The organism is Hydrogenophaga sp. H7 (assembly GCF_002025745.1).
Lineage (GTDB): Bacteria > Pseudomonadota > Gammaproteobacteria > Burkholderiales > Burkholderiaceae_C > Hydrogenophaga > Hydrogenophaga pseudoflava.
Map to the genome: position 1 here is coordinate 1 of NZ_MCIC01000019.1, position 55,932 is coordinate 55,932.

At 67.4% G+C, this 55,932-nt stretch carries 51 protein-coding genes and 4 riboswitches; of the genes, 28 read left to right on the forward strand and 23 right to left on the reverse strand.

All coding sequences use genetic code 11. The annotated features are described in order from the left end of the window. Positions 1-27: 27 nt before the first annotated feature. Positions 28-1,124, reverse strand: a protein-coding gene (locus tag BC358_RS19575; protein ID WP_256861428.1) for an IS3 family transposase whose coding sequence is annotated in 2 segments (ribosomal slippage) — positions 28-872 and positions 872-1,124 — 1,098 coding nt in all. Because the reading frame shifts where the segments join, the coding sequence is not laid out codon by codon here. Between the two features lie 730 nt (positions 1,125-1,854). Further along, complete coding sequence (locus BC358_RS19585) at positions 1,855-2,334, reverse strand: VOC family protein (RefSeq protein WP_079367131.1); 480 nt, start codon at positions 2,332-2,334, stop codon at positions 1,855-1,857. A gap of 231 nt (positions 2,335-2,565) precedes the next feature. Between BC358_RS19585 and BC358_RS19590 the strand changes: the two genes are divergently transcribed. Next, positions 2,566-4,185: a M28 family metallopeptidase gene (locus tag BC358_RS19590; protein WP_079367132.1), complete on the forward strand. Its 1,620-nt coding sequence runs from the start codon at positions 2,566-2,568 to the stop codon at positions 4,183-4,185. A gap of 49 nt (positions 4,186-4,234) precedes the next feature. On the opposite strand, the gene BC358_RS19595 is transcribed toward BC358_RS19590, so the two are convergent. Both BC358_RS19595 and BC358_RS19600 read right to left on the reverse strand, forming a co-directional pair. After that, positions 4,235-5,239, reverse strand: a complete 1,005-nt coding sequence (locus BC358_RS19595; protein WP_079367133.1) for an alpha/beta fold hydrolase — start codon at positions 5,237-5,239, stop codon at positions 4,235-4,237. A 1-nt stretch (position 5,240) separates the two neighbouring features. Beyond that, positions 5,241-6,233, reverse strand: coding sequence for a tripartite tricarboxylate transporter substrate binding protein (locus BC358_RS19600; RefSeq protein ID WP_079367134.1), 993 nt, complete (start codon positions 6,231-6,233; stop codon positions 5,241-5,243). A gap of 92 nt (positions 6,234-6,325) precedes the next feature. Between BC358_RS19600 and BC358_RS19605 the strand changes: the two genes are divergently transcribed. Further along, positions 6,326-7,297, forward strand: coding sequence for a LysR family transcriptional regulator (locus BC358_RS19605; protein WP_079367135.1), 972 nt, complete (start codon positions 6,326-6,328; stop codon positions 7,295-7,297). Here BC358_RS19605 and BC358_RS19610 read toward each other — a convergent pair. Next, a complete protein-coding gene (locus BC358_RS19610; protein WP_079367136.1) occupies positions 7,260-8,162 on the reverse strand; it encodes a LysR family transcriptional regulator in 903 nt (300 codons plus the stop codon). The genes BC358_RS19605 and BC358_RS19610 overlap by 38 nt on opposite strands. A 102-nt stretch (positions 8,163-8,264) precedes the next feature. Here BC358_RS19610 and speB (BC358_RS19615) point away from each other — a divergent pair, with 102 nt between their 5' ends. From speB (BC358_RS19615) to BC358_RS19725, 23 genes are all read left to right on the forward strand, one after another. Further along, entirely contained in the window at positions 8,265-9,215 is a 951-nt protein-coding gene (gene speB / locus BC358_RS19615; RefSeq protein WP_079367137.1) for an agmatinase, read from the forward strand. 19 nt (positions 9,216-9,234) lie between these two features. Continuing rightward, a complete protein-coding gene (speB, locus tag BC358_RS19620) occupies positions 9,235-10,230 on the forward strand; it encodes an agmatinase (protein ID WP_079367138.1) in 996 nt (331 codons plus the stop codon). Next, positions 10,227-11,099 carry a sugar phosphate isomerase/epimerase gene (locus tag BC358_RS19625; protein WP_079367139.1) on the forward strand — a complete coding sequence of 291 codons (873 nt, stop codon included), beginning with the start codon at positions 10,227-10,229 and terminating at the stop codon, positions 11,097-11,099. Before speB (BC358_RS19620) ends, BC358_RS19625 begins: the two co-directional genes overlap by 4 nt. Before the next feature lie 16 nt (positions 11,100-11,115). Continuing rightward, a complete protein-coding gene (locus BC358_RS19630; RefSeq protein WP_079367140.1) occupies positions 11,116-12,198 on the forward strand; it encodes an isopenicillin N synthase family oxygenase in 1,083 nt (360 codons plus the stop codon). A gap of 70 nt (positions 12,199-12,268) precedes the next feature. Then, positions 12,269-13,066 (forward strand): ABC transporter substrate-binding protein, encoded by a 798-nt coding sequence (locus BC358_RS19635; RefSeq protein ID WP_079367141.1) that lies wholly within the window; start codon positions 12,269-12,271, stop codon positions 13,064-13,066. A 30-nt stretch (positions 13,067-13,096) separates the two neighbouring features. Continuing rightward, positions 13,097-14,641 carry an amino acid ABC transporter permease/ATP-binding protein gene (locus tag BC358_RS19640; protein ID WP_079367142.1) on the forward strand — a complete coding sequence of 515 codons (1,545 nt, stop codon included), beginning with the start codon at positions 13,097-13,099 and terminating at the stop codon, positions 14,639-14,641. Between the two features lie 15 nt (positions 14,642-14,656). Then, positions 14,657-15,409, forward strand: coding sequence for a class II aldolase/adducin family protein (locus BC358_RS19645; RefSeq protein ID WP_079367143.1), 753 nt, complete (start codon positions 14,657-14,659; stop codon positions 15,407-15,409). After that, on the forward strand, positions 15,406-16,371 hold the full coding sequence (locus BC358_RS19650) for a glyoxylate/hydroxypyruvate reductase A (protein WP_218669509.1): 966 nt from the start codon (positions 15,406-15,408) through the stop codon (positions 16,369-16,371). Before BC358_RS19645 ends, BC358_RS19650 begins: the two co-directional genes overlap by 4 nt. A gap of 793 nt (positions 16,372-17,164) precedes the next feature. After that, entirely contained in the window at positions 17,165-17,959 is a 795-nt protein-coding gene (locus tag BC358_RS19655) for a GntR family transcriptional regulator (RefSeq protein ID WP_079367284.1), read from the forward strand. A 37-nt stretch (positions 17,960-17,996) separates the two neighbouring features. Further along, positions 17,997-19,733, forward strand: a complete 1,737-nt coding sequence (locus tag BC358_RS19660) for a fumarate reductase/succinate dehydrogenase flavoprotein subunit (RefSeq protein WP_079367144.1) — start codon at positions 17,997-17,999, stop codon at positions 19,731-19,733. Positions 19,734-19,762: 29 nt separating this feature from the next. Continuing rightward, positions 19,763-19,996 carry a ferredoxin family protein gene (locus BC358_RS19665; RefSeq protein ID WP_056273822.1) on the forward strand — a complete coding sequence of 78 codons (234 nt, stop codon included), beginning with the start codon at positions 19,763-19,765 and terminating at the stop codon, positions 19,994-19,996. Between the two features lie 2 nt (positions 19,997-19,998). Continuing rightward, positions 19,999-20,976 carry a HEAT repeat domain-containing protein gene (locus BC358_RS19670; RefSeq protein WP_079367145.1) on the forward strand — a complete coding sequence of 326 codons (978 nt, stop codon included), beginning with the start codon at positions 19,999-20,001 and terminating at the stop codon, positions 20,974-20,976. After that, positions 20,973-21,302 (forward strand): ferredoxin FdxA, encoded by a 330-nt coding sequence (gene fdxA / locus BC358_RS19675; protein WP_079367146.1) that lies wholly within the window; start codon positions 20,973-20,975, stop codon positions 21,300-21,302. The genes BC358_RS19670 and fdxA overlap by 4 nt, the downstream gene beginning before the upstream one ends. Before the next feature lie 67 nt (positions 21,303-21,369). After that, on the forward strand, positions 21,370-22,851 hold the full coding sequence (locus BC358_RS19680; RefSeq protein ID WP_218669510.1) for an ABC transporter substrate-binding protein: 1,482 nt from the start codon (positions 21,370-21,372) through the stop codon (positions 22,849-22,851). A gap of 3 nt (positions 22,852-22,854) precedes the next feature. Continuing rightward, entirely contained in the window at positions 22,855-23,850 is a 996-nt protein-coding gene (locus BC358_RS19685; protein WP_079367148.1) for an ABC transporter permease, read from the forward strand. An 8-nt stretch (positions 23,851-23,858) separates the two neighbouring features. After that, complete coding sequence (locus BC358_RS19690; RefSeq protein ID WP_256861592.1) at positions 23,859-24,731, forward strand: ABC transporter ATP-binding protein; 873 nt, start codon at positions 23,859-23,861, stop codon at positions 24,729-24,731. Then, positions 24,728-25,048, forward strand: a complete 321-nt coding sequence (locus BC358_RS19695) for a DUF971 domain-containing protein (RefSeq protein WP_079367150.1) — start codon at positions 24,728-24,730, stop codon at positions 25,046-25,048. The genes BC358_RS19690 and BC358_RS19695 overlap by 4 nt, the downstream gene beginning before the upstream one ends. After that, the gene (locus BC358_RS19700) at positions 25,045-25,818 is read left to right on the forward strand and encodes a ferredoxin--NADP reductase (protein WP_079367151.1); all 774 of its coding nucleotides are present in this window, start codon (positions 25,045-25,047) and stop codon (positions 25,816-25,818) included. Before BC358_RS19695 ends, BC358_RS19700 begins: the two co-directional genes overlap by 4 nt. 22 nt (positions 25,819-25,840) lie before the next feature. Further along, positions 25,841-26,884, forward strand: a complete 1,044-nt coding sequence (locus BC358_RS19705) for a YeiH family protein (protein ID WP_079367152.1) — start codon at positions 25,841-25,843, stop codon at positions 26,882-26,884. Between the two features lie 71 nt (positions 26,885-26,955). Continuing rightward, positions 26,956-27,705 (forward strand): electron transfer flavoprotein subunit beta/FixA family protein, encoded by a 750-nt coding sequence (locus BC358_RS19710; protein ID WP_079367153.1) that lies wholly within the window; start codon positions 26,956-26,958, stop codon positions 27,703-27,705. An 11-nt stretch (positions 27,706-27,716) separates the two neighbouring features. Continuing rightward, positions 27,717-28,649, forward strand: a complete 933-nt coding sequence (locus tag BC358_RS19715; RefSeq protein ID WP_079367154.1) for an electron transfer flavoprotein subunit alpha/FixB family protein — start codon at positions 27,717-27,719, stop codon at positions 28,647-28,649. A 234-nt stretch (positions 28,650-28,883) separates the two neighbouring features. After that, complete coding sequence (locus tag BC358_RS19720; RefSeq protein WP_079367155.1) at positions 28,884-29,264, forward strand: VOC family protein; 381 nt, start codon at positions 28,884-28,886, stop codon at positions 29,262-29,264. A gap of 125 nt (positions 29,265-29,389) precedes the next feature. Continuing rightward, positions 29,390-29,824: a GNAT family N-acetyltransferase gene (locus BC358_RS19725; protein WP_079367156.1), complete on the forward strand. Its 435-nt coding sequence runs from the start codon at positions 29,390-29,392 to the stop codon at positions 29,822-29,824. A 25-nt stretch (positions 29,825-29,849) separates the two neighbouring features. Here BC358_RS19725 and BC358_RS19730 read toward each other — a convergent pair whose 3' ends face one another. After that, complete coding sequence (locus BC358_RS19730) at positions 29,850-30,737, reverse strand: DMT family transporter (protein WP_079367157.1); 888 nt, start codon at positions 30,735-30,737, stop codon at positions 29,850-29,852. Positions 30,738-30,744: 7 nt separating this feature from the next. Then, positions 30,745-31,566, reverse strand: a complete 822-nt coding sequence (aroE, locus tag BC358_RS19735; RefSeq protein ID WP_079367158.1) for a shikimate dehydrogenase — start codon at positions 31,564-31,566, stop codon at positions 30,745-30,747. A 77-nt stretch (positions 31,567-31,643) separates the two neighbouring features. Here aroE and BC358_RS19740 point away from each other — a divergent pair, with 77 nt between their 5' ends. Further along, the gene (locus BC358_RS19740; protein WP_079367159.1) at positions 31,644-32,300 is read left to right on the forward strand and encodes a DsbA family oxidoreductase; all 657 of its coding nucleotides are present in this window, start codon (positions 31,644-31,646) and stop codon (positions 32,298-32,300) included. 9 nt (positions 32,301-32,309) lie between these two features. Here the strand turns inward: BC358_RS19740 and BC358_RS19745 are convergent, their stop codons facing one another. The 7 genes from BC358_RS19745 to BC358_RS19775 form a co-directional block, all read right to left on the reverse strand. Then, positions 32,310-33,857 (reverse strand): cryptochrome/photolyase family protein, encoded by a 1,548-nt coding sequence (locus tag BC358_RS19745; protein WP_079367160.1) that lies wholly within the window; start codon positions 33,855-33,857, stop codon positions 32,310-32,312. A gap of 1 nt (position 33,858) precedes the next feature. Next, positions 33,859-34,026 carry a DUF2256 domain-containing protein gene (locus BC358_RS19750; protein WP_079367161.1) on the reverse strand — a complete coding sequence of 56 codons (168 nt, stop codon included), beginning with the start codon at positions 34,024-34,026 and terminating at the stop codon, positions 33,859-33,861. A 47-nt stretch (positions 34,027-34,073) separates the two neighbouring features. Then, positions 34,074-36,002: a radical SAM protein gene (locus BC358_RS19755; protein WP_079367162.1), complete on the reverse strand. Its 1,929-nt coding sequence runs from the start codon at positions 36,000-36,002 to the stop codon at positions 34,074-34,076. A gap of 43 nt (positions 36,003-36,045) precedes the next feature. Then, a complete protein-coding gene (locus BC358_RS19760; protein WP_079367163.1) occupies positions 36,046-37,434 on the reverse strand; it encodes an L-serine ammonia-lyase in 1,389 nt (462 codons plus the stop codon). A 16-nt stretch (positions 37,435-37,450) separates the two neighbouring features. Continuing rightward, positions 37,451-38,704, reverse strand: coding sequence for a D-amino acid dehydrogenase (locus tag BC358_RS19765; RefSeq protein WP_079367164.1), 1,254 nt, complete (start codon positions 38,702-38,704; stop codon positions 37,451-37,453). A gap of 61 nt (positions 38,705-38,765) precedes the next feature. Then, a riboswitch (glycine riboswitch) is annotated at positions 38,766-38,871 on the reverse strand. Positions 38,872-38,883: 12 nt separating this feature from the next. Continuing rightward, positions 38,884-38,978: riboswitch (glycine riboswitch) on the reverse strand. A gap of 8 nt (positions 38,979-38,986) precedes the next feature. Beyond that, on the reverse strand, positions 38,987-39,985 hold the full coding sequence (locus BC358_RS19770; protein ID WP_066158259.1) for a tripartite tricarboxylate transporter substrate binding protein: 999 nt from the start codon (positions 39,983-39,985) through the stop codon (positions 38,987-38,989). 23 nt (positions 39,986-40,008) lie between these two features. Beyond that, the gene (locus BC358_RS19775) at positions 40,009-41,181 is read right to left on the reverse strand and encodes a M20 aminoacylase family protein (RefSeq protein ID WP_079367165.1); all 1,173 of its coding nucleotides are present in this window, start codon (positions 41,179-41,181) and stop codon (positions 40,009-40,011) included. A 106-nt stretch (positions 41,182-41,287) separates the two neighbouring features. On the opposite strand from BC358_RS19775, the gene BC358_RS19780 reads away from it, so the two are divergent. Both BC358_RS19780 and BC358_RS19785 read left to right on the forward strand, forming a co-directional pair. Next, complete coding sequence (locus tag BC358_RS19780) at positions 41,288-42,184, forward strand: LysR family transcriptional regulator (protein ID WP_079367166.1); 897 nt, start codon at positions 41,288-41,290, stop codon at positions 42,182-42,184. Next, positions 42,181-42,816, forward strand: coding sequence for a trimeric intracellular cation channel family protein (locus BC358_RS19785; RefSeq protein WP_066158265.1), 636 nt, complete (start codon positions 42,181-42,183; stop codon positions 42,814-42,816). The genes BC358_RS19780 and BC358_RS19785 overlap by 4 nt, the downstream gene beginning before the upstream one ends. Before the next feature lie 53 nt (positions 42,817-42,869). Here the strand turns inward: BC358_RS19785 and gcvP are convergent, their stop codons facing one another. The 9 genes from gcvP to BC358_RS19830 all read right to left on the reverse strand — a co-directional run bounded on the left by gcvP (position 42,870) and on the right by BC358_RS19830 (position 55,800). Next, positions 42,870-45,797 carry an aminomethyl-transferring glycine dehydrogenase gene (gene gcvP / locus BC358_RS19790; RefSeq protein WP_079367167.1) on the reverse strand — a complete coding sequence of 976 codons (2,928 nt, stop codon included), beginning with the start codon at positions 45,795-45,797 and terminating at the stop codon, positions 42,870-42,872. 32 nt (positions 45,798-45,829) lie between these two features. Then, positions 45,830-46,201, reverse strand: a complete 372-nt coding sequence (gene gcvH / locus BC358_RS19795) for a glycine cleavage system protein GcvH (RefSeq protein ID WP_079367168.1) — start codon at positions 46,199-46,201, stop codon at positions 45,830-45,832. A gap of 34 nt (positions 46,202-46,235) precedes the next feature. Continuing rightward, a complete protein-coding gene (gcvT, locus tag BC358_RS19800; RefSeq protein WP_256861593.1) occupies positions 46,236-47,372 on the reverse strand; it encodes a glycine cleavage system aminomethyltransferase GcvT in 1,137 nt (378 codons plus the stop codon). Positions 47,373-47,441: 69 nt separating this feature from the next. Beyond that, positions 47,442-47,545, reverse strand: a riboswitch (glycine riboswitch). Between the two features lie 12 nt (positions 47,546-47,557). Continuing rightward, a riboswitch (glycine riboswitch) is annotated at positions 47,558-47,657 on the reverse strand. Positions 47,658-47,696: 39 nt separating this feature from the next. Next, positions 47,697-48,221 carry a hypothetical protein gene (locus tag BC358_RS19805; protein ID WP_079367170.1) on the reverse strand — a complete coding sequence of 175 codons (525 nt, stop codon included), beginning with the start codon at positions 48,219-48,221 and terminating at the stop codon, positions 47,697-47,699. 77 nt (positions 48,222-48,298) lie between these two features. After that, positions 48,299-50,467 (reverse strand): glycosyltransferase family 39 protein, encoded by a 2,169-nt coding sequence (locus BC358_RS19810; protein WP_143434377.1) that lies wholly within the window; start codon positions 50,465-50,467, stop codon positions 48,299-48,301. Positions 50,468-50,703: 236 nt separating this feature from the next. Then, positions 50,704-51,354: a nucleoside/nucleotide kinase family protein gene (locus BC358_RS19815; protein ID WP_079367172.1), complete on the reverse strand. Its 651-nt coding sequence runs from the start codon at positions 51,352-51,354 to the stop codon at positions 50,704-50,706. 25 nt (positions 51,355-51,379) lie between these two features. Continuing rightward, positions 51,380-52,693, reverse strand: a complete 1,314-nt coding sequence (locus BC358_RS19820) for an ABC transporter substrate-binding protein (RefSeq protein WP_079367173.1) — start codon at positions 52,691-52,693, stop codon at positions 51,380-51,382. Continuing rightward, on the reverse strand, positions 52,690-54,009 hold the full coding sequence (locus tag BC358_RS19825) for a TAXI family TRAP transporter solute-binding subunit (protein ID WP_127805178.1): 1,320 nt from the start codon (positions 54,007-54,009) through the stop codon (positions 52,690-52,692). Before BC358_RS19825 ends, BC358_RS19820 begins: the two co-directional genes overlap by 4 nt. A gap of 108 nt (positions 54,010-54,117) precedes the next feature. Further along, the gene (locus BC358_RS19830; protein ID WP_079367175.1) at positions 54,118-55,800 is read right to left on the reverse strand and encodes an electron transfer flavoprotein-ubiquinone oxidoreductase; all 1,683 of its coding nucleotides are present in this window, start codon (positions 55,798-55,800) and stop codon (positions 54,118-54,120) included. Between the last annotated feature and the right edge of the window lie 132 nt (positions 55,801-55,932).

Genomic DNA, 55,932 nt, shown 5'->3' on the forward strand with positions numbered 1-55,932 from the left:
TGAAGTCCCCTCGAATTCCTGAGCCAGTCAGAAGTAGAGGTTGGGGAACAGTTTGACACGGTACTCGACCGGTGGGATTCGGCCGAGAGATTCATGGGGGCGCTGGTGGTTGTAGCGGTGCAGCCAGTCGGCCGTCATATCACGCACCTCCTGCAATGACTCGAAGACATAGCAGTCCAGCACCTCGGTTCGGTAGGTCTTGTTGAATCGTTCGACATAGGCGTTTTGCGTGGGCTTTCCTGGCTGGATGTGATTGAGCGCGATGCCCTTGGATTTCGCCCATTCGGACAGAGCGTGAGCGATGAACTCCGGGCCGTTGTCCAGGCGAATCGACAGCGGCGCTCCGCGCACTTCCACCAGCTCATTCAAGGCACGTATGACACGGGCTGCCGGCAGGCTGGTGTCGACCTCGATACGCAGGCCCTCGCGGTTGAACTCATCGATGACGTTGAAGGTCCTGAATCGCCTGCCGGACCACAGTGCATCGGCCATGAAGTCGCAGCTCCAACCCTGATTGGGTTGGCCAGCAGCCTCCAGCGGTTGCTTGATGCGCGCCGGCAAACGCTTCTTGCCGCGCCGTGGCAGGTTCAGCCGCAGCTCGCAGTACACGCGCCAAAGCACCGTCTTGCCCCAGGGCTTGCCTTGGTGGCGGGCACTGTCGTAAAGCAGGCCAAAGCCGTGGCGCGGGTTGAGCGCCATGTGCATCTGGATGAAGGTGATGACCCCGGAGTCGTCGCGCGCAATGGGTCGGTAGCGCAGTGTGGAGCGGGCAATGCCGCTGGCCTGGCAGGCTCGGCGCTCGCTCATGCCGTGCTCGGCCATGAGGGCTTGAACGACCATCTCGCGACGCTCCGGGGTCAGAGCTTTCGGTCGACAACGTCCTTGAGCGCGTGGTGCATGAGCGCCAGGTCGGCATACATGCGTTTGAGCTTGGCGTTCTCGTCCTGCAGTTGCCGAAGCTGCGCCAGGTGCGAGACCGTCATGCCAGAGAACTGACTCTTCCACTTGTAGTAGGTCGGCTCGCTCACGCCGTGCTTCCTGCACGTCTCGCCGACCTTGGCACCCATCTCGACCTCCTTGAGGATGCCGACTATCTGCGCTTCGCTGAATCTGGATTTCTTCATGTAGAGACTCCGTCTTGGGGAATTCTCTACTTCCGGGTGGTTCAGGTTTTCAAGGGGACTTCACAAGTACTTGCCCGTGATCCAGCGGAAACTGTCCGTGCTGTCACAGACTACGTAAGTAGATCACTCACCGCCGAGCTGGAACTACAAGTCACCCAGTCTGCCGGGAGGCGGATTAGATACCACTTGAGCTGCTTCACGCCTTTATCCAATGATCGGGCAGGACTCCAAGCTGGGGTAGACGCTTTATTGGCAAGGCTGAACATCCCGGCGATAGTGGCGGACTGTGAAGCGCGCTTCCAAGCTGCGCTCCAAAACCAAAAACTCGACGACATTCTGAAGATCTACAACCGCAAGTCGCTGGCAGACCAAGTGTCGACGTGCCTTGGGCTGAAGCATGCGGAGTATCGAGAGCTCGTGTTCAGACTTGCGAAGGGCTCCCAGTCTGGCGAGATTCTTTCGCGGTTCTTGAACTACTTGCCGAGAAGGTGACGCCCAACCCCTCGTATATGGACGGCCCCTCAACAGCAAGAGACTGACCGATTGGGGAACTTGGGGTAGAGCATCTGCAGTCAGATATCTGGCATGCGGAGTGGGATCATCAATGGCGCATGCCGACATGGAGTCCGCGTCACGACATCGACACGCTGCAAGCGGCAGATAGGCCGCCGGAAAAGTTATCGGCGTAGCGCAGTGAGGCAGGCACAACCGGTGCGCTGAAGATTCGGCGTCACCCCCGCCAAGCCTTCTCAATCCCCGCCACATCAATCTTCCTCATCCCCATCATCGCGTCGAACGCCCGCTTGGCGGCTGCGCGGTCGGGTTCGTTGATGGCGGCGGTCAGCACGCGTGGGGTGATCTGCCACGACAAGCCCCACTTGTCCTTGCACCAGCCGCAGGCGCTTTCCTGGCCGCCGTTGCCGACGATGGCGTTCCACAGGCGGTCGGTCTCGGCCTGGTCGTCGGTGGCCACCTGGAACGAGAAGGCTTCGGTCTGCGGGAAGGCCGGGCCGCCGTTGAGGCCGAGGCAGGGAATGCCCATGACGGTGAATTCGACGGTCAGCACATCGCCCTGCTGGCCGGAGGGGTAGTCCCCTGGCGCGCGCATGACCGCGCCCACCGAGCTGTCGGGGAAGGTGGCGGCGTAGAAGCGCGCGGCTTCTTCGGCATGGCCGTTGAACCAGAGGCAGATGGTGTTCTTGGCGGGCATGGGCGTCTCCTGAAAACGGGGTGACCACGATAGCCGCAATGCGCGGCAGACGTCGAGGGGCAGGCGGCCGGTGCCCCGGGCGTTTCTTTCGTGTCTTTCTGTAAGTCGTCTTGTGGCCGCAGAGGTGCGAGGAGTACGCTGCCCCTCCCCACGCGGTCGGTACGGGCCGGGGTGCCAGTTGTTCGACGGCGGCGGGATCCGAAGCATCAACAACACACACAGGAGACAGACATGGAGAAGACCGGTTTGAAGGGGCGGCGTCTGACCCGGGGGCGATGGGGCGCGGCGTTCGCGGCGACCTTGCTCGTGGCGGCCTGCGGCGGAGGCAGCGACTCGTCCGGCGACAGCGGGGGCGACCTCGCCACCGCGCGGATGCTGACGACAGAGGTGGCTGCAGCGGGAGGGGCGGCGGCCGCTGGATCGTCATCTCCCAGTTGCCTCAACCGGGTCAACAACACGTTCAACAAACTGCTGGAGTGCGTGACCCTGGCCGGTGTCCGGCGCCATCAGCAGGCCCTGCAGACCATCGCCAACGAGAACAACGGCATCCGCACCTCGGGCACGCCGGGGTACGACGCGTCGGTGGACTACGCGGCCCAGGTGCTGCGCGACGCGGGCTACCTGGTCACCGTCACTGACTTCCAGTTCCAGACCTTCATCACGCTCTCGCCCACGGTGCTGGAGCAGGTGTCGCCCGGCCCGGCCGGCCCGCTGGCGAACAACATCATGGAGTACTCGGGCAGCGGCGACGTGACCGCCTCCGTGACGGCGCTGATGCCGCCCCCGGGTGACGGCACACCGGGCTGCGAGGCGGCGGACTTCGCCGGTTTCCCCGCGGGCAACATCGCGCTCATCAGCCGCGGCGCCTGCCCCTTCGCGCTCAAGGCCACCAATGCCCTGGCGGCCGGCGCGAGCGGGGTCGTCATCTACAACAACACCACCGGCGATCTCAACGGCACGCTGGGCGAAACCTTCACCGCGGACATCGGCGTGACCGGCATTACGCAGGCCCTGGGCCAGCAGCTGGCGGCGACGCCGGGGCTGGTGCTTCGCCTGAAGACCGACACCTTCCGCGGTGAGGCGACCACCAGCAACATCATTGCCGAGTCGCGCACGGGCGACCCGAACAACGTGGTGATGGTCGGCGCGCACCTCGACTCGGTGAACGAAGGCCCCGGCATCAACGACAACGGCTCGGGCGTGGCGGCGATCCTGGAGACCGCGGTGCAGATGGCCAAGGTCAAGCCGCGCAACAAGCTGCGCTTCGCACTCTGGGGCGCGGAAGAGTCGGGGCTGGTGGGTTCCACGAACTATGTGGAAGGACTGTCCCAGGCCGAGAAGGACCGCATCGCGCTGTACCTGAACTTCGACATGATCGGTTCGCCCAACCACGTCTTCTTCGTCTACGACGGCGACGATTCGGACGCCACGGGCGAAGGCCCCGGCCCGGGCGGGTCGGACCAGATCGAGAAGGCGTTCGAGTCGTTCTACATGCAGCGCGGCGTGCCGTTCAAGGGCACGGACTTCGACGGCCGCTCCGACTACCGCGCCTTCATCCAGAACCTGATCCCGGCCGGCGGCCTGTTCACCGGCGCCGAAGGCATCAAGACGGCGGAGGAAGCGGCGCTGTGGGGCGGCACGGCGGGCACGGCCTACGACCCGTGCTACCACCAGGCCTGCGACACCTTTGCCAACAACAGCGACACGGCACTGGACATCAACGCCGACGCGGTGGCCTACACCACGCTGCTGTTCTCGATGAACACGTCGAGCGTGAACGACCAGCGCGGCAAGGGCAACTTCCGCATGCCGGCGCTCAAGCCGCTGCACCCGGAACGCACGGGGAACTGACGGCGCTTGACCGATTCACCCATGCCGGCCCCCGGGCGGGCGTGGGGGATCAGGCGGGGTCGAGCAGCCAGCGCAGGTCCTCTTCCAGCCGTTGCCACTCGACGCCCGACGCCATGTGGCCGTAGGGGCTGTCCAGCTCGCGGTAGCGCAGCGGGCCGGGGACGGCACCGAGCAGGCCGCGCACCGCGGGATCGGGCGGGAAGATCACGTCGGTGGTGCAGACCATGAACAGCAGGCGCGCGCGGATCTCGCCCACCCGCTCGCGCACGTCGAAGCGCTCGGCCGCGGCGGCCAGGGTGACCATGCTGTTGGGGTCGAAACGCTCGGCCCACTGGCGGCAGGCCTGGTCCATGGCGGCCTGTCGCTGCGCCGGGTCGGGCATGCGGGCTTCGAACAGGGTCTCCAGTCCGTAGCTGCGCAGGGTCTGGCGGCGCAGCTCGGTCAGCATGTCCGTCATGCGCGCATCGCCGTAGTGCCAGCCACCGTTCCAGGCCGGGTGGTCGGCAAAGCGCTGGCGCGTGGACTCTGAACTCAGGCCTTTGGGGTGGGTGAGGCCGGACACCAGCGAGCCCACGGCGTCGACCATGTCGGGGAACGACAGCGCCCATTGCAGGGCCTGCCAGCCGCCGTAGGAAGGGCCCACGACCGCACGCAGGTGGCGCACGCCCAGCTGCTGCAGCAGGCGGTGCTGCACGGCCACGATGTCTTCCAGCGTGATGGCGGGAAAGTCCGGCCCCCAAGGCCGGCCGGTGCCGGGGTGGATGCTCGACGGCCCGGTGGTGCCGAAGGAGGAGCCCAGCATGTTGCTGCAGACGATGAAGAAGCGGTCGGTGTCCAGCGGCCGCCCCGGGCCGAGCAGCGGCGCCCAGGAGCTCTCGGCCACATGGTGGCCAGGCACGAGCATGGAAGGACCGCTGGTGTAGCCGTGGGTCACGAGGACCGCATTGCCGCCGTCGGGCGCCAGCTGGCCGAAGGTGGTGTAGGCCACGTCCAGCGCGGGCAGCTCGGTGCCGCTGGACAGCCGGTGGGCGCCCAGTGAAAGGGTGTGCAGCATGTCAGTCGACCTTGATGCCGGCGGTCTTGATGACCTGGGTCCAGGTCTCGGTTTCGCGCTGGACGAATGGGGTGAATCTGTCCTTGCCGGCGGCGACCACGGTGGCGCCAGTGGCTTCGATGCGGGCTTTGAGCGGCCCGTTCAGCGCCTTGATGGCAGCGGCCTCGATGGCGGCGACCACCGGCGCAGGAATGCCCTGTGGTCCGGAGATGCCGGCCCAGGCGGTGGCCTCGAAGCCGGGGTAGCCCGATTCCGCCACCGTGGGCACCTGGGGCAGCAGCGGGTTGCGCTGCGCGCTGCTGATGGCCAGCGGCACGACCTTGCCGGCCGCGCTGGGCGCGATGACCGCGTCCTGGTTGAGGAACATCAGCTGCACCTGGCCGGCCATGAGGTAGGTGAGGGCCGGCGCGCCGCCGCGGTAGGGGATGTGCAGCATGGAGATGCCGGCGCGCTGCTTGAACATCTCCATGGCCAGGTGGCCCGAGGACCCGTTGCCCGAGCTGGCGTAGCTCAGGCGGCCGGGGTGGGCCTTGGCGTGCTTCACCAGATCGGCCAGGGTCTTGAAGCCGGTGGAGGGGTGCACGATCAGCGCGTTTGCACCGGCCAGTGCGAATGCGATGTGCACGAAGTCGCGGTTGATGTCGAACGGCAGCTTGGCCACCAGGCCCGGGCTGGTGGCGTTGCCGATCCAGGACAGCATCAGCGTGTGGCCGTCGGGCGCCGCGCGGGCCGTGGCCTCGGCGGCGATCACGCCGGCGCTGCCGGGCTTGTTCACCACCACCATGGGCTGGCCCAGCAGCTTGCCCATCTCGTCGGCGATCATGCGCGCCGCGTTGTCGGACGGCCCGCCGGCCGGCGCCGCGACGATGAACTGGATGGGGCGGTTGGGGAAGGGGGCCTGCGCGCGGACCGCGGTGGGCGCAAGCGCCTGCAGGCCGCCGAGACCGCCCAGGACCAGGGCCTGGCGACGGCTCAGCCGAAGGGATGGGTGCATGTCTGTCTCCTGTGGTTGTGACTGCATGGTCCGCGCAAAAGACATCGGCAACAAGACAGAAATCAGGGTAAGACATTAGACTCTTCAATACCATGTCCGTCGCCTCCACCGTGCTGCTCAACCGCCTCCTGGCCCGGGGCAAGTTCCGCCATGCGCAAGTGCTGCTGCACCTGGCCGAGCTGGGCAGCGTGCAACGCGCGGCCGACGCCATAGGCATGACGCAATCGTCGGTGACGCAGTCGCTGGCCTACCTCGAACAGCTGCTGGAGTCGCAGCTGTTCCACCGCCACGCGCGCGGCGTGCGACCCACCGAGGTGTGCCAGGACCTGCTGCCGGTGGTGCGGCAGATCGTCTCGGGCCTGGGCGCGGGTGCCGAGGCGGTGGCCGCGCGCCAGCAGCAGGGGCAGGGCATGGTGCGGCTGGCGGCGTCCGGCGCCGCGATCAATGGCCTGCTGCTGCCGGCCCTGGCCGCGTTCGGCGAGCGGCACCCGCGCATCAGCGTGCAGCTGCGCGAGCTGGAGCGCGACGAACTGCTGCTGCTGGTCACGTCCGGGCAGGCCGATCTGGCGGTGTGCCGCCGGCCCACCGTGGTGCCCAGCGGCTGGCGCTTCGACCGCCTGGTGGACGACCACCTGGTGGTGGTGTGCGGGCCTGCGCATCCGCTGGCGGGCAAGCGGGTGCGGTCCTGGTCGCCGCTGTTCAAGGCCACCTGGCTGCTGCCGCCGGTGGACAGCATCGCGCGGGCGAGCTTCGACGAGGTGGTGCGGGGCGCGGGCGCGGCGCCCGCCACCCACCCGGTGGTGACGCGCTCGCTGTCGGCGCTGGTCTGGCTGCTGCGGCAGCGGCCGCTGCTGGCCCTGCTGCCCTACCGCTCGGTGCGCGCCTGGCTGGACGACGGGTTGTTGGCCACGGTGCCGCTGGACACTGGCGCGGCGCTGGAGCCCATCGGCGTGCTGCGGCCGGAGCAGGGCGCGCGCGCCGCGCAGGACCGGCTGGCGGAATTCCTGCTGGCCCATGCGGCGCCGGTCAACCCCGCATCTTGCGCAGCAGCAGCTCGCGCATGATCTGGATCGGCGCCTCGCGGCCGCGTCCGCGCCGCGTGGCCAGCATGAAGGGCGACTGGAAGCCGAAGCTGGCCGGCAGCAGCACGCGCAGCTTGCCCTGGTCCATCCACGGCTGGGCGTAGTGTTCGGGCAGGTAGCCCACGTAGCCGCCCGAGAGGATGAGGAACAGCTGGGCCTCCATGCTGTCCACCGTGGCCACGCTGTTCTTCATGCCGTGCTTGCCCAGCTCGGCCTTGCTCCAGTAGCTGCGGCGCACCACGTTGAGCTCTGACACCTGCGCTTCGGTGATGTGGCGCTGGGCGAACAGCGGGTGCTGGTGGCTGCAGTACAGCCACTGCTGTTCGCGGTAGAGGGGCTGGAACACCAGGCCCGGCGGGCGGGTGGGGAAGAAGCCGATCCCCAGGTCCAGCTCGTTGTTGAGGATGCCCTCCTGCAGGTCGTAGGGGTTCTTGACGAACAGGCCCAGGTGCACGGCGGGATGGCGCTGGTTGAAGTCGCCGATCGCATCGGAGAGGCGCAGGGCGCTGTCGGTGACGGTGGAATCGATGACGCCGATGCGCAGCGTGCCCGAGAGGCCGCCCTTGAGCGAAGCAGCGAAGCTGCCGAAGCCGTCGATCTCGCCCAGCAGGCGCTGCGCCTCGCCCAGCAGCAGCTCGCCCTTTTCCGTGAGCGAGAAGCCGCGGCGGCCGCGGTCGCAGAGCTTGAAACCCAGCAGGCCTTCGAGCTGGCTCATGTAGGTGCTGATGGCCGAGAGCGTGAGGTTGAGTTCCTGCTGCGCCTTCGCAAACCCCTGGTGGCGGGCGACGCTGGAGAAGATGCGCAGCAGCTTCATGTCCGGCAGCGGCGCGGTGGTGGTGGGATGCATGGTTGTGAAAAGTCTGAAGTGAGTTTTTGGTTCTGAGCATTTGTCGTGCCAGGGGACGTCCGAAGAATGGGCACCAGCACACAACCACCGACCCGGAACCGAATGACCAACCACTTCAACCAGCCCCAGGGGGGCAACGAGATGCCCCGCTTCGCCGGGCGCGGCACCATGCTGAGGCTGCCCGCCGCCGACACGCCCGAGGGGCTGGACGCCGCCTTCATCGGCGTGCCGCTGGACATCGGCACCTCGCTGCGCGCCGGCACCCGCTTCGGGCCGCGCAGCATCCGCAACGAGTCGGTGATGATCCGGCCCTACAACATGGCCACCGGCGCCGCGCCGTTCGATGGCCTGCAGGTGGCCGACCTCGGCGATGTGCCGCTGAACACCTACAACCTGCTGGCGTCGGTGCGCATCATCGAGGCGCATTACGACGCCCTGCTGCCGCACAAGGTGGTGCCGCTCACGCTGGGTGGCGACCACACCATCACGCTGCCCATCCTGCGCTCGCTGGTGAAGAAGCATGGCCCGGTGGGGCTGGTCCATGTGGACGCCCACACCGACACCAACGACCACATGTTCGGCGAGAAGATCGCCCACGGCACCACCTTCCGCCGCGCGGTGGAAGAGGGCCTGCTGGACTGCCGCCGCGTGGTGCAGATCGGCCAGCGCGCCCAGGGCTACACCAGCGCCGACTTCCAGTGGGGCGTGGACCAGGGCTTTCGCCTGTTCACCGCCGAGCAGTGCTGGTACCGCCCGCTCGCGCCGCTGATGGACGAGGTGCGCCAGATCATGGGCGACGGCCCGGTGTACCTCAGCTTCGACATCGATGGCATCGACCCCGCCTGGGCGCCCGGCACCGGCACGCCCGAGGTCGGCGGCCTGACCAGCATCCAGGGCCTGGAGATCGTGCGCGGCTGCAGCGGCCTGAACCTCATCGGCGGCGATCTGGTCGAGGTCTCGCCCCCTTACGACCAGAGCGGCAACACCGCCCAGCTGGCCGCCAACCTGCTCTACGAAATGCTGTGCGTCCTGCCCGGTGTTCCCGTGCGCTGAATCCCCAGGAGTCTCTGATATGAACGCCCGCCATCCGTTTCCCCAGCCGCAGGACGCCGCCCAGGTGCCGCGTTTCGCCGGCCTGTCCACCTTCATGCGCCTGCCGCTGGTCGAGCCCGACCGGTTGGACACGGTCGACATCGGCCTGATCGGCCTGCCCTGGGATGCCGGCACCACCAACCGCGCCGGCGCCCGCCACGGCCCGCGCGAGGTGCGCAACCAGTCGGCGCTGATGCGCAAGGTGCACCACGTCAGCCGCATCGCGCCCTACGACCTGGCGCGCGTGGCCGACCTGGGCGACGTGGCGCTGCCACCCATGGACCTGATGCTCGGGCTGGACCTGATCGAGGCCTTCTACCGCCGGGTGCACGCGGCCGGCGTGCGGCCGCTGTCGGTGGGCGGCGACCACCTGGTCACGCTGCCGGTGTTCCGCGGCATCGCCCACGGCGGCGCGGTCGGCATGGTGCATTTCGACGCCCACTCCGACACCAACGACAGCTACTTCGGTGGCCAGCGCTACACCCACGGCACGCCGTTCCGCCGCGCGGTGGAAGAGGGTCTGCTGGACCCGAAGCGCACGGTGCAGATCGGCATCCGCGGTTCGGTCTACGATCCGGCGGACCTCGACTTCGCGAAGGCGGTCGGCATCCGCGTGGTGCACATGGAAGAGGTGGCGGCCCGCAGCAACGAGGACCTGCTGGCCGAGGTGCGGGCCATCGTCGGCGACGCGCCCACCTACATCAGCTTCGACGTCGACTGCCTGGACCCCTGCTTCGCACCCGGCACCGGCACGCCCGAGATCGGCGGCATGAGCACGCTGCAGGCGCAGCACCTGGTGCGCGGCCTGCAGGGGCTGCACCTGATTGGTGCGGACGTGGTCGAGGTCAGCCCGCCGTTCGACGTGGGTGGCGTGACCTCGCTGGTGGGCGCGACCATGGCCTTCGAGCTGCTGTGCCTGCTGGCCGAGGCGCATGCCCGGCTGGGCCGCCTGCAGGCTCCGGGGGCACGGACATGAGGCTCGACCTGTTCCGTTCACTCTGGGGCTGGCAGGGCGACTGGGCCATCTGCGCCGCCGAGGTGCGCCGCATGGGCGCGGTCGGCGTGGAGGCCCGGCTGCCCGGCGATCCGTTCGCCCAGCGCGCGCTGCGCCAGAGCCTGCAGCAGGAAGGGCTGGACTACATCGCCGTGGTGTTCACCGGCGGCGACGTGGTGCCGCGCCAGGACTGGACGCTGCAGCAGCACTGGGACCGCCTGGAAGCCAGCATCGACGGCGCGCAGGCCGTGGGCGCGCGCTTTCTGAACGTGCTGCCGGGCAACGACCGCTGGCCGCTGGCGAAACAGGTCGAGTTCTTCGGCCGCGCGCAGGCCCTGGCCGACGCGGCCGGCGCGGTGTGCAGCTTCGAGATCCACCGCGCCACCTCGCTCTACAGCCCCTGGGTCGCGCTGGACGTGATCGCCCAGTTGCCGCAGCTGCGCTTCACCGCCGACATCAGCCACTGGGTGGTGGTGTGCGAGCGCCTGCTGGACGACCCGGCCGACGACCTGGCACCCTTCATCGAACGGGTGCACCACGTGCAGGCCCGCGTGGGCTACGACCAGGGGCCGCAGGTGCCGCACCCGGCCGCGCCCGAACACGCCCGCGCGCTCGCCTTCCACCAGGGTGTGTGGGAACGCATCTGGGCCGCCCAGCACGCCCGCGGCCAAGCGGTGACCACGCTCACGCCCGAGTTCGGTCCCGACGGCTACACGCACCTGCTGCCCTTCACCCAGGCGCCGGTCGCCGACACCTGGGGTCTCAACCAGTGGATGGCCCGTGCCGAGCGTGAGCACTTCGCGCAGTGGCGCGCCGCCCAGTCCGACCCCGCTGCCGTCCCCCTTTCCTGAACCCTGACCACCTGCCATGTCCACCACCACCGCCAACTTCGAATCGCTGCCCGTCATCGACATCCGCGGCCTGTTCAGCCCGACGCTGGCCGACCGCCAGGCCGTGGCCGACCAGCTCGGCCACGCGGCCCGCCATGTCGGTTTCTTCTACGTCAGGGGCCACGGCATCCCGCGCGAACAGATCGCCGGCCTGCGCCGCGCCGCCGAGCAGCTGTTCGCGCAGGACCTGGACTGGAAGATGCGCCACCACATCGGCCTGGGCCGCGGGCACAAGGGTTTCGTGCCCGAGGGCGAAGAGATCTACGGCACCGGCAAGCCCGACCACAAGGAGGCGTTCGACGTCGGATTCGAGGCCGCCGACGACCACCCCTTCGTGCAGGCCGGCCAGCCGCTGATCGGCGGCAACAAGTGGCCCGATCTGCCGGGCTTCCGCGAGGCGGTCTCGGCCTACTACGACAGCGTGTTCGCGCTGGGCCGCACGCTGCTGAACGGCTTTGCGCTGGCACTGGGCCAGCCCGAGGACGCGCTCGACCGGTACGTGACCTGCCCGCCGTCCAAGCTGCGCCTGATCCACTACCCGGTGGACCCGGCGGCCGAGGACACGCCGGGCATCGGCGCCCACACCGATTACGAGTGCTTCACCCTGCTGCTGGCCGACCAGGCCGGGCTGGAAGTGCTCAACGACCAGGGCCGCTGGGTCGACGCGCCGCCGCTGACCATCGACGGCGAAGAGCTGTACGTCATCAACGTGGGCGACATGCTGGAGGTGATGACCGCCGGCGCCTTCATCGCCACCACGCACCGTGTGCGCAAGGTGCGGCACGAGCGCTACTCGTTCCCGCTGTTCTTCGCCTGCGACTACGCCACCCGCATCGCGCCGCTGCCGGCCTTCGACCCGACCGGCGAGAAGGCCGCGCAGTACGCGCCCCTCGCCATCGGCGAACACATGTGGAGCATGGCGCTGCAGACCTACCGCTACCTGCGCGAGAAGGTGGCGCGCGGCGAACTGCAGCTGCCCGCCAACGCCCGCAGCACCACCAGCTTCGGCCAGTTCAAGACGCTGGACCCGGCGCCTGCCGAGCCCGCCGCGACGCCCTGATGCCCGCCACCACCGTTTCCCGTTCCACGTGCCTTTCCCGTTCCTTCCCTTCCTCTCAGGAGTTCATGCCATGTCCCCACTGACCACATCCTTCACCCGCAACGCCCTGGCCGCCCTGGTGGGTCTGGGCTGCCTCGCCGGCGCCCAGGCGCAGACCATGGCCCCTGGCGTGCTCAAGGTCGGCCTTGAAGCCACGTACCCGCCCTTCGAGTCCTACGACGGCGACAAGATCGTCGGCTTCGACCCCGACCTGACCGCGCTGCTGACGCGCGAGATGAAGCTCAAGCCCGCACTGACCGATACCAAGTTCGTCAACCTGATCCCCGGCCTGGCCGCCGGCCAGCACGACGCCGTGATCTCGGGCCTGTACATCACACCCGAACGCCTGGCCCAGGCCGACGCCGTTCCCTACGCCAGCTCGGGTGCGCTGATCATGGTCGCCAAGGACAGCAAGGCCCAACCCAAGACCGAGAAGGACCTGTGCGGTCTAAAGGTCGGTCTGCAGGCCGGCACCTCGTGGGTCAAGCTGCTCAAGACCCTGTCGGACGACTACTGCAAGAGCGCCAACAAGGGCGCCATCACGGTGATGGAGTTCCCCACCGCGCCCGAGGTGTCGCAGGCCATGATGTCCAAGAACGTCGACGCGCAGCTGGAGATCGCCGGCGCCGCCAAGATGATCGTGGAGAAGACCAAGGGCCGCGTGGCCATCAGCTCGCCCGACCTGGTCTACCCGCAGACCCTGGGCATCTACGTCAAGAAGGGCAACACCGCGCTCAAGCAGTCGTTCGAGACCGCGATGGCCGCGATCCGCAAGACCGGCGAATACGACGCGCTGATCAAGAAGTACGAGCTGACCCCGGTCAAGTAAGCCGCTGCCCACGCCCCGAGGACGCCGCCCATGGAACTGGACTGGACCTACTTCTTCTCGCTCTTTTCCATGGGGGCGTTCTACCGCGCCAGCGCGATGGTGATCGCGCTCGGCGCGCTGTCCTGGCTGCTCGGCCTGGTGCTGGGCTTTGGCCTGGCCCAGGCCGAAGGCTCGCGCCACCTCTGGCTGCGCTGGCCGGCCAAGGCCTATGTCTGGTTCTTCCGCAGCGTGCCGCTGCTGGTGCTGCTGGTCTTTGTCTACAACCTGCCGCAGATCTTCCCGGCCACTGGCGTGGTGCTGGGCATTCCCTTTCTGGCGGGCCTGACCGGCATGGTGATGACCGAGGCCGCCTACATGGCCGAAATCCACCGCGGTGGCCTGCTGTCGGTGGCCAAGGGCCAGCGCGAGGCCGGCCACGCCCTGGGCCTGGGCTGGTTCGCCACGCAGACGCGCATCGTGCTGCCGCAGGCCTTCCGCATCGCGCTGCCTTCGCTCATCAACGAGTTCGTCACCATCATCAAGCTCACCTCGCTGGTGTCGGTGATCTCGCTGCCCGAACTCCTGCTGACCGGGCAGCGCCTGTACACGCAGAACTTCCTCATCCTCGAAACCCTGCTGGCCGTGGCGGTGTACTACGTGGCCATCGTCACCGTGTTCGGCGCGGTGCTCAACGCGCTGGAGCGCCGGCTGGACCTGCAGCGCCGCAAGCCCGGCCCGGTGGACGAGGCGGACCTGGCCCGGCTGCGCGCCAGCCTGCCCGAAGCGCCGGTGGTGACGCCAGCCGAACGCGGGCCTGGCGCGCCGCCCGCGCTGGACCTCACGGCCATCCACAAGGCCTACGGCAGCCACGCCGTGCTCAAGGGGGTGAACCTGCGGGTCGGCGCCGGCGATGTCATCTCGATCATCGGCCCCTCCGGTTCGGGCAAGACCTCGCTGATCCGCACCATCAACGCGCTGGAGAGCCTGGACCAGGGCGAGATCGTGCTGTTCGGCGAGAGCTACCTGCTCGGCGCCGCGCCGCAGGACGCCACCCGCGTGCGCCAGGGCATTCGCCGCATCGGTATGGTGTTCCAGGGCTTCAACCTGTTCCCGCACCTGACGGTGCTGCAGAACATCCTGCTCGCGCCCGGCCTGCACGGCCAGGGCGACGCCATCACCCGCCTGCACACCGCGCAGCGCCTGCTGGACAAGGTGGGCTTGCTGGCGCACCTGCACAAGTACCCGCACCAGCTCTCGGGCGGGCAGCAGCAGCGCGTGGCCATCGCCCGCGCGCTGGCGCTGCGGCCGGACGTGATGCTGTTCGACGAACCCACCTCCGCGCTGGACCCCGAGCTGGTGGGTGAAGTGCTCAAGGTGATCCGCGACCTGGCGGAGGAGGGCATGACCATGCTCATCGTCACGCACGAGATGGAGTTCGCGCTGCAGATCTCCGACCGCGTGGTGTTCATGGAAAACGGCCAGCTGCTGCTGGACGCAGCGCCGGCCCGTCTGCAGCAAGCCGACGACGCCGAGCCCGCCCTGCAACGCGTGCGCCGCTTCATGGGCCTGGAAGCCGGCCCCGCCGTTCCGGCCTGATTCACGAAAGACCCCATGCCCCACACCACCCAGGCCGAAGAGGCCACCCTGCGCCGCGACCTGGCCGCCGCCTACCGGCTGGCCGCCCGCTTCGACTGGGACGACACGCTCTACACCCACTTCTCGGCCCGACTGCCCGGCGGCAGGAAGGGTCAGCAGCGCTTCCTGCTCAACCCCTTCGGCCTGATGTTCAAGGAAGTCCGCGCCAGCGACCTGATCGTGGTCAACCTCGAAGGGAAAGTGGTGCAGGGCGGCGCCGCCATGAACCCGGCCGGCTTCACCATCCACAGTGCCGTGCACACCGCGCGCGACGACGCGCACTGCGTCATCCACACCCACACCGTGCCGGGCATGGCGGTGGCCGCGTGTGAACAGGGGCTGTTGCAACTCAACCAGATCTCGGCCGAGTTCCACCAGTCCGTGGGTGTGCACCCTTACGAAGGCGTGGCCTTCAACCTCGAAGAACGCAGCCGCATCCAGGCCGCGCTGGCCGACAACATGGCGCTGATCCTGCGGTACCACGGCCTGCTCAGCGTGGGGCCCACCGTGGCCGACGCCTTCTGCATCATGTACTACCTCAACAAGGCCTGCGAAATCCAGCTCGCCGCCGCGCAACTGGCCAGCATCGCCGGGCCGGTCACGCGCATACCGCCCGCGCTCAGCGCCCATGTGCGCAAGCAGTTCCGCGGCGTGGAACACGAGCGCCAGCTGGTCTGGGCCGCGTGGCTGCGCGACCTGGACCGCAGCGAACCGGACTACCGCCTGTGAATGACGCCGCGCCGACCTTGCTGCTGTGCAGCGAGACCGACGACCTCTCGGGCCTGTGTGGCGAATTCGAGCGCGCCGCCGCGCGGGACTGCCCCGGCCTGCGCGTGCGGTGCTGGACGCCGGACACCCCGACCACCGAACTGCAAAGCGTGGTCGCCATCGCGGGCTGGTTCGTGCCCATGGGTCTGCCTGCGCGCCTGCCGCGCCTGCAGCTGCTGGCCTCCATCGGAGCCGGGGTGGAACACCTGTTGCGCGACCCGCACCTGCCCCCCGATCTGCCAGTCACCCGCATCGTCGACCCGGCGCAGGCGCGCGGCATGGCCGAGTACGTGCTGTGGGCGGCCTTGCACTTTCACCGCGACCTCGACCGCCTGCTGGCCCAACAGGCGTGCCGCGAATGGCGCATGCCGGCGCAGCGCCCGGCCAGCGCCTACCGCATTGGCGTCATGGGCCTGGGCACCATGGGCACCGAAGTGGCCCGCATCCTGGCCGCGCACGGGTTCGATGTGCACGGCTGGGCGCGCAGGCCCGCTGCGCTGGACGGCGTGACCACCTGGGCCGGGCCGGAAGCGATGCGCCCCTTCCTGGCGAGGCTGGACATGGTGGTCTCGCTGCTGCCGCTCACACCCGAGACGCGCAATCTGTTCAACGCCGACTGGTTCGCCGCGCTGAAACCGGGCGTAGTGTTCGTCAACTGTGGCCGGGGCGAACAACTGGTGGTGCCGGCGCTGCAGGATGCCCTGCGCAGCGGCCACCTGCGTGGCGCGGTGCTCGACGTGTTCGAACACGAACCCCTGCCGGCCGACGACCCGCTGTGGACCGAGCCTGGCGTGGTCATCACCCCGCACATGGCCTCGTCCGCGTCCGCCGAGGTGATCGTGGGGCAGATCGTGGAGAACACCGCGCGGGCGCTGGCGAGGCGGGCGCTGCTGCATGCGGTGGACCGGCTGCGCGGTTACTGAGCATCCATCGTCGGGCGTACCGGACGATTTCTTTCTCTGGCCGCGCTCCGGCGCGGGCACTCGCAATGGACCGAGCAACTGTTCTGCAGCGTGTGCCGTCGGTGGGTACTGCCAGGCGTGCTCACGCTGACTCCAACGAAGCGGCTGTTGGGTTTGGCGACCGGCGCTGGCTCGAATGGCGGCTGTACGAGGCGCTGCGGTCATAGGGCTTCTGCGACCGAGCTGGCGCCAGGCCACCGACCGCTCTCACACCACTTGGAATGGCGGACCGACCCTGATCAGCCGATGGCTGCAGCGCCATACTAGGTCGATATGCAGCGCTTCCCGTCCTTCATGCTCGGCGGCCGTACTCATGCTTTTGCCTCAGATGCCGGCTATTTGGAGCAGTCAAAGCGGCGCTCAACCATATCCCCAAGTGCACCGAGGTCCTGTTGCTTGCTCAAGCTCAGGGATCTAGGGACCGATCGTAGTCAAGCAACAGTCCCCACTTGGGTTGGTGCGCGGACAGCAACTAGTGTTGAACGTGGAAAAGCTGGCATGTGCGATCCGCTTGGGCGTGTACAACGTGATGGCCTTCACTGCCGGTCGCTTCATCCAAGAAGACGTGCGACTGGATAGTGCGCAACACGCTTGGGCGCACCAGTTGAGGGATGTGCGCGCACCACGACCGCCTCTTCACGGCTCATTGAGAACGGTTTTAGCTTGTTTGTCGTGCAGATTCACGGGATTTGGTTGGCATTGCTTTTGCTCATCATGACACGTCATAACGAGTCATCAGGAAGTGAGCAAAAACATGGCCTCCAACGGTTTACGCGCTGTCGTCACCAATCTGCCTTTACCCCGCCCGGCGGACGAAATTCAGCCGTCGTCACCCACGCCGCTGTACGAGCAGATTAAGGAAATCTTGCGCGCTCGTGTGCTGGATGGCACCTACAAGCCCCACGAGCAGATGCCTTCCGAGAGCGAAATGATGACAGCCTTCAGCGTCAGTCGCATCACGGTGCGCCAGGCCTTGAACGACTTGCAGAACGAAGGCCTGGTGTTCCGCATCCACGGCAAGGGAACCTTTGTGGCCAAGCCCAAGGCGTTTCAAGACCTGGGCAAATTGCAGGGGTTTGGCGAGGCCATGCGGCAGATGGGCTACGAGACGTTTGCACGCGTGGTGTCCATGCGCACGGTGGTGCCTTCGGCCCAAGTGCAGGAGCGCCTGCAATTGAATAAGCGGGCCAGGGTTACCGAGTTGCAGCGCCTGCGCTTCCTCAACCGCGAACCGATCTCGCTGGACATCACCTACCTGCCTGTGGCCATTGGTGCGCGACTGGCCAAGGAAGACCTCGCCAGTCGCGACGTCTTCGTCATTCTGGAAAACGACTACGGCATGTCGCTGGGCCATGCCGATCTGCAGATCGGCTCCACGCTGGCTGACGAGCGCCTGGCCGGGCAACTGCAAGTGGAAGAGGGCTCGCCAGTGCTGGTCATCGAGCGAACCACCCACACCACTGACGGCACCCCCATCGACTACGAGCACCTCTATTACCGCGGCGACGCGTTTCAGTACAAGGTGCGCGTCGATCGCGCGCCCATCTGAACCGCCTTCTTAACTTTAACAACCCCGAAAGGTCAACATGAAAACCATCGAACTAGAGTACGACATTGTGGTGATCGGTGGCGGCACCGGTGGCCCGATGGCCGCGGTGAAAGCCAAGGAAAAAAATCCTAAGTTGCGCGTCTTGTTATTGGACAAGGCCAACGTCAAACGCAGCGGCGCCATCTCCATGGGCATGGACGGCTTGAACAACGCGGTGATCCCTGGTCACGCCACGCCCGAGCAGTACACCAAGGAGATTACGGTAGCCAACGACGGCATCGTGGACCAGAAGGGGGTGTACGCCTACGCCTCCAACAGCTTCGCCATGATCGAAGAGTTGGACAAGTGGGGCATCAAGTTCGAGAAGGACGAGACCGGCGACTACGCCGTGCGCAAGGTGCACCACATCGGCAGCTACGTGTTGCCCATGCCGGAAGGCCACCACATGAAGCGCGTGCTGTACCGCCAGCTGAAGAAGGCGCGCGTGGAAATCACCAACCGCGTGGTTGCCACCCGGCTGTTGACTGGCGCCAGCGGCGAGATCACGGGCGTGATGGGCTTTGACTGCCGCACAGCCGACTTCTACGTGATCAAAGCAAAGGCGGTGGTGATCTGCACCGGCGCCGCCGGTCGCCTGGGGCTGCCGGCTTCCGGCTACATGTTTGGTACCTACGAGAACCCGACCAACACCGGCGAAGGTCATGTGATGGCCTACCACGCTGGCGCCGAACTCACCAACCTTGAGTGCTTCCAGATCAACCCGCTGATCAAGGACTACAACGGCCCGGCCTGTGCCTATGTGACCGGCCCTTTCGGCGGCTACACCTCGAACAACGCGGGGGAGCGCTTCATCGAATGCGACTACTGGAGTGGCCAGATGATGATGGAGTTCTTCAACGAACTCGAAGGTGGCAAGGGCCCGGTGTTCTTGAAGCTCGACCACCTGGCCGAAGAGACTATCAGCGAAATCGAGCACATCCTGCACACCAACGAGCGGCCCAGCCGTGGCCGCTTCCACGAGGGGCGCGGGACCGACTATCGCAAGGCCATGATCGAGATGCACATCTCCGAGATCGGCTTCTGCAGTGGGCACAGCGCTTCCGGCATCTGGACCAACGAGCGCGGCGAGTGCTCCATCCCCGGCCTGTACGCGGCGGGCGACTGCGCCAGCATTCCGCACAACTACATGCTGGGTGCATTTGTCTACGGCAAGTTCTGCGGCGAAAACGCGGCCGACTATGTGGCCGGTGCCAGCGATCCGCGCATCGATCAAGACCGCGTGCAGATCGAGCGCGAGCGCGTTGCTGCACCGCTGTCGCGCAGCGAAGGACCAACACCGTTCCAGGTCGAATACAAGACACGTCGTGTGGTCAACGACTACCTGCAGCCACCCAAGGTCACCCGCAAGATGGAGATCGGCCTGCAGCGCTTTGACGAGATCCGCGAAGACCTGGACCACATGGTGGCCGAGGACCCGCACGAGCTCATGCGGGCCATGGAAGCCCACACCATCCGCGACTGCGCCGAACTGGCCGTGCGCGCGTCGCTGTTTCGCACCGAGAGCCGCTGGGGCCTGTACCACCTGTGCGTGGACCACCCGGAAAAAGACGACGAGAACTGGTTCTGCCACACCAACGTCACCAGCGACGGCAACGGCAACGCCAAGTTCCGCAAGCGCGAGGTGGAGCCCTACGTGGTCGAACTGAACGACCAGGAGAAGGTGGCCTACCAGCGCCTTCGCGTGGCCAGCCCCGCCACCGCCAAAGCCGCCTGAACCGCATCACCCACCGAAAGGCCAACCCCATGACCATCACCACCACCCGAACCCAGGCACCTGTTGTCGTTGACGACGACAAGTGCATTGCCGACAAGGGCTGCACCGTCTGCGTCGACGTCTGCCCACTCGACGTGCTTGCCATCGACCTGGTGAAGAACAAGGCGTTCATGAAGTTCGACGAATGCTGGTACTGCATGCCCTGCGAGAAAGACTGCCCCACCGGCGCTGTGCACGTCAACATTCCCTACCTGGTGAGGTGAGCATGAGCCAGATCCTTCACCAAAGCATTCACCAGCGTCTGCAAGACAGCGACCCGGGCGTGCGGCGCGTCGCCGTCATCGATCTGCCCTACACCGACGAAGAAGACGATGTGGCGCCCCTGCTCACGGCGGCGCTCGGCGACAGCAGCGCGCAAGTGCGGCTGGAAGCCGCCAAAGCGCTCGAAGGCCATGAAGATATGAACGTGCTGACGGCCCTGGTGCCGCTGCTCAAAGACAGCGACCCAGATGTGCGCGCGGCGGTGGCCTATACCCTGGCCGAGCTGAAGGAGCCCGCTTCGGCCGGCCCCATCCTGCCGTACCTGGTGGATGCCGACCCCGGCGTCAAAGCGGCGGCTCTGCATGCCGTGCGAGCCTTGCGGGTGGAAGAGGCCTTCGAGCCCGCGCTGCAGGCGCTGAGCGACGCCGAGCCGGCGGTGCGCCGCGAAGCGGTGGGCGTGCTGGGCTACCTCAAGCGCACGCAGGCCATTGCGGCGCTCACCCAGGTGGCGGCGCACGACACTGACGCCGAGGTGCGACGCGTGGCAGTCGGCGCGCTGGGCTATGCCACCGAGTCCGTCACGGTGAGCGTCTACCCCGCGCTTAGCCGTGCCCTGGTCGACAGCGCCTGGCAGGTGCGGGAGGAGGCCGCCACCACGCTGGCCAAAACGCGCTCCGCGCTCGGCGTGCCCGACCTCATCCACGCGATGGACGACGGGTACTGGCAGGTGCGCGTGAAGGCGGCGCGCAGCCTGGGCAAGCTCAAGGCCACGGCGGCGGTTCATGTGCTGGGCGAGGCCACCACCCACGCTGTCAGCAACCTGCGCAAGGAAGCGGTGATTGCGCTGGGTGAGCTGGGCGACACACGCGGCATTGCCCCGCTGGAGCGCGCCTTGAAAGACAGCGATCCCGACGTGCGCAAGCTGGCCAAGCTCGCGCTCACATCGATCCAGATGAACGGCAACACGGGAGCTGCGTCATGACCCACGTTGTCACGGAAGCCTGCATCGGTTGCAAATACACCGACTGTGTCGCGGTGTGCCCGGTGGACTGTTTTCACGAGGGACCGAACTTCCTTGTGATTGACCCCGACGTGTGTATCGACTGCGGCGTCTGCATTCCTGAGTGCCCGGTGGAGGCGATTCTGGAGGAGAAAGATTTGAGTCCCGACCAGTTGGAGTACGTGACGCTGAACGCCGCGCTCGCACCCAAGTGGCCCGTGATCACCACTACACAAGAGCCCCTGCCCGAAGCGGCGCAATGGGCCGAGCGCAAAGACAAGCGCAGTCTGCTGAGCGAAACCGTCTGAGCCACACGCTCAAGGCCACACCCCGACCCCCCCTTGTTTGAATCAATCAACCCACCTGGAGGTTCTCATGACTGCTATCACCCGCGCCCCACGGCCCCCTTGGTTCTTCCACCCCTTGATCCCTTCGATGTGGCTGTCGCTGGCCCTCTTGCCTTCTGTCTCGCTGGCACAGGCCAAGAAAGAAGTCATGATCGGGATTGGCACGCAGAACACGACCACCAACACAGTCACCGGTGGCATCGTGCTCAAAGAGCTCAAGCTGCTGGAAAAGCACCTCCCCAAGACCGGAAAGTACGCCAACATCACGTGGAAGCTCGACTGGCAGAACTTCACCTCCGGCCCGCCGGTCACCAATGGCATGGTGGCCAACAAGCTGCAGATCGGGATGATGGGCGACTATCCGCTGCTGGTGAACGGCGCCACCGGTCAGCAAAACCGTGGCAACGAAACCCAGCTGGTCGCCATCATTGCGTACAACGCCTTCGGTTCAGGCAACGGCGTGGTGGTGCACAAGGACAGCCCCTACTACGAGCTGGCCGACCTCAAGGGTAAGACGGTGTCCGTGCCTTTCGGCTCGGCGGCCCACGGGATGATGCTGCAGGCCATGCAGGAACGTGGCTGGCCCAACGACTACTGGAACCTGGTGAGTCAGAGCCCCGAGGTGGGCACCACCAACCTTCAGGAGAAGAAGATCGACGCGCACGGCGACTTCGTGCCCTTCGCCGACCTGCTGCCCTACCGCGGTTTCGCCCGAAAGATCTTTGACGGCGCGCAGACGAAGGTGCCCACCTTTCACGGTGTGGTGGTTCGCAAGGATTTCGCCGACGCCTACCCCGAGGCCGTGGTGGCCTACATCAAGGCTTTGATGGAGGCCAACGACTGGGTGCGCAAGAACCCGAGCATGGCGATGCAGAAGGTGGAGGAGTGGACCAAAATCGAGAAGGAAGTGGGCTACATGTTCCTTGGCCCGAACGGTATCCACACGCTGGACCCGACCATCAAGCCGCGCTGGCTTGAGACCATCAAGCTCGCTCACGGCGTGCTGTCCAAACTGGGCCGCGTGAAGGAATTCGACATCAACGCCTGGGTCAACGAGACCTATGTGCGCCAGGCCTTCAAAGAGCGCGGTCAGGACTACGACGCGCAAAAGCAGACGCTGGCCAACTACGACATCACGGGCCGCGACCCCATTTGCAACCGCATGGTGGGCAACCCTAAGGATGCGGGTGAGATCTGGCTGGAGGGCGCGGGTCTGGTGCCCGTCAGTTCACCCGCCTGCCTGCTGGCGGGGGTTCGCCAGTACCAGGCCGAAGGCAAGAAGGTGTCGGTGGCTTACCTCTTTGACAAGTCGCTGGGCATCAAGCTGTTCGCCGACAAGGCCTTTTACTCGGTCAACCTGAGCAAGCCAAAAGCCCCTGCGGTGGTGCCATTTCTACTGAAGAAGGACGCCGAAGCCTTCGCTGCCCAAAGTGGCGGCAAGCTGGCCACTTATGTCGAAGCGCTTGCGCTGGCGATACCCGCTAGTGACTTGGCCATGAGCGGGAAGTAAGCCATGCGCGCCGCCTCCTTGCTTGACGCGAGCCATGACCGCATGGCTTACCTTCCCAACACCTCCAACCCGCTAGCGCGTCCCGCCGAGACGCTGGATGCGCCAGCCGCCAATGCCCAGGTGGCTGCGTTAGACGGCGTGAAAAGCCAGGCTGTATCTGAACGCGGCGCGGGTGCCGAGACCGCTGGCATGGCCCTCCTGGTTGCCTTCGTGAGGGCCCGACTGACCGGCTGGATCATGGCTGTGATCTCCATAGGCAGTGTGTTGCTGGCTTGGCACATGGCCACGCACTACCGACTCGACTTCTATGTGCGCTTTGGCAACATCCCCAGCCCGGCGGAGGTGTTCGCCAAGGTGGTCGAGGTCAACCAATCCACGGCCTTCGTCAACAACATCGGCATTAGCGTGCGCCGCATCCTCTACGGCTTTGCCATAGCCGGGGTGCTGGGCATCAGCCTGGGCTTGTTGATCGGTCGCTACCGGTGGTTCCGCCAGATCAGCATGCCCGCGCTGGAGGTGTTTCGACCGATTCCCGCCATTGCCTGGGTGCCCATGTCCATCATGCTGTGGCCGAGCAATGAGGTCAGCATCGTGTTCATCACCTTCCTTGGCGCCTTCTTCCCCATCTTGCTCAACAGCATCCATGGTGTGGAAGCGATCGACCCGGTGTTGCTGCGTGCTGCCCGTTCTCTCGGGGCACGCGAACCCACGCTGCTGTTCGAGGTGGTGCTGCCCGCTGCCTTGCCTCACATCTTCACAGGCCTGGCCGTGGGCATGGGGGTGGCCTGGGTGTCGTTGATTGCAGCGGAAATGATCTCGGGCCAGTTCGGCATCGGCTATTTCACCTGGGAGGCGTATTCGCTCATCTCCTATCCCGAAATCGCCCTGGGCATGATCACCATCGGCATCCTGGGGTTGCTGTGCAGCAGCGCGATTCGCCTGACCTCTCGCCTCGCCATGCCCTGGCAGGCATCGGTTTCACAGGGAGAACGCTCATGAGCGCGGTCATGTCCCAACCCGAAGCGGCGGTGCGTGGACTGGTGGAAATGCAGGACGTGTCCGTCCAGTTCAAGGTCAAGGGTTCGGCGGTCAAGGCGGTGGATTCAGTCTCCATCCACGTGCAACCCGGCGAATTCGTCTCGCTCATCGGCCCGTCAGGGTGCGGCAAGTCGAGCCTACTCAACGTTGCGGCTGGCTTTGTGCAGCCCAGTGCGGGCGAAGCCCGGCTGGATGGCGTGCGCATCAAGGAGCCTGGCGCCGACCGCGGCGTGGTGTTTCAGCAGTACTCGCTGTTTCCCTGGATGACGGTGCGTAAGAACGTCGAGTTCGGCATGAAGATCCAGGGAGTGTCGAGCACCGCACGCGAAACCCGTGCGCGTACCCTGCTCGGGCTGGCGGGCCTGCTGCATTTCGAGAACCACTACCCTGACCAGCTCTCGGGTGGGATGAAGCAGCGCGTGGGGATCGTGCGGGCCCTGTCCACGAGTCCACAGGTTCTTCTGATGGACGAGCCCTTCGGTGCGCTGGATTCGCAGACCCGGGTGGTGATGCAGGAAATCCTCACCAACATGTGGCAGCGCCTGCGCATCTCGGTGCTGTTCATCACCCACGACATCGACGAAGCGATTTTCCTGTCGGACCGCATCTACGTGATGACGGCGCGCCCGGGCCGCGTGAAGTCCGAGATCGTGGTGCCCTTGCCCCGGCCGCGCACTCCGGAGATGACGGCCACGCCCGAGTTCGCCGCCATGGTCCAGACCATCAAGGGGCTGATTCGCGAAGAGAGCCTGGCCGCCATGGGCGGTGAGCTCAAGGAAGGTGGCCTGGCTGGTCTCAGCGTCGAGATGGGGCCGCAGGGTGTGGAAGGAGCCATCGAATGAGCGCTGACAGCGTGCACCCGGTGGACATCGTTCACCACCAGGCGTCGGGCCAGCTCGACATTGGCTGGAGCGACGGCCTGCAGGCCTCCATAAGCTCACACGCCTTGCGCGGGGCCTGCCGTTGCGCGGCGTGCGTGAAGCTGCGGCGCGACGGCCTTGGCCCCATGTCGCCAGACACCACCCGCATGACCGAACTGAACCCCGTAGGGGAGTTCGGTCTCCAGCTCTGCTTTGACGATGGCCACGACCGCGGCATCTACCCCTGGCCTTACCTGCGCGAACTTTCATCCACCCATGCATCGGAAGCCCGACCATGAGCAATCTGTTTGAAGCCCAGGTGTTGACCGTTCACCACTGGACCGACCGCCTGTTTTCCTTCACCACCACCCGCGACCCGGGTTTCCGCTACCAGAGCGGCCAGTTCGCCATGATCGGCCTCATGGTCGACGGCAGGCCCTTGCTGCGCGCGTACAGCATGGTGAGCCCGCACTACGAAGAGACGCTGGAGTTTCTGAGCATCAAGGTGCCCGATGGTCCGCTGACCTCACGACTGCAGCACATCCAGGTGGGCGACACTGTGCTGGTCGGCCGCAAGGCCTCTGGCACGCTGCTCACGCAGAACCTCACGCCCGGGCGCCACCTCTACCTGCTGTCCACCGGCACGGGCCTGGCGCCGTTCATGAGTGTGATCCGCGACCCCGACGTGTACGAGCTGTACGACAAGATCGTGCTGGTGCACGGCTGCCGGCAGGTGAACGAGCTCGCCTACGAGCACCTGATCACCCATGAACTGCCCCGCAACGAGTGGTTTGGCGAACAGGTGCGCGCCAAGCTGTTGTACTACCCAACAGTCACGCGCGAGGCGTTTCGCCACCAGGGGCGCATCCCCACACTGCTGGAAACCGGACGCCTTCCACACGACCTGTGCCTACCTCCGCTCAGCACCTCGGACGACCGCTTCATGATGTGCGGCAGCCCGGAAATGCTGCGCGACACCCGCGACCTGCTCGACAAGCTGGGCCTGCGCGAAGGCAACATGAGCCAGCCCGGACAGTACGTGATCGAACGTGCCTTCGTGGACAAGTGAGGCATTCGCTGTGCGCGCACTGATGCTTCGCTTGAGTCAGGGAAGTTACTGGCACGCGCGGTCCGACCACCTTTTCAGGCTGTGGCCCGGGGTGGCGCTGTGTGCCGTGATCGCACTGGCAGCCGTGTTCGTCTCAGGCATACACGGTGGCCCGCCCATGCTGTATGGCCTGCTCATGGGTGCCGCGTTCCACTACCAGAGCCACGATCCTCGCACGGCACCCGGCGTGGACGCGTGCATGCGGGTGGTTCTTCGACTGGGCATTGGATTGTTGGGGGCGCGCATCACGGTCGGCCAGATCGAAAGTCTGGGCTGGGTCACCGGTCTCATCGTTGTCCTGGCGGTGGTCAGCACGGTCTTGTGTGGTTTGTTTGTGGCGCGCTGGCTGCGACTGTCGTGGAGCATGGGCTTGCTCGCCGGTGGCGCCACGGCCATTTGCGGCGCCGCGGCTGCACTGGCCATTGCCGCCGTGCTGCCTCAAGACGAACACCGCGAGCGCAATACCTTGAGCGTTGTGGTTCTGGCCACCGTGCTGTCCACTGTGGCCATGCTGCTCTACCCGCTAGTGGCCAGTGCGCTGGCGCTGCCGCCGCTGTGGGCCGGGGTTTTCATGGGAGCAACGATTCACGATGTTGCGCAGGTTGTCGTGGCAGGCTACTCGCTTGGCCAAGAAGCAGGTGATACCGCATCCATCGTCAAGCTGCTTCGGGTAAGCCTATTGGTGCTGGTCGTTTTGGTGATATCGATTGTTGTTGGCCGTCTCCCGTCACAAGCGGCCACGAAGAAGGCAACTGGAAAATTCAGCCTTCCTGTACCCAGCTTCCTGGTGCTGTTTGTGATCCTGGTTGGCGTTCACTCGGCAGGCTGGATGTCTCCCTCTTTGCAGCAGAGCATGGCAGCGACCTCACGAGCGTGTCTGATGGTTGGTGTGACCGCACTGGGTATGAAGACGTCGTTCGTTGGACTGGCCCGAACGGGTTGGAGGCCTGCGGCGCTGATGTTCATCACGACTGTTTGGATCGCCCTGTTTGTGCTGGGTGCAATTGAAGCGGTGATGCACTTCTGAGCTCGGCTTTCTGGATCTGTCGAAAACAAGACTACTGTGTACAGCTAAAAGATATCAAAAGTGAAAATCCTATGAAGATCCTTGTCCCCGTCAAACGCGTGGTGGACTACAACGTCAAGGTCCGCGTCAAGGCCGACCAGTCCGGCATGGACCTGGCCAACGTCAAGATGAGCATGAACCCGTTTGACGAAATTGCGGTGGAAGAAGCCGTGCGCCTGAAAGAAAAGAGTGTGGTCACCGAAGTCATCGCCGTGTCCTGCGGTGTCACCCAGTGCCAGGAAACCCTGCGCACCGCCATGGCCATCGGCGCCGACCGCGCCATCCTGGTGGAAACAGCTGAAGAACTTCAGCCCCTGGCCGTGGCCAAGCTGCTCAAGGCCCTGATGGACAAGGAACAGCCCGGTCTCGTGATCCTGGGCAAACAGGCCATCGACGACGACTGCAACCAGACCGGCCAGATGCTGGCCGCGCTGGCCGATCTGCCGCAAGGCACCTTCGCCAGCAAGGTCGAAGTGGTCGATGGCAAGGTCAATGTCTCCCGCGAAGTCGACGGCGGCCTTGAAGTCCTGAGCCTCAGCCTGCCGGCCATCGTCACCACCGACCTGCGCCTGAACGAGCCGCGCTACGTGACCCTGCCCAACATCATGAAGGCCAAGAAGAAGCAAATGGACATCGTCAAGCCCGAAGACCTCGGGGTGGACGTGAGCCCGCGCCTGAAGACCCTGAAGGTCAGCGAGCCGCCCAAGCGCGGTGCGGGCATCAAGGTGGCCGATGTCGCCGCCCTGGTCGACAAGCTGAAGAACGAAGCCAAAGTGATCTGAGGAACAACAACATGACCGCACTCGTCATTGCCGAACACGACAACGCCAGCATCAAGGGCGCCACGCTCAACACCGTCGCCGCCGCCGCCCAGTGCGGGGGTGATGTGCATGTACTGATCGCCGGCCACAACGCCGGCCCGGCCGCCGCAGCCGCGGCCCAGATCGCCGGCGTCGCCAAAGTTATCCACGCCGACGCCGAATACCTGGCACACGGCCTGTCCGAGAACATGGCCGCGCAGGTGCTGGCCATCGCATCGAGCTACAGCCACATACTGTTCCCCGCCACCGCCAGCGGCAAGAACATCGCCCCGCGCGTGGCCGCCAAACTCGATGTGGGCCAAATCAGCGACATCACCAAGGTGATCGCCGCCGACACGTTTGAACGTCCGATCTACGCGGGCAACGCCGTGGCCACGGTGCAAAGCACCGACGCCATCAAGGTCATCACCGTGCGCACCACCGGCTTCGACCCGGCCGCCGCCACCGGTGGCAGCGCTGCCGTGGAAACCCAGGCAGCACAAGCCGACAGCGGCAAGAGCACCTTCATGGGCAGCGAGATCGCCAAGAGCGACCGCCCCGAACTGACCGCTGCCAAGATCATCGTCTCGGGTGGCCGGGCGCTGGGCAGTGCCGAGAAGTTCAACGAGGTCATGACGCCGCTGGCCGACAAGCTGGGTGCCGCGCTGGGCGCGAGCCGCGCTGCGGTGGACGCGGGCTACGCACCGAATGACTGGCAGGTGGGACAGACCGGCAAGATCGTGGCGCCTCAGCTCTATGTGGCCTGCGGCATCTCTGGCGCGATCCAGCACCTGGCCGGCATGAAGGATTCCAAGGTGATCGTGGCGATCAACAAGGATCCTGAGGCACCGATCTTCTCGGTAGCCGACTACGGACTGGAGGCCGATCTGTTCACCGCCGTGCCCGAGCTGATCAAGGCACTTTAACCTGCCAAGAGCGCGAATTGGAGCAGGTTCGTTGAGCGTTGGTGCCAGCGCTTGACCTAGCGGGGGCAACTTCAATGACAGGTTTGGAAAGCTCATCCGCCGTTCGAGTGCGTTCTGGCGCAATGACCGGTGATCGCCGTCGCGACAGTTCGAAACCTCCACGACGAATGTCCGAGAACAGCCTCGACCTGCCATCCCTGGCAAACCAACAATTCCTCAACGCGCCCACAACCCATGACATCCCCCTCCTTCCTGCACCCCGCCATTCCGCAACTTCCAAGCGGAGACCTGCAGCGCACGGCCGACTTCTTCCGTGACCGGCTGGGTTTCACGGACTTCAGGCTGTTTCCCGAGCACGGGCACCTCATCGTCCGGCGTGGATCGGCAGAGATCCACTTCTGGTTGGCCGCGTCGGAAGACGAGGCGCGGCACCATGGCAGTGCCAGCAGTTGCTACATCCGGGTTCAGCACATCGAGCAGTTGCACCAGGAGCTGGTGCAGCTGCAAGCGCCATTTCGCTATGGCCTGACGCGCCAGCCCTGGGGCATGCACGAGATGCAGGTGGACGACCCTTTTGGCAACGCCATCCGCTTTGGTGAAGAGCTCAGCGACTGAGCAACGAATGACCCTGGCTTCGTTCCGTGCTGTCGCGGCGCTGCTCGCACGGCCAGTGACGCTCGTCCGCCAGATTGCGTGGGCGCCACAGTGGGTGCCGGACCCACACCGAGACAGACACCCCCATGAGCCTCGAATGGAGCGACAGCCAGGACACGATCAACTGGCACGAATTGCAGAACCTCTACCGCCTGGCCCCGTTGGGCGACAAGTCGGTCGAGCTGTTGCAGACGGTGTTCACGAACAGCCGTTTCAAGTGTTTTGTGCGCGACGAAGCGGGCCGGCTGGTCGCAGCCGGGCGCGTGCTATCGGACGGTGCGGACTGGGCCTACCTGTGTGATGTGGCGGTGATGCCCGATCACCAGGGCACGGGGCTCGGGCGGGCGGTGGTGCAGCGGCTGCTGGACCACTGCAAGGGGCACCGCAAGATCATCCTGTACGCGGTGCCGGGCAAGGAAGACTTCTACCGTCGGCTCGGCTTCATGCGCCTGCTGACCGGCATGGCCATCTTCGAAGACCAGGCTGCGGCCATCGCGCGCGGCCATCTGGGCGAGGTCTGAAGCCCTCCGGCGGCGCCGGGTGGCCTCACTGCACGATTTCGTCGGCCGGCCCGCGGTGCGTGTCGGGTTTGGCGGTGGCGGCGCTGCCCGCGGCGGCGCACATCACCAGCCCGATGGCCAGCCACTGCAGGCCGGTCAGGTGCTCGTCCAGCACCAGCACGCCCATCAGTGCGGCCACGGCCGGCTCCATGCTGGCCATGACGCCGAAGGCGGCGGGCGTGAGGCGCTTGAGCGCCACCATCTCCAGCGAGATCGGGATGGCGCTGGAGACGGCCGCCACGCCCAAGCCGAACAGCAGGATGCCAGGCTGCAGCAGCGCGCTGCCGGCGTGCCAGACGCCGAAGGGCACCACCGTGACCGCGGCCATGGTCAGGCCCAGCGCCACCGAATGGCCGGCGTGCAGGTGGCCGACCTTCTTGCCGAACAGGATGTAGGCGGCCCAGAACACGGCCGCGCCGAGCGCGAACATCACGCCCACCGGGTCCAGGCGGGTCACGTCGTGGCCCAGTGGCAGCAGCAGGCCCAGGCCCACGATGGCGAAGGCGATCCAGAGATAGTCGATGGCCCGGCGCGAGGTGAAGAAGGCCACGGCCAGCGGCCCGCTGAACTCGATGGCCACCGCGACGCCGAACGGGATCGTCTGGAGCGACTGGTAGAACATCAGGTTCATGCAGCCCAGGGCCATGCCGTAGCGCACCAGGCTTCTGGCGTCGGCGCGCGAGGTGGTCCAGCGCCAGGGCCGCCAGATCAGCAGCAGGATCAGGGCCGAGAAGCCCACGCGCAGCGCGGTGGTGCCCAGCGCCCCGAGCTGCGGGAACAGCTGTTTGCCAAACGAGGTGCCGATGCCCAGCGCCACGACCGAGCCGAGCACGGCCAGCAGGGGCACGGCCTGTGCCCAGCGGAGAGAGCTCACTTTGAAATCAGACCAGAGGGATCGTGAAGCGCGCGATCACCGGCTTCGTGTCCGGCCGCACACCGCGCCACCACTCGAAGGCCTCGGCCGCCTGTTCCACCAGCATGCCCACGCCGTCGGCCAGCTGCGTCACACCAGCGGCCTGTGCCTGTTTCAGGAACGGTGTGAGGCCCTTGCCGTAGACCAGGTCGTAAGCCAGGGCGCCGGGCGCGAACACGCCCGCGGGCAGCGGCAACTCGTCTTTGGAGAGGCCGGTGGACGTGGCGTTGAGGACCACGTCGAAGGCCTCGCCAGCGAGTTCGTCGTAGCCGCCGGTCTGCAGCGCCGTGTGGGCCGCAAAGTCGGCCTTGAGGCCGTGGGCCTTGGCAGCGGTGCGGTTGGCAATCGCGATGACCGCGGGCTTCTGCGCCGCGATCGGCAGGATGGCGCCGCGCGTGGCACCGCCCGCGCCGCAGATCAATACCCGTTTGCCCGCCAGCGACACGCCCAGGTTGCGCTGGATGTCGTTGACCAGGCCCAGGCCGTCGAAGTTCTGCGCCCAGATGCGGCCGCCCTCGAACTTGAGCGCATTGACCGCGCCCGCCAAGCGGGCCGATTCCATCGGGTCGGTGGCGATCTCGAAGGCCTGCAGCTTGAAGGGGATGGTGACGTTCATGCCCCGGCCGCCGTTGGCGATGAAGGCCTGGACCGTGGCCTTGAAGCCGTCGAGCGGGCCTTCGATGGCGGTGTATTCGATGTCCTGGCCGGTGGCCTGCGCGAAGGCGCCGTGGATCAGGGGGGACTTGCTGTGGCCAATGGGGTTGCCGATGACGGCGTAGCGGTCGGTCATGGTGCGGGGCGCGGGAGGGAACAGGGGCTTTGGAAAGGCAGCCTGCGATTGTCGCGCATGGGGGCTACCATGCCCCGATGACCATGACCCTCAAGATCGATTTCGTCTCCGACGTGTCCTGTCCCTGGTGCGCGATCGGCCTGGCCGGCCTGGAGCGTGCGCTGGAACGTGTGCAACCCGACATCGCGGCCGAGCTGCACTTCCAGCCCTTCGAACTCAACCCGCAGATGGGCCCGGAGGGCGAGGACGTGGGCGAGCACCTGACCAGGAAGTACGGCAGCACGCCCGAGCAGCAGGCGCAGATCCGCGAGACCATCCGCCAGCGTGGCGCGGCGGCCGGCTTCAGTTTCAACAAGGATGGTCGTGGCCGCATCTGGAACACCTTCGACGCACACCGCCTGTTGACCTGGGCAGAGGCCGAAGGTGCGCCGGGCCAGCAACTGGCGCTCAAGCGGGCGCTGATGGAGGCGCACCACGGCCGCGCCGAAAGCCCGGCCGACCCGGCGGTGCTGCTGGCGGCGGTGCAGCAGGCCGGGCTGGACGTGGACCGTGCGCAGCGGGTGCTGGCCAGCGACGAGTTCGCCGACGAGGTGCGCGAGCGCGAGCAGTTCTACACCGGCCACGGCATCCACTCGGTGCCGGCGGTGATCGTCAACGACCGGCACCTGATTTCGGGCGGGCAGCCGGCCGAGGCCTACGAGCAGGCGCTGCGGCAGATCGCCCAGGAAGGCTGATCGGGCGGCTCAGCTGGTCTGGGCGTCCCGGTGCGCCCGGGCCTGTTCGGCAATCGCCTCGCGCGCTTCCGGCGCCAGCCGGTCCAGGTTCTTCATCTGCATGGCCATGCGCGTGTTCTGCCGCAGCATCGGCTCGTGCCGCATCAGGAAGTCCCAGTACAGCGTGGTGAAGGGGCAGGCCTTGGGCCCGGTGCTCTGCGCGGGGTCGTAGCGGCAGCCGCTGCAGTGGTTGCTCATGCGCTGGATGTACCTGCCCGTGGCCACATAAGGCTTGCTGCCCAGCAGGCCGCCGTCGCCGTACTGGCTCATGCCCAGGGTGTTGGGCAGTTCCGCCCACTCCACCGCGTCCACATAGACGCTCAGGTACCACGCGTGGACGGCCTGCGGCCGCACGCCCAGCAGCAGGGTGTACAGACCCGTGACCATGAGGCGCTGGATGTGGTGCGCGTAGCCGTGCGCCAGCGTCTGCGTGATCGCTTCGCGCAGGCAGGCCATGTCGGTCTCGCCGGTCCAGTACCAGGCGGGCAGCGGCGCCTGCGCCTCCAGCGCGTTGCGTTCCAGGTAGCCGGGCATCTGCGTCCAGTAGATGCCGCGCACGTACTCGCGCCAGCCCAGTATCTGGCGGACGAAGCCTTCCACCGCGGCCAGCGGTGCGTGGCCGTTGCGGTACGCCGCTTCGGCCGCGGCCACAACCTCGCGCGGGTTCAGCAGTTTGAGGTTGAGCGCGGCGCTCAGCTGCGAATGCCAGAGCCAGACCTCGCCGACCCACATCGCGTCTTCAAACTGTCCGAACAGCGGCAGGCGCTGCTCAATGAAGTTGTCCAGCGCGCGCAGGGCGTCGGCGCGGGTGACGGGCCAGGCAAAGCTGTCCAGTGATCCCGGGTGGTCGGCGAAGCGCAGGTTGACCAGTTCGATCACCTCGCGTGTGATCGCATCGGGCTCGACAAAGAACGGCGCCGGCACGTTCTGCGGGCCGACCTTGCCGAAGCTCTCGCGGTTGTCGGCGTCGAAGTTCCACTGCCCGCCTGCGGGTTGCTGGCCGTCCATCAGCACGCCGTGTTTCTGTCGCAGCGCGCGGTACCAGTATTCGAGGCGCAACTGCTTGCGGCCCTGGGCGTGGGCGGCGAACTCGCGCACGGTGCTGAAGAAATGCGTGTCGTCGCGCAGCTCCAGCGGCAATGCGGCCTGCGCCGCCACGGCGCGCAGGGCTTGCAGCACGCGCCAGTCGCCGGGGGCGGTGAGGATCAATGCTTGCGGCTGCAGGTCGGTGATGGCCCGTTGCAGTTCACACGCCAGCGTGCCGGTGTTGTCCGCGTCCTGAAGCCGGGTGTAGCGCAGCGGCAGGCCGCGCTCGCACAGCCCGGCCGCGAAGTGCCGCATGGCACTCAGGAAGATCGCGATGCGCGGCTTGGCCGACCACACGTGGGTGGACTCTTGCACCACCTCGGCCATCCACACCAGGTCTTGCGCGGGGTCGAAACCGTCGAAGGCGGTGCTGCCGTGCTCCAGCTGGTCGCCCAGCACGATGACCAGGTGGCGAATGGGCGCAGCGGGCATCTCAGGCATTCGGCGGCGCAGTGTTCTTGCGCGCCCGGCAGGCGTCGGAACAGTACTTCACCGCGTCCCAGTTCTTCGCCCAGGCCTTGCGCCAGCTCATGGGCCGGCCGCAGACCACGCAGGGTTTGCTGGGCAGGTGGGCCTTGTTGCCTTTGAAGTCTTTTTGCACCGGACGGTTCTACCGCATCCCCCAATGTCCGGGTGCGGACCGGGGACTCAGCCGCGCTGCGCCAGCGCCTTGGCGATCTTGCCGCGCTTGACCGTGGGCCGTGGCACCGGGCAGGGCAGGTGCTCGAACCAGCGGCGCACGTCGTCGTCCACGCACAGGCCGTGCATGTAGTTGTAGATCGCCTTGCGCAGGCCCTGGCCCAGCACGTCGTGGTCCACGCCGGGCGGCATGGGGGTGGGATCGGTGAAACCGATGTCGTTCTTGGCGAACGTCACCTCTGGCAGCGGGACCAGTTCGACGCCGTAGGCCGTCGGGTCCATGCCGACCGGGGAGTGCACCGTGCAGGAAAAGCGGTGGAAGAAGCCGCTCTGGATGCAGCCGTTCTCGAACAGCTGGCGCACGTATTCGAGCGCGTCCACCGTGTCCTGCAGCGTCTGGGTCGGGAAGCCGTACATCAGGTAGGCGTGCACCAGGATGCCGGCGTCGGTGAAGCCCTTGGTCACGCGCGCCACCTGCTCCACGCTCACGCCCTTCTTCATCAGGGCCAGCAGCCGATCGCTCGCCACCTCCAGACCGCCGCTCATGGCGATGCAGCCGCTCTGCGCCAGCAGTTCGCTCAGCTCGGGCGTGAAGGTTTTCTCGAAGCGGATGTTGCCCCACCAGCTGATCTGCAGGTCGCGGCGGATCAGCTCCTCGGCCAGGGCCTTGAGCGCCTTGGGCGGCGCCGCTTCGTCGACGAAGTGGAAGCCGGTCTGGCCGGTCTCGTGGACGATCTTCTCGATGCGGTCGGCCAGGGTGGCCGCAGTCGCTGTTTCGTAGCGGCCGATGTAGTCCAGGCTCACGTCGCAGAAGCTGCACTTCTTCCAGTAGCAGCCGTGCGCCACGGTCAGCTTGTTCCAGCGCCCGTCGCTCCAGAGCCGGTGCATGGGGTTGAGCATGTCCAGCAGGCTGAGGTAGCGGTCGATGGGCAGGCCGTCCCAGGTGGGGGTGCCCACGTCCTCGAACGGCACGTCGGGCTCGGCGAGGTTCACGTACTTCACGGCGCCGTTCTCGCGCAGGAAGGTGCGCTGCAGCCGCTGCTTGCCACGCTCGCCGCGCAGGTGCTCGATCAGCGACAGCACGGGCCGCTCGCCCGCGTCCAGCGTCACGTAGTCGACGAAGTCGAACACGCGCGGGTCTTTCAGCTCGCGCAGTTCGGTGTTGACGAAGCCGCCGCCCAGGCCGATGCGGATGTGCGGGTGCTGCGCCTTGATGGTCTGCGCGATGCGCAGTGCCGCGTACATGGCGCCGGGGAAGGGCACCGAGAGCAGCACCAGCGTGGGCTGGTGGCGGTGAGTGGCCGCCAGGGTCAGGTCGTGCAGCAACTCGTCCACCAGGGTGTGCGGCGCCGCCAGCGCGTTGGCCAGCGGGTCGAAGCTGGGCTGGCTGCTGGCCAGCGACTCGGCGTAGCGCACGAACTCGAAGCGCTCGTCGGCCGCGTCGCGGATCACGTCCGACAGGTCGTTCAGGTAGAGCGTGCACAGATGGCGCGCCTTGTCCTGCACACCCAGCGCGCCAAAAGCCCAGCCCAGCGGGTCGCCGCTGCCGTCGTCCACATAGTTGTCCAGTGCGGAAAAGCGCGGCCCCTCGGGCAGCAGGCCGCGTGCGGCGATGCGGTAGGCCAGGGTCGAATCGCGACCCTGCAGGTAGGCGATGACCGGGCCGATGGTGGTGCGGTAGGCCTCGAACTGGTCGAGGAAGCTGTGCACGCTGGCCGTGCGCTGCGCCTCGGGCTGCGCCAGCGCGCAGCCGCGCAGCGATTCCAGCCCGGCCGGCGTGAACAGCCGCAGCACCAGGGCCAGCGCCAGGTCTTCCTGCACCGCGTCGATGCCGCGCGAGCGCAGGAAACCGGTGAGGTAGGCGGTGGAGGGGTAGGGTGTGTTGAGCTGCGTCATCGGTGGGATGAGGCTCAGCACGCGGAAGGCGGCTGCGGTCATCCCCCGATTGTGCCGACAAGGGGCGGTCCGGCGGGCGTGGGGGTCAACACTCCACGATGTTCACGGCCAGCCCGCCGCGCGCCGTTTCCTTGTACTTCGTCTTCATGTCCGCCCCCGTCTCGCGCATGGTCTTGATGACCTTGTCCAGGCTGACGTGGTGCGTGCCGTCGCCGCGCAGCGCCATGCGCGCGGCGTTGATGGCCTTGACCGACGCGATGGCGTTGCGTTCGATGCAGGGGATCTGCACCAGACCGCCGACCGGGTCGCAGGTCAGGCCCAGGTGGTGTTCCATACCGATCTCGGCCGCGTTCTCCACCTGCTCGGGCGTGCCGCCGAGCACGGCGCACAGCGCACCGGCGGCCATGGAGCAGGCCACGCCCACCTCGCCCTGGCAGCCGACCTCGGCGCCGCTGATGCTGGCGTTTTCCTTGTAGAGGATGCCGATGGCGGCGGCGGTGAGCAGGAAGTCCACCACGCCGTCGTCGCTGGCGCCCGGCACGAAGCGCCGGTAGTAGTGCAGCACCGCGGGCACGATGCCGGCCGCGCCGTTGGTGGGCGCCGTGACCACGCGGCCACCCGCGGCGTTTTCCTCGTTCACCGCGAGCGCGTAGAGGTTGACCCAGTCGAGCACGGCCAGCGGGTCGGTCAGCGCCTTCTCGGGGTGGCCGGTAAGGTCGCGGTGCAGCGCGGGCGCGCGGCGGCGCACCTTGAAGCCGCCGGGCAGCACGCCGTCGGTGGCGCAGCCGCGCTGCACGCAGGCCTGCATCACGTCCCAGATGCGCAGCAGTCCGGTGCGCACTTCCTCGTCGTTCCGCCAGTGGCGCTCGTTGCTGCGCATCACGCCCGCGATGGACAGGCCGTGTTCGCGGCAGCGCTGCAGCAGCTCGTCGCCGGTGCGAAACGGGATCGGCAGTTGTGTGATGTCGGGTGCGATCACCTTCTGCCGCTGGCCGTCGGCCATGACCTCCTCGCTCACCACGAAGCCGCCGCCCACCGAATAGAACGTGCGCTCGGACAGCACCGCGCCCGCCGCGTCCCAGGCGCACAGGCGCATGCCGTTGGCGTGCAGCGGCAGGGCCTGGCGGTGCAGGGTCAGGTCCTCGCGGTCGTTCCAACTGATGGTGTGTGTGCCCATGAGCGGGATGCGGCCCTGCTCGCGGATGGCGCGCACGGTGGGTTCGACCGATTCGATAGGCACCGACTCCGGCTCGTGCCCGCACAGCCCGAGCAGCACCGCCTTGTCGCTGCCGTGGCCGCGGCCGGTGGCGCCCAGCGAGCCGTACAGGCCCACCTGCACCCGCGCCACGGCCGGCAGCAGGCCGGCGGACTCCAGCCCGTGCGCGAACAGGCGCGCCGCGCGCATCGGGCCGACGGTGTGCGAGCTGCTGGGCCCGATGCCGATCTTGAACAGGTCGAACGCGGAGACGGCCATGGCGGTTCCTTGGTGGTCAGACGGCGGGTGCGGGCATCACCACGCGGGTGTGGCGCCGCTGCTCCTGCCACTGTGCCACGTGGCCGGCCAGCTGGTGCGCGGTGATGGCCGAGAGCGTCCAGCCCAGGTGGCCGTGGCCGGTGTTGTAGAACACGTTGGGCAGGCGGCCGGGGCCGACGCGGGGCAGCATGTCCGGCATCATGGGCCGCAGGCCGGCCCAGGGCTCGACGCGGCGCGTGCTCACGCCCGGGAAGCACTGGTTGACCCAGTCCACCAGCGGCTTGATGCGGTCGGCGCGGATGTCGCGGTTGAAGCCGTTGAACTCGGCCGTGCCGGCGACGCGGAAGCGGTCCACGCCCAGGCGGCTGGTGACCAGCTTGGTCTCGTCGTCCAGCAGGCTCACATTCGGCGCGGCGGCCTGGCTCTGTTCGTCGTTCAGCATCACGGTGATGGAGTAGCCCTTGACCGGGTAGACGTTGAGGCGATCGCCCAGTTGGGCGCCGATGGCGCGGCTGTGCACGCCGGCGCAGACCACCACCGCATCCGCGCTCACCACCTCGCCGTCCGCCAGCGTGACGTGGGCGGTCTGGCCCGTGCTCTGCACGCGAGCCACCGCGCGGCCCGTCAGCAGGCGAACGCCACGGCGTTCGCAGGCCAGGCTCATGCCGTGGGTGTACTTGTGGATGTCGCCGGTGCTGTCGCTCTCGGTGTAGTAGCCGCCGTAGTAGTCGCCGGCCAGGGTGGGCTCGATGGCGCGCATCTCGTCGAGGGTGACGGCGCGGCGCGGCAGGCCGCCTTCGGCCAGCAGCTTGCTCACTTCGCCCGCGTGGTCGAAGCCGGCCTTGTCGCGGTAGATGTGCAGGATGCCCTGCTGCTTCAGGTCGAAGTCGATGCCCTCGGCCTGCGCCCAGCCGAACAGGTGCTCGCGCGCGGCGATCGCCAGCTTGGCGGTGGCGATGGTGTTCTCGCGGTACTTGGGGATGGCGGCCGCGAACTCGGCGAACCAGGACAGCTTGTGCCAGCTCGGCTTGGGGTTGACCAGCAGCGGCGCGTCGGCCTTGAGCATCCACTTGATGCCCTTGAGCAGGGTGGACGGGTGGGTCCAGGTTTCGGCGTTGGAGGCCGACAGCTGGCCGCCGTTGGCGTGGCTGGTTTCCATGCCCGCGTAGCGGTGCTGTTCGATCAGGGTGACGTCGTGACCTTCGCGGGACAGGGCGTAGGCGCTGGTGACGCCGGTGATGCCGCCGCCGATGACGATGAGCTGTGCCATTGGGTTTCTCTCGATAGCCGTCAAACAGGGATGGGCACGACCCGCACACCGTGTGCGGATCATGACCCCCTCTGTTTGTGACCTGAGAGATTCACCCGCCATTCCGGTGGGCTTGCTCCTGCGGTGGGCCGGGGGACGAATCCCGGCCGCTCTTCAGAGTGTTGCGCTGAGCGCGCGCTGAACACTGATCGGTCCTTTTGCCTGAGAGTTTCCGGGGCGGTTGCTCCTTCGGCGCCGGTTCCCCTGTGGGGCCGGTCTCTCCCGATCAGCGGAAGAAGGCGCTTATTGTGCCTGCAGGCCGATGGATTTGACGATGGCCCTGAACTGTTGGGTGCCATCGGCATACGCCTTGTCGGCCTCGGCCAGGGTCTGCGGCTTGGGCAGCAGCTGGCTGTTGGCTTCCAGCGCGGCGTGCACGGCCGGGTCGCCCAGCGTGCCGGTGATGGCCTTGTGCAGTGCGGCCACCACAGGTTCGGGCGTGTCCCGCTTGACGAAGTAGCCGGTCCAGATCCTGAACGTGAAGTCCTTGAGCTGCTTGCTCTCGCTGATCGCCGGGTACTGCTTCACGCTCTCCAGCCGCTCGCCATTCAGCATGGCCAGCACCTTCACGCGGCCCTGCTTCTGCATCTCGTCGTACTTCTTGCCGTAGGGCGCAAGGAAGAAGTCCACCTGGCCGGCCATCAGGTCCTGCTCGGCCGGCGCGGCGCCCTTGTAGGGCACGTGGACCATAGGGATGCCGGTGACCTTGGACAGGTGCTCGCCCAGCAGGTGGTAGAACGAACCGGGGCCGACGCTGGCGAAGGTCAGCGGCTTGCCGTCCTTGGCGGCCTTGCGGGCGTGCTCCACGAACTCGTCCACGCTGTTCACCGGCAGGTCTTTCTTGGCGAGGAAGGCGATCTGGGCGGTGGCGATCATCTGCACCAGGCGGAAGTCTTCGCTCTTGAACTTGATCGACGAAATCGCCAGCGGCGCCAGGATCAGCTCGTTGGGCGAGCCCTGGAAGATGGTGTAGCCGTCGCTCGGTCCGTTGAGCACCTTGGCCGCGGCGATGGAGCCGCTGGCCCCGCCGAGGTTTTCCACGATCACCGGCTGGCCCAGCTGCTTGCCCAGGGTGTTGTTGACCGAGCGCGCGATCACGTCCGACAGGCCGCCGGCGGGGTAGGGCACCATCAGCGTGACCGGCTTGGACGGGAAGGTCTGGGCGGCGGCGGTGCCGGCCAAGCCGAGGGTGGCCAGCGCGGCGGCGGCCAGAGCCAAGTGGATGCGGATGCGGGCGTTCATGGTGTTGTCTCCTGTTGTGGTTCTCAAGGGGTGGGGGAAAGCAGGTCCTGCACCAGCGCGATCCAGTAGGCCGCGCCGGGGGCGATGTTCAGGTCGTTGAAGTCGTAAGCCGGGTTGTGCACCATGCACGCGCCGGGCTCGCCATCGGCGCCGTTGCCGATGAAGAGGTAGCTGCCCGGCACGCGTTCGAGCATGAAAGCGAAGTCCTCGCTGCCGCTGACCATCGGGCCCTGCGGGTTGATCTGTTCCGCGGGGAAGTGCTTGCGCGCCACTGCCAGCGCGCGGGCGGTCTGCTCTGCGTCGTTGACCAGTACCGCATAGCCGGGCCGCCAGGCGATCTCGGCACGCACGCCGAAGCTCTGCGCCTGCAGCTGCACCAGTTCGCGGATGCGCTGCTCCACACTGCGCCGCACCTGCGGGTCCAGCGTGCGCACGCTGATCTCCAGCCGCGCCTCGGCCGGGATCACGTTGTTGGCCTCGCCCGCGTGGATCGCGCCCACGGTGACCACCGCCGGCTGCAGCGGATCGACATGGCGCGAGACCACGGTCTGCAGCGCCATCACCAGCGAGGCCGCGGCCACCACCACGTCGGTCGCCTTGTGCGGCATGGCGCCGTGGCCGCCGTGGCCGTGCAGGGTGACGGTCGCGTAGTCGGACGAGGCCATGGCCGGGCCGCTGCGGAACACCAGCTGGCCCTGCGGGATGCCCGGCATGTTGTGCATGGCGAAGATGGCGTCGCAGGGGAAGCGCTGGAACAGGCCGTCCTCCATCATCTTCAGCGCGCCGCCGCCGCCTTCTTCGGCCGGCTGGAAGATCAGGTTCAGCGTGCCGTCGAAGCGGCCGTGCTGCGCCAGGTGGTGCGCGGCGGCCAGCAGCATGGCGGTGTGGCCGTCGTGGCCGCAGGCGTGCATCACGCCGTGCTCGCAGCTGGCCCAGGCCGCGCCGGTGGCCTCGGCGATCGGCAGGGCGTCCATGTCGGCGCGCAGGCCGAGGGTTCGGTTCGATGTTCCGCGCTTCAGTTGCCCGACCACGCCGGTGCCGCCCAGGCCAGTGGTGACCTCGTAGCCCCAGGCGCCCAGCTGGGCCGCCACCAGCGCGGCGGTGCGGCGCTCGCTGAAGGCCAGCTCGGGGTGGCGGTGGATGTCGCGGCGGACGGCGATGAACTGTTCGACGGCGGCGTCACTGAGGCGATCCATGCAAAGCACTCCTGAAACATGAACTTTGTTGCATGTTAGGAAGCGCCTGAATTAAAGTCCAATGCATTGATGTGCAACGATCCATGACTTTTGATGGAGATTGGGGATGACCCTTGTGCAGCTGAAGCACTTTGTGGTGCTGGCGGAGGCAGGATCGTTCGTGCAGGCGTCCAAGGTGCTCTACCTGACGCAGCCCGCGCTGACGCGCAGCATCCAGGGGCTGGAGGACGAGCTGGGCGGCCGCCTGTTCGACCGGCTGGGCCGGCGCATCGCGCTCACCCCGTTCGGCCAGGAGGCGCTGCAGCGCGCGCGCCGGCTGGTGGCCGACGCCGAAGCGCTCAGGCAGACCGGCAAGGGCCTGCATGCGGGTCTGATCGGCACATTGCGCATTGGCCTGAGTTCGGGGCCGGGTGCGCTGCTGTCGGTGCCGCTGATGCTGCACATGGGTGAGCACCACCCCAGGCTGCAGCTGCAGATCTCGCGCGGCAACACCAGCGTGCTGGTCGACGCGCTGCGCGAGCAGCAGCTGGACGCCGCCGTGCTGGACGTGCGCTCGGTGCGGCCTGCGGCCGACCTGGCCGTCGCGCAGGTGTTCGAACTGGCGGCGGGCTTCCTGGTGCGGCCGGACCACCCGCTGGTGCAGCTCGGGCGGCCGGCCACCATCGGGGACGTGCTGGCCTATCCCATCGCCTCCACGCCGCTGAGCGACGAGGTGGCGCGCATCCTGATCGGGCGCTACGGCCCGCAGGCCAACCCGGACGACATGGTGACCCTGCGCAGCGACGAAACGCTGACCATCGTCGAGGTGGCGCGCCAGAGCCAGGCCATCGTGCTGACCGCCCACGCCGCCGCCCGGGGCCTGGTGCCGCTGCGCATGGCGCCCGCGCTGGACGCCACCGCGCGCTTCGGCCTGGTCACGCTCAGTCAGCGGCAGGAGGCGCCCGCGCTGCGCATCCTGCGCGAGTGGCTGGGCCGCTGGGTGGTCCAGAATGGGGCCGCATGAAACTCACGGCTTTGCTGATCGCGATCGAGGTGGGCGGCACGGTGGCCTTCGCCATGTCCGGGCTGATCGAGGCCATGCGCAAGCGCATGGACGTGGTGGGTGTGTTCTCGGTCGCCTTCGTGGCCGCCTTCGGCGGCGGCACGGTGCGCGACCTGCTGCTGGACCGCCGGCCGCTGTTCTGGGTCGAGCACGAGGCCTACCTCTGGCTGGTGTTCGCCATGGTCATCACTGCGCCCTGGTGGCTCAAGGCCGTGCTCAAGGACGCGGGCGTGCGGCTGATGGAGTGGGCCGACGCCTTCGGCCTCGGGCTGTTCGCGATCTCGGGCACCAGCATCGCCGTGGCGGCGGGCATGTCGCCGGGCGTGAGCGTGCTGATGGGCACCACCACCGCCATCGTGGGTGGCGTGGCGCGCGACGTGCTGTGCAACGAGGTGCCCAAGGTGTACCAGGACCACCGGCCCTATGCGCTGTGTGCGGTGGCGGGCAGCCTGGCCTACATCGGGCTGGTTGTTGTGCTGGGCCTGGGTTCCGAGCTGGCGAGCCTGGCGGGCATCGCCGTGGCCACCGGCAGCCGCCTTCTGGCCGTCGCCTTCGACTGGCAGCTGCCCGGCTGGCGCCTGCCGCAGAAATGACAACGCCGGTGAGGGCGAACCCCACCGGCGTTGACATTGATGGAGCCCGACGTTCAGGCCAGTTCGCTGACGGGCACGCAGCTGCAGAACAGGTTGCGGTCGCCGTAGACGTTGTCCACCCGGCCCACCGACGGCCAGTACTTGGTGTTGAGTGCGGCGCCCTGGGCGGCCACCGCCACTTCGCGGGAGTAGGGGTGTGGCCACTCGCCCTTGAGCACGCTGGCCGCGGTGTGCGGCGCGTTCTTCAGCGGGTTGTCGTCCTGCGGCCACTCGCCCTTTTCCACGCGGCGGATTTCCTCGCGGATCGCGATCATCGCGTCGATGAAGCGGTCCAGTTCCTCGCGCGTCTCGCTCTCGGTGGGTTCGACCATCAGCGTGTTGGCCACCGGGAAGCTCAGCGTGGGCGCGTGGAAGCCATAGTCCATCAGCCGCTTGGCCACGTCCTCTGCCATCACGCCGCAGGTCTCCTTGAAGCCGCGCAGGTCCAGGATGCACTCGTGCGCCACATGGCCGTTGGCCGACGCGTAGAGCGTGGGGTAGTGGTCGGCCAGGCGCTTGCTGATGTAGTTGGCCGACAGGATGGCCGCTTCGGTGGCGTGCTTCAGGCCGTCGGCGCCCATCATGCGGATGTACATCCAGCTAATGGGCAGCACGGCCGCGTTGCCCAACGGGGCCGCGCTGACCGCGCCCACGGCGCTGGTCGATGCGGGCGCACCGCAGACGCCGCCCGGCTCGGCGCCGCGGCCGTGACCCGGCAGGAAGGGCACGAGGTCTTCGACCACACAGACCGGACCGACGCCCGGGCCGCCACCGCCGTGCGGGATGCAGAAGGTCTTGTGCAGGTTCAGGTGGCTCACGTCGCCGCCGAACTCGCCCGGCGCCGCCACGCCGACCAGCGCGTTCATGTTGGCGCCGTCCACGTACACGCGGCCACCGTGCTGGTGCACCAGGGCGCAGAGTTCCTTGACCGTGGTCTCGAACACGCCGTGGGTCGAGGGGTAGGTGATCATCACCGCCGCCAGATTCACGCTGTGCTGCTCGCACTTGGCCTTCAGGTCGGCCATGTCCACGTTGCCGTTCTCGTCGCACTTGGTCACCACCACCTGCAGGCCCACCATCTGGGCGCTGGCCGGGTTGGTGCCGTGGGCCGACGAGGGGATCAGGCAGATGTTGCGGTGGCTCTCGCCGCGCGAGGCGTGCCAGCCCTGGATGGCCAGCAGGCCGGCGTATTCGCCCTGCGAACCGGCGTTGGGCTGCAGGCTGATGCCGGCATAGCCCGTGGCCTGGCAGAGCCAGGCGCGCAGCTGCTCGTCCAGCTCCTGGTAACCCTGCAGCTGATCGACTGGGGCGAAGGGGTGCACGCCCGCAAACTCCGGCCAGGTGATGGGGATCATCTCGCTGGTGGCGTTGAGCTTCATGGTGCAGGAGCCCAGCGGGATCATGCTGCGGTCCAGCGCCAGGTCCTTGTCGGACAGCGCGCGGATGTAGCGCAGCATGCCGGTTTCGCTGTGGTGGCTGTCGAACACCGGGTGCGTGAGGTAGGCGCTGGTGCGGCGCAGTTCGGCCGGGATCAGCGGCTCCACGCCCTTCTCGAAGGCGTCGAACGAGGGCAAGGCTTGGCCGTCGGCGGCGAAGGCCGACCACAGCAGGGCGATGTCCTCGCGCGTGGTGGTTTCGTCCAGCGACATGCTGACGTACTGGCCCCAGGACAGGCGCAGGTTGGCGCCTTTGGACAGGGCCTTGGCGACGATGGCTTTCGCCTGGGCAGCGTCGGCGGCCTTGACGGTCAGCGTGTCGAAGGCCGATTCGCTGGTCAGCGTGTGGCCCAGCTGCTGCAGGCCGGCGGCCAGCACGGCGGTGTAGGCGGCCACGCGCTGGGCGATGCGCTTGAGGCCCTGCGGACCGTGGTAGACCGCGTACATGCTGGCGACGACGGCCGGCAGCACCTGCGCCGTGCAGATGTTGGAGGTGGCCTTCTCACGGCGGATGTGCTGCTCGCGCGTCTGTAGCGCCAGCCGGTAGGCCGGGTTGCCGTGCGCGTCCACGCTCACGCCCACCAGGCGGCCGGGCAGCGAGCGCTTGTACTCGTCGCGGCAGGCCATGTAGGCGGCGTGCGGGCCGCCCGCACCCATGGGCATACCGAAGCGCTGGGTGGTGCCGACCACGATGTCGGCGTCGAACTCGCCCGGCGGCACCAGCAGGGTCAGCGCCAGCAGGTCGGCCGCCACGATGAAGGCGGCCTGCTTGCCGTGCACCGTCTGCACGTCGGCGCGCAGGTCGTCGATGCGGCCGCTGGTGGACGGGTACTGCGCCAGCACGGCGAAGTAGTCGTCGCCCTTCAGCGCCTCTGTCCACTCGGTGGCGGAGTTCGCCAGCTTCACGGTCAGGCCCAGCGGCCTGGCGCGGGTCTGGATCACCTCGATGGTCTGCGGGTGCGCGTCACCGGCCACCACGATGGTGTGGCCCTTGGCCTTGACCGAGCGCTTGGCCAGGGTCATGGCTTCGGCGGCGGCGGTGGCCTCGTCCAGCATGGACGCGTTGGCGATCGCCATGCCGGTCAGGTCGGTGACCATGGTCTGGAAGTTGACCAGCGCCTCCATGCGGCCCTGCGAGATCTCGGCCTGGTAAGGCGTGTAGGCGGTGTACCAGGCGGGGTTTTCGAGGATGTTGCGCAGGATGACGCCCGGCGTGTGGGTGCCGTAGTAGCCCTGTCCGATGAAGCTCTTGAAGACCTTGTTCTTGGCAGCGATGGCCTTGAGTTCGGCCAGCGCTGCGGCCTCGGTGGCGGCGGGCGGCAGGTCCATGCCGGTGCTGCGCGCAATGCTGCGCGGCACGATGGAGTCGATCAGCGCGCGGCGCGAGGCCTCGCCGATGACCGACAGCATGTGGGCTTCATCGGCTTCGCTGATGCCGATGTGGCGGGCGATGAACTCGCTGGCGTTTTCGAGTTCACCCAGGGGTTTGACGGACGGCATCAGCATGGCGCGGCTCTCGGCAGGTCGGGTCGTGACAATCAGGCGTTCTTGGTGAACGATTCGTAGGCGGTGGCGTCCAGCAGGGCGTCGACTTGCGAGGCGTCGCTGAGCTTGACCTTGAAGAACCAGCCGGCACCCAGCGGGTCGCTGTTGGCCAGGGACGGGTCGGCGCGCAGGGCCTCGTTCACCTCGGTGACTTCGCCGCTGACGGGCATGTACACGTCGGCCGCGGCTTTCACGGACTCGACCACGCCGGCCACGTCCTTCTGGGCGAAGGTCTTGCCCACTTCGGGCAGGTCGACGAACACCACGTCGCCCAGCGCGTCCTGCGCGTGGTGGGTGATGCCGACGGTGGCGACGCCGCCGTCAACGGTGATCCATTCGTGGTCTTCGGTGTACTTGGTGGTCATGGTGGCTCCGGTGAAAAGGTTGAAAAGGGCTGAATCAGCCGCGGAAGTATCGGTTGGGAACGAAGGGCATGGGCGCGACCTCCATCGGCACGGCCTTGCCGCGCACCAGGGCGTTCACGCGTGTGCCGGCGGTGGCGAACTCTGGGGTGACGTAGCCCATGGCGACCGGCTTGTCGGCGCTGGGGCCGAGCAGGCCGCTGGTGACTTCGCCGATCCTGGCGCCGTCCAGGCTCTGCAGCTCGACGTGCTCGCGCACCGGCACGCGCTCCAGCGCGACCAGGCCCACGCGCTTGCGCGTCAGGGGCCGGGTGCCGTCCAGCTGGGCCAGCACCACATCGGCGCCGGGGAAGCCACCGGCGCGTTCGCCACCGGTGCGGCGCACCTTCTGCATGGCCCAGTTCAGCGCGGCCTCGACCGGCGTGGTGGTGGTGTCGATGTCGTTGCCGTAGAGGCACAGGCCGGCTTCCAGGCGCAGCGAATTGCGCGCGCCCAGGCCGATGGGTTTGACTTCGGGCTGCGCGAGCAGGGCGCGGGCGAAGGCGTCGGCGCTGGCGGCGGGCATCGAGATCTCGAAGCCGTCTTCGCCGGTGTAGCCGCTGCGGGTCACATAGAGGTCGGCGCCGTTCCAGGTGAACGCATGGCCGGTCATGAACACCAGGTTCTCGACGCCGGGCAGCAGACGCTGCAGCGCGCTGACCGCCAGCGGTCCCTGCAGCGCGAGCAGGGCGCGGTCGAACTGCGGGGTGACGGTGCAGCGGCCGCCGATGCGGGCCTGGATGTGGGCCAGGTCGCCGTGCTTGCAGGCGCCGTTGACGATCACGTAGAGGTGGTCGCCGCGGTTGACGAACATCAGGTCGTCGATGATGCCGCCCGCGTCGTTGAGCAGCAGGCCGTAGCGCTGCTTGTTCACACCCAGGCCGATCACGTCCACCGGCATCAGCGATTCAAAAGCGGCTGCGGCGTCCGGGCCGGACAGCAGCAACTGGCCCATGTGGGACACATCGAACAGGCCGGCCGAGCGGCGCGTGTGGTGGTGTTCGGCCATCAGGCCTTCGGGGTACTGCACCGGCATTGAATAGCCGGCGAAGGGCACCATGCGCGCACCGAGTTCGATGTGCAGGGCGTTCAGCGGGGTCTGGAGCAGGGCGGAGGATTCGGCAGGAGCGGACACGGGCGGACCTCGGTGGTGGGGGCAGATGCCATGGCACGGGGCCACGGCGACGACACGGTGCATCCGTGTGCTGCCCCCTCTGTCCGCTTTACCTGAGAGATTCGCGCGGGCGATGCCGCACTTGCTCCTTCGGTGGATGGCCGCCAGGGCCACCTCTCTCCAGTGGGGGACACCGGCCTTGCGGCTGGTGGTCATCAGTCCTTTTGCCTGAGCGTTCAGGGCCGTTGCAACGACCGCCTGCGCCTTCGGCGGCTCCACGGGGGAGCGCTCTCCTGATCGCGCGAGTTTAACGGAATCGACCGCCCGGGCGGTCATTGTCCGGGCTCAGATGCTGTTTTCCAGCAGGCCGGCCGGCAGCAGTTTGGCCAGGCGCTCGCTGATGCCGTCCGCGCGTTCGCTGCCCGCCAGGGCCTCCACGTCGGCGATCAGGTCACGGCCCACGGCCAGCATGGCCTCGGGGTCGCGCGCCTCGCGCAGGGCGTCCCGGTAGCGGTTGGCCAGTGCCTTGTCGCGTGGCGCGAACAGTCGCTCGCTCAGGTCGAACAGGAACATGCGCGCGGAGGCCAGCGAGCGGGTGCCGGCGAACTGCTCGCCGTGCGACGCGGGTGTCTGGGGCTGCGGTGGCGACTCCGGCGCGGGCGACAGGCCGGCGCCGGACGCCTGCCGCACCAGATAGCCCTGGGCCAGCAGCAGGTCGATCAGGCGGCGGCCATCGCCCTGGAACAGCCCGGCCATTTTCGATTCGCTCTGCTGGCCATCGGCCACCAGCAGCAGGGCGCGCTCCCGCTGTCCCAGGCTGCGGTGGCCCGGGCGCAGTTCAAGGCGACCTTTTTCGGTCTTGATCAGCATGGTTCACTCCAACGACAAGCGGGCACTGTGCCGCTGTTTCATGTCGTTGTCGTGAAACGCCTGCAGGATGAGGGGGGTCAGCCGACCATCCGCTCGGGGCCGGGGGGATGCTGCCGGCGCCGCCAGCGCAGCCACAGCGTGCGCACCACCAGCACCAGCGCCAGCAGCATCATCGGATGGGCCGGTGACGAGTAGCGCGGGATGTTGTGGCTGAGGAAGGCGTAGAACACCAGCAGGCCCACGGGCAGCACGGTCACCGCGACCCACTGCGCGTGCCGCCGGAACAGGCCGTAGCAGAACACGCCGAACAGGGCCACGCCAGCGAACAGGTTGAGCAGCTCGCCGATGGCGTCCTGCGTCGCGATGGACACCAGCGGCACCTCGACCTTCTTGAAGCTCCAGAAACCGTGCCAGAAGAAGGCGGCCGTCATGGCCACATGGCGCCAGGGGCGCTCCTTGAGCATGGCCATGGCCTCGCGCTTCATCTCGTCGCCGACGGCCTGGTCGGGGAAGGGGTGGCCCTGGTCGCGCTTGCGGAACACCCGCTGGTTGTATTGCGCCGCCAGGTTGTAGTGGAAGCTGATGGCTTGTTCTGGAGTGCCTGCATAGGCGGCGCGGCGGTCGGACTCCCAGAAGGTGGAGAGGTGGCGGTTGATGCGCTGCCAGCGGCCGCCGCGCTCGAAGTCGCCCGGCCTCTCACCCAGGTGGGTGCCGGCCACGGCGCGCCGGTACAGCGTGGGGCTGTGGTCGTAGACCAGGCCGAGCACCTCTTCGTTGCTCATGTTGTTCATGTGGGCACGGCCCCAGAGGATCAGGCCGCCGCGCTCGTTGATGCGGAAGTTGTCGAAGTGCACGTAGTTGCGCGCCAGCCAGGGCGAGAGGGTGAGCAGAAACGCGAACCCCATCACCAGCCCCCACACGATCACCTGCGAGAAGGCAAACCGGTCGGGACGCCGGGCGATCAGCAGGGCCGCCATCAGCAGCGGCACGGCAACGACCCCGATGTAGGCGAACGCGGCCTTGCCCAGGGCCAGCAGACCCATCAGCATGCCCGACCCGAAGAACCAGCCCAGCGACTGCTGCTGCACCGCCCGCAGCAGTCCGTAGGTGCCCCAGATCATGAGCGTGGCGGTGGACAGCTCGGTGTAGAGGGTGTCGATGTAGGTGCCGCCGTGGAAGAAGATCTGGAAGCTCAGGCCGGTGGCCACGGCACCCGCCAGGTTGCTGCCGCCCAGCCGCCGCGCCAGCGCCCAGATGCCCGCGAGGCCAAGGAACACCCACAGCAGGTTGCTCAGCTTGATGGTGCGCGTGAGGTCGCCGGAGCGGAAGTCGGCCATGGGCCGGTCCACAGCGTCCGGCACGGCCAGCTTCAGGTGCAGCGCCACCACCAGCGGGTCCAGAGGCTCGCGGAAGTTGGTGGGCCGGGGGTTGGGGCTGCTGTTGTTGTCCAGCGAAAAGGTGCCGTGCTTGAACAGGTTCACGGCCATCAGCATGTTCTGGATGCCGTCGCCGACGATCGGGTCGCTGGAAATGCGGTCCGAGGCCTTCCAGGTCAGACCCAGGCAGACCACCAGCGGGAGCAGCCAGCCGCGGGCCACTGTCTGCCACAGGGCCTGGTGCCACCGCGGGCGCTCGCGGCGCATCCAGCCCAGGGCCAGTTCCGCGGCCAGCCACACCAGGCCGGCGACCAAGGCTGAACCCAGCGCCACGGGCCAGATCTGGCGCGTAGGCGGGCTGATGACCTGCTTGGGCAGCCGGTACACGAAGTGGGGGTCGGCGCCGGTGGCCTGGAAGCGGACCATCTCGGGCTCCACCGCCACCACCTCCAGGCCGTGCATTGTCTGGATGGCCTCGCGCAGGGTGGGGCCCTGCAGGGTGAGCAGGCCCCATCGGCTTCTGAGTTCCAGCGCGCCGAAGTCCACCCGGCCGGGCATGGTGGTCGGGTCCATGCGGACCTGGGTCACCTTGCGCAGCGTGTTGACATTGATCGTGTGCCGCTGCCATTCGCCCGCCCGCGTCGAGCGGGTGTAGTTCAACCGCTCGCTGAAGTTGCCGAGGTCGTCGGCCAGGTAGAGCTGGTAGGGGCCGGGGCGCTCGACCCGCAGGTCAAAGACGATCTGGAGATCGCGGCTGAGCCGGGCCTGCAGGAAGACCAGGAGGATGGCAAGAAAGGCGACGGCCAGCGACCGGAGGGCCACTTTGCGCGGGGATTGACCTGTTGGCTCGCTGGTGAGCGCCTGATGCATGCAAGACCACCCGTTTTGTTTGTTGTGTCCCCTGGCGGTGCCTGCCGGCCCGGTCCGGGATCTGCTCTGGCGCCCTTCGGAGCGTGGGGTCTGCCGAGGAGATACAAAACTTAAGGATGATAAGTTGGGTCACTTAAGCGACGTTTACGAACCCTGGGGCCTGGGCACCCCGGAAGGGGGAGATGTTGCGCTGCAGAAACAGGCGATGCGCCGGGCGCAGTGCACGCGCCCGGCGGTCACACAAACTGGCTGCTGGGCTCGTCCCAGGTCACCCGGCGCCGGGCGCGGTGGGCCGAGGCCTCGATGCGCCGCGCGTTGGGTTCGTCGGTCTGCGCGATCCAGGCCAGCGCCTGCTCGCGCGTGCGGCCGAACTGCACGTGGCGCGCGGCCAGCCGCTCCAGCCGCAAATCCGCAGGTACGTCGAGGTACCAGACCTCGTCGAGCAGGTCGGCGACGGGTGCCCAGGCCGGGTCGTCGTCCAGCAGCAGGTAGTTGCCTTCGGTGATGACCAGTGGTGTGGCCGCAAAGACGGGCAGGGCGCCGGCCACAGGTTCTTCGATCTCGCGCCGGAAATCGGGCGCGTACACCGTCTCGTCGGCGACCTGCTGGCGCAAGCGACGCAGCAGGGCGGCGTAGCCGGCGGCGTCGAAGGTGTCCGGCGCGCCCTTGCGCTGCGCGCGGCCCAGCCGTTCCAGTTCGATCTGCGCCAGGTGGTAGCCGTCCATGGGCACGGCCTGGGCGCGCTCGCCCAGCGCCTGCGCCATCAGCGCCGCCAGGGTGGACTTGCCCGCGCCAGGCGGGCCGACCACGCCCAGCAGCCGGCGGGGGCCAGCGGCCAGGGCATGAAGTTGCTCGATCAGGTCGGGGTGCAGTCGGGGAGCGGTCATGGCGCGCCAATGTAGCGCAGCCGGCTCAGGTCTGCGGGACGGTCTGAGGGGCGGTCTGCGGAGAGGTCAGCACCCGGGTCCGCGCCTGATGCAGGTGTTCGCGCAGCGTGTACCAGCGGTCGGCGTAGCGGTCGGGCAGTTCCATCTTGTCGACCTGCTGCTCCAGCACCACGAGGCGGCGCGCCGCGGCGCGCAGCCGGGCCGGGTCGGGGCGCCTGGAGAGGTCTTCCTCCAGGAACTTGAGTTCGCCGTAGAAATGCAGGATGGCGGCATCGACGCGCCAGTCGATGTAGCGGGGTGCCCGCAGCAGCAGCATGGTGCCCGCCAGGCCCACGGGCAGCAGCGCGTAGAGCACCAGTTCGGCCCATTGTGCGATGCCGTAGGGCAGGATGGTTTCCATCCAGGGGCGCCCACCGCGCAGCGCCTTTCGGGCCACCGGGGACACCGGGTAGTTGCTGCCGATGGCGGTGGGGTAGATTCCCTGGCCTTCCAGGAAACCGGACATCACGTGCAGCTCGCCGGCCACGTCCACCAGCGCGCGCTGCAGCGCGGGGTGCAGGTCCTCGCGCACCATCAGATGGGTCTGCGTGACCATGGTGGGCAGGTCGGCCGCCGGCAGGTTGGCGCGCAGTTCGATCGAGCCCTGGGGCATGACCAGGGCGCGCAGCCGGGGCTCGCGCGAGGCCAGCTGCCCGGCACGTTCCACGCCCAGCAGGCGCACGCCGTCCAGCCGCGCCAGGGTGGCCGCGGTCTGCGAGTCGCCGGTCGCCACGTGCACCACGGCGTCCACCCGACCGGTGGTGATGGCGTCGATCGCGCTGTCGCCGACGTCGTCCGTGAACGCCACCTCGTCCTTGGCCAGCCCGGCGTGGCGCAGCAGCAGGTCGGCCGCGATGCGGTTGGACGAGCCTTCGACCGAGGCCGCCACGCGCCCGCCCCGCAGCTGGTCCAGGTGGTCGATGCCCTCGCGCGCAAACACCCACACGATTTCGTGACCCACCACGGCCAGAGCCTGCACCGCGGGGCCCTTGGGCGCGTACAGGCCCTGGGCGAAGGTGACATCGATGCGGCGCCCGCCCGCGGCCATGCGGTCCAGCGCCTCCTGGGGCCGGTCGTGGGCGACGATGTCGGCCTGGATGCCGAGGTTCTCCAGCCGGGTCGCGTAGTTGCGGGCCAGCTCCAGGTAGCTGCTCTGCCCGGGGCCGGTGCCGATGACCACGCGCTGGGGCGGCAGTGGCTTCCAGACCCACAGGATGGTCACGACCGCCGCGCACAGCAGGAGCAGCAGCGGCAGGTAGATGAGAAACCAGCGGCGCTGGTAGAGCAGCAGGATCTTCATCGCCCGCGGTACTCCCGGATCCGGTGCCGCACGAAGTTCACGTGCTGGCGCAGGGTGTAGCAGCGCTGCGCCAGTTCCGGTGGCAGCCCCTCGCCGACGATGGCCATCTCCATGCCGTTGAGCCGGCCGTGGATGCGGCTGAGGTCCATGCCACCCAGGTTGACGGCGTTGTTCGCGAGATCGTTCTCGATGAACCGCAGCTCGCCGTACCAGCGGGTGACCCGGTTCTCCAGCCGCCAGCGCACCCAGGCCGGCACCAGCCGCGCGAGCACCAGCGCCAGCAGCAGCATGGGCACGCCGATCACCAGCAGGCGCTGCAGCACCTGCGCCCACCAGAAGGGCAGCAGTGCCTCCAGGCCGCCCAGGCCCTGGGACAGCACCCGGCGCGCTTCGGGTGCCGAGGGGAAGTCGCTGAAGCGCAGGGCCGGGAACTCACCTGCGCGATGGAACGCATCCGCGCCGCCGTGCACCTCCATCGCCACTGCGGCCGCGAGACGCTTGAGGGCGGGATCGAGGTCCTGGCGCACCAGCAGGTGCGTCGGTGTGGTCAGCACCGGGGTGTCGCCCGGTGGTTGTCCGGCGCCGAGCGTGTCTTCGGGCAGCAGCCGGTTTTCCAGGTAGTTGTTGCGCTCCGAGATGGCCGCTGTGCGGCGAAGCGACGCCAGGTGAACGCCCCGCGCGGACAGCAGGGCGCCGATGCCGGGCGCACTCGGTGCAGCCACCATGAACACCGCATCCACCTCGTGCCGCAGCAAGGCATCGCGCGCGGCCACACCGCTGTGCGCGGTCATCGCCACCTGGCCCAGGTCGACTTGCATCTGTTTCAGCAGGCGCTGAAGCATGGCCCGGTGTCCGCTGCCATCGGGGCCGGCGGCCACCCGTTTGCCCACCAGGTCAAGCAGGGAGGTCATCGGCTGTTCGCGACTGAACAGCCACAGCACCTCGATGTCCACACTGCCCAGGGTCTGGACATCGGCCGCGCTGCGGGCCGCGCCAGCGGCCGACGACCAGCCAAATCCGCCTTGCACCAGGGCCAGGTCGGTCTGGGGGGGCTGCGCCTGCAGGCGCTGCAGGTTGGTGGCAGAACCCTCGGACGAGTGGATTTCCAGCGAAATGCCGTGGCGGGAAAAGGCCTCGGCGTAGCGCATGGCATGGCGCTGGTAGGCACCGTCCGCCTGGCCGCTGCTGATCGTCAGCTGGGTGGGCGGCATCGGGTACAGCCACCGCCAGGCCGCCGCAGCCATGACCACCACGGCCAGCACGATCGGCAGGCGGATCAGCAGCCAGCGGTGGCGGTAGAGGTGGGCGTAGGTCATGGTGGACAAAAGCCAAGGCGAGGATACGGGTTCTGTATCCTTTTGCAACCAAGCGCGGGCACAAAAAAGCCGCCCGGGAGGGCGGCTGGTGTCAGGAAGCCACAGGGCTCACATGCCGGCGTAGTTCGGACCGCCCCCGCCTTCGGGCGTGACCCAGACGATGTTCTGCGTCGGGTCCTTGATGTCGCAGGTCTTGCAGTGCACGCAGTTCTGCGCGTTGATGACCAGCTGGTCCTGCCCGTCCTTCTCGACGAACTCGTACACGCCGGCCGGGCAGTAGCGGCTCTCGGGGCCGGCGTACTTCGCCAGGTTGATCTTCACCGGCACGCCGGCGTCCTTGAGCGTCAGGTGCGCCGGTTGCTGCTCCTCGTGGTTCGTGTTGCTGACGAACACGCTGGAGAGGCGGTCGAAGGTGATCACGCCATCGGGCTTCGGATACGCGATCTTGGGCATCTCGGCCGCCGGGCGCAGCTTGGTGTGGTCCTTGACGGTGTTGTGCAGCGTCCAGGGCGGCACGCTCACACCCACCTTGGGCAGGAACCAGTGCTCGACCCCGGTCATGAGCTTGCCCATGAGCGGGCTCTTCTTGAACCAGTTCTTGAAGTTGCGGTAGGTCCAGAGCTCTTCGTGCAGCCAGCTGGCCTTGAAGCCGGTCTCGAACGCGGTCAGCTCGTCCGACTGGCGGCCGGCGGCCACGGCCTCGAACGCGGCCTCGGCGCACAGCATGCCGCTCTTGATGGCCGCGTGGCTGCCCTTGATGCGGGCGGCATTCAGGAAGCCGGCGTCGCAGCCGACCAGCGCACCGCCCGGGAACACGGTCTTGGGCAGGGCCTGCGGCGTGCCGTTGTTCAGCGCACGCGCGCCGTAGCCCAGGCGCTTGCCGCCTTCGATGTGCGCCTTGATGCTGGGGTGGGTCTTCCAGCGCTGCATCTCCTCGAACGGAGAGAGCCAGGGGTTCTGGTAGTCCAGGCCGATCACATAGCCGAGCGTGACCTTGTTGCCTTCGAGGTGATAGAGGAAACCGCCGCCGAAGGCGTCGTCGTTCAGCGGCCAGCCAGCGGTGTGCACCACCAGGCCGGGCTTGGCCTTGTCGGCCGGCACTTCCCACAGTTCCTTGATGCCGATGGCAAACGTTTGAGCGTCCTTGCCTTCGTCCAGCTTGTATTTGGCGATCAGCTGCTTGCCCAGATGGCCGCGCGCGCCTTCGGCGAACACGGTGTACTTCGCGTGCAGCTCCATGCCGATCTGGAAGCTGTCCATGGGCTCGCCGTCCTTGCCCACACCGAGGTTGCCGGTGGCCACGCCCTTGACCGAACCGTCGTCGTTGTAGAGCACCTCGGCCGCGGCGAAGCCGGGGAAGATCTCCACGCCCAGGGCTTCGGCCTGCTCGCCGAGCCACTTGGTGACCGCGCCCAGGCTGATCACGTAGCAGCCCTCGTTGTGGAAGTTGCGCGGCATCAGCCAGTCGGGCGTGCGCTGCGCGCCGGTTTCGGACAGCACCAGCAGGTCGTCGCCGGTGACGGGCTGGTTCAGCGGGGCGCCCAGTTCCTTCCAGTTCGGGAACAGTTCGGTGATGGCCCTGGGGTCCATCACGGCGCCCGAGAGGATGTGGGCGCCGGGCTCCGAGCCTTTCTCGAGCACGCAGACGTTGACCTCGCTGCCTTTTTCGGTGGCCAGCTGCTTGAGGCGGATGGCGGTGGCCAGGCCAGCGGGCCCTCCGCCGACGATCACCACGTCGTATTCCATGGCTTCGCGCGGGCCGAACTGGGCAAGGATTTCTTCAGAGGTCATGGGGGGTCTCGCGGATAATGGTTTTGTACTTTTGCCGCCACCTGGCGCGGCGTCTGTCGTCGGGCGGACAGCATTCTATTGCTGCGGCGCCAGAAAATCGAACGATCGTGCTAATTTGCACCTGCCCGGAGA

What these genes read in the sequence shown, in the direction of transcription:
- BC358_RS19630 (WP_079367140.1), top strand. Translation starts at nt 11,116, where the DNA reads ATGTCCACCACCACCGCCAACTTCGAATCGCTGCCCGTCATCGACATC.
- BC358_RS19755 (WP_079367162.1), bottom strand. Translation starts at nt 36,002, where the DNA reads ATGACCGCAGCCGCCTTCCGCGTGCTGAGCCTCATCCCACCGATGACG.
- BC358_RS19680 (WP_218669510.1), top strand. Translation starts at nt 21,370, where the DNA reads ATGACTGCTATCACCCGCGCCCCACGGCCCCCTTGGTTCTTCCACCCC.
- BC358_RS19810 (WP_143434377.1), bottom strand. Translation starts at nt 50,467, where the DNA reads ATGCATCAGGCGCTCACCAGCGAGCCAACAGGTCAATCCCCGCGCAAA.
- BC358_RS19605 (WP_079367135.1), top strand. Translation starts at nt 6,326, where the DNA reads ATGTCCGTCGCCTCCACCGTGCTGCTCAACCGCCTCCTGGCCCGGGGC.
- BC358_RS19645 (WP_079367143.1), top strand. Translation starts at nt 14,657, where the DNA reads ATGCCCCACACCACCCAGGCCGAAGAGGCCACCCTGCGCCGCGACCTG.
- BC358_RS19825 (WP_127805178.1), bottom strand. Translation starts at nt 54,009, where the DNA reads ATGACCTACGCCCACCTCTACCGCCACCGCTGGCTGCTGATCCGCCTG.
- fdxA (WP_079367146.1), top strand. Translation starts at nt 20,973, where the DNA reads ATGACCCACGTTGTCACGGAAGCCTGCATCGGTTGCAAATACACCGAC.
- BC358_RS19775 (WP_079367165.1), bottom strand. Translation starts at nt 41,181, where the DNA reads ATGGATCGCCTCAGTGACGCCGCCGTCGAACAGTTCATCGCCGTCCGC.
- BC358_RS19725 (WP_079367156.1), top strand. Translation starts at nt 29,390, where the DNA reads ATGAGCCTCGAATGGAGCGACAGCCAGGACACGATCAACTGGCACGAA.
- BC358_RS19685 (WP_079367148.1), top strand. Translation starts at nt 22,855, where the DNA reads ATGCGCGCCGCCTCCTTGCTTGACGCGAGCCATGACCGCATGGCTTAC.
- BC358_RS19700 (WP_079367151.1), top strand. Translation starts at nt 25,045, where the DNA reads ATGAGCAATCTGTTTGAAGCCCAGGTGTTGACCGTTCACCACTGGACC.
- BC358_RS19760 (WP_079367163.1), bottom strand. Translation starts at nt 37,434, where the DNA reads ATGGCCGTCTCCGCGTTCGACCTGTTCAAGATCGGCATCGGGCCCAGC.
- aroE (WP_079367158.1), bottom strand. Translation starts at nt 31,566, where the DNA reads ATGACCGACCGCTACGCCGTCATCGGCAACCCCATTGGCCACAGCAAG.
- BC358_RS19705 (WP_079367152.1), top strand. Translation starts at nt 25,841, where the DNA reads ATGCTTCGCTTGAGTCAGGGAAGTTACTGGCACGCGCGGTCCGACCAC.
- BC358_RS19820 (WP_079367173.1), bottom strand. Translation starts at nt 52,693, where the DNA reads ATGAAGATCCTGCTGCTCTACCAGCGCCGCTGGTTTCTCATCTACCTG.
- BC358_RS19625 (WP_079367139.1), top strand. Translation starts at nt 10,227, where the DNA reads ATGAGGCTCGACCTGTTCCGTTCACTCTGGGGCTGGCAGGGCGACTGG.
- BC358_RS19600 (WP_079367134.1), bottom strand. Translation starts at nt 6,233, where the DNA reads ATGCACCCATCCCTTCGGCTGAGCCGTCGCCAGGCCCTGGTCCTGGGC.
- BC358_RS19785 (WP_066158265.1), top strand. Translation starts at nt 42,181, where the DNA reads ATGAAACTCACGGCTTTGCTGATCGCGATCGAGGTGGGCGGCACGGTG.
- BC358_RS19655 (WP_079367284.1), top strand. Translation starts at nt 17,165, where the DNA reads ATGGCCTCCAACGGTTTACGCGCTGTCGTCACCAATCTGCCTTTACCC.
- BC358_RS19690 (WP_256861592.1), top strand. Translation starts at nt 23,859, where the DNA reads ATGTCCCAACCCGAAGCGGCGGTGCGTGGACTGGTGGAAATGCAGGAC.
- BC358_RS19670 (WP_079367145.1), top strand. Translation starts at nt 19,999, where the DNA reads ATGAGCCAGATCCTTCACCAAAGCATTCACCAGCGTCTGCAAGACAGC.
- BC358_RS19770 (WP_066158259.1), bottom strand. Translation starts at nt 39,985, where the DNA reads ATGAACGCCCGCATCCGCATCCACTTGGCTCTGGCCGCCGCCGCGCTG.
- BC358_RS19710 (WP_079367153.1), top strand. Translation starts at nt 26,956, where the DNA reads ATGAAGATCCTTGTCCCCGTCAAACGCGTGGTGGACTACAACGTCAAG.
- speB (WP_079367137.1), top strand. Translation starts at nt 8,265, where the DNA reads ATGACCAACCACTTCAACCAGCCCCAGGGGGGCAACGAGATGCCCCGC.
- BC358_RS19815 (WP_079367172.1), bottom strand. Translation starts at nt 51,354, where the DNA reads ATGACCGCTCCCCGACTGCACCCCGACCTGATCGAGCAACTTCATGCC.
- BC358_RS19780 (WP_079367166.1), top strand. Translation starts at nt 41,288, where the DNA reads ATGACCCTTGTGCAGCTGAAGCACTTTGTGGTGCTGGCGGAGGCAGGA.
- BC358_RS19595 (WP_079367133.1), bottom strand. Translation starts at nt 5,239, where the DNA reads ATGCTGCACACCCTTTCACTGGGCGCCCACCGGCTGTCCAGCGGCACC.
- BC358_RS19660 (WP_079367144.1), top strand. Translation starts at nt 17,997, where the DNA reads ATGAAAACCATCGAACTAGAGTACGACATTGTGGTGATCGGTGGCGGC.
- BC358_RS19635 (WP_079367141.1), top strand. Translation starts at nt 12,269, where the DNA reads ATGTCCCCACTGACCACATCCTTCACCCGCAACGCCCTGGCCGCCCTG.
- BC358_RS19665 (WP_056273822.1), top strand. Translation starts at nt 19,763, where the DNA reads ATGACCATCACCACCACCCGAACCCAGGCACCTGTTGTCGTTGACGAC.
- BC358_RS19830 (WP_079367175.1), bottom strand. Translation starts at nt 55,800, where the DNA reads ATGACCTCTGAAGAAATCCTTGCCCAGTTCGGCCCGCGCGAAGCCATG.
- BC358_RS19745 (WP_079367160.1), bottom strand. Translation starts at nt 33,857, where the DNA reads ATGCCCGCTGCGCCCATTCGCCACCTGGTCATCGTGCTGGGCGACCAG.
- speB (WP_079367138.1), top strand. Translation starts at nt 9,235, where the DNA reads ATGAACGCCCGCCATCCGTTTCCCCAGCCGCAGGACGCCGCCCAGGTG.
- BC358_RS19715 (WP_079367154.1), top strand. Translation starts at nt 27,717, where the DNA reads ATGACCGCACTCGTCATTGCCGAACACGACAACGCCAGCATCAAGGGC.
- gcvP (WP_079367167.1), bottom strand. Translation starts at nt 45,797, where the DNA reads ATGCTGATGCCGTCCGTCAAACCCCTGGGTGAACTCGAAAACGCCAGC.
- BC358_RS19695 (WP_079367150.1), top strand. Translation starts at nt 24,728, where the DNA reads ATGAGCGCTGACAGCGTGCACCCGGTGGACATCGTTCACCACCAGGCG.
- gcvH (WP_079367168.1), bottom strand. Translation starts at nt 46,201, where the DNA reads ATGACCACCAAGTACACCGAAGACCACGAATGGATCACCGTTGACGGC.
- BC358_RS19765 (WP_079367164.1), bottom strand. Translation starts at nt 38,704, where the DNA reads ATGGCACAGCTCATCGTCATCGGCGGCGGCATCACCGGCGTCACCAGC.
- BC358_RS19590 (WP_079367132.1), top strand. Translation starts at nt 2,566, where the DNA reads ATGGAGAAGACCGGTTTGAAGGGGCGGCGTCTGACCCGGGGGCGATGG.
- BC358_RS19720 (WP_079367155.1), top strand. Translation starts at nt 28,884, where the DNA reads ATGACATCCCCCTCCTTCCTGCACCCCGCCATTCCGCAACTTCCAAGC.
- BC358_RS19740 (WP_079367159.1), top strand. Translation starts at nt 31,644, where the DNA reads ATGACCATGACCCTCAAGATCGATTTCGTCTCCGACGTGTCCTGTCCC.
- BC358_RS19610 (WP_079367136.1), bottom strand. Translation starts at nt 8,162, where the DNA reads ATGCATCCCACCACCACCGCGCCGCTGCCGGACATGAAGCTGCTGCGC.
- BC358_RS19640 (WP_079367142.1), top strand. Translation starts at nt 13,097, where the DNA reads ATGGAACTGGACTGGACCTACTTCTTCTCGCTCTTTTCCATGGGGGCG.
- BC358_RS19585 (WP_079367131.1), bottom strand. Translation starts at nt 2,334, where the DNA reads ATGCCCGCCAAGAACACCATCTGCCTCTGGTTCAACGGCCATGCCGAA.
- BC358_RS19805 (WP_079367170.1), bottom strand. Translation starts at nt 48,221, where the DNA reads ATGCTGATCAAGACCGAAAAAGGTCGCCTTGAACTGCGCCCGGGCCAC.